The sequence below is a fragment of the Salegentibacter salinarum genome, from assembly GCF_900168115.1.
GTDB classification, from domain to species: domain Bacteria; phylum Bacteroidota; class Bacteroidia; order Flavobacteriales; family Flavobacteriaceae; genus Salegentibacter; species Salegentibacter salinarum.
This window is the reverse complement of record NZ_FUZC01000009.1, coordinates 57,672-115,342: the sequence shown is the minus strand read 5'-3', so window position 1 is coordinate 115,342 and position 57,671 is coordinate 57,672. Positions and strand designations below refer to the sequence as shown.

Genomic DNA, 57,671 nt, shown 5'->3' with positions numbered 1-57,671 from the left:
AAGCTTGTGCTTTTTTTATACTTATAAAACTCCCCATTCCCTGTTGCCTTAGGGGTTTAATAATGCCCAGCTCCCGATTTCGTTGAAAATGGCGTTGATTAATGCGCATAATGTTTTTCACCCTGGGATTCCCCGTAAGTAGGCTGTCCTCAGATCCCGAAAAACTTGGATGCCAGTTATGATAAAAGTATTCTTTCTTACTTTGTTCTTTCTGATAACCCGCATTTTCCAGTCTGGCAAACAGGTCTTCGTCTTCAGCCCCGTAGAAATGAAAAAATTCATCCAGTCCGTTAACCCTGAGTAAACTTTCCCTGGAGGTAAGGATCATCCCGTTTACATTTCCGAAACGACCGGGGTTTAAATTTTCAAATTTATATTTCGTAGAAAGTTGTTGTGATTCTTTTTTATCTAAGAAACCAAGCCTGAACAAATAAAATTTATCGGGGTTTTTAAGTTCCTCCCATACCACAGAAGTTTCAGGATAAAAAACAAGGTCGATATCCGCGATAAAAACATATTCTCCGCTCGCTTTTGTTATCCCATAGTTAAGGGCTTTGCTTTTATTCCATAAAACCTGGGGAACAGGGAGATGGTAGAAGTGAACAAAAGAAAATACCTCCGCAAGTTTTTCCAATTCTTTCACAAGGCTATCCTCGCTTCCATAATCTACAAAGATCACTTCAAAATTCTGAAGCTTTTGTTTCTTAAGCGATTCAAAAGAAATCTTAATTCTTTCGGTATCCCTGTTTCTATGGGCGTAAATTATGGATATCATTGGCTTCATTAGAGATTCTCTTCAATTTTTTGATAAGCTTCCAGCACTCTCTTTCTAATTCGTTCCCTTGCCAGTTCCGGCTTAATTCTATCTGAATTCCAGTTAATAGCATTTATTCTTAATTCAGGATTATCTATAGCCTTTTTCAAAAGTCCTGCAATAGCTTTGAAATTTTCAGGATCTTCAATTAATAGTCCGTTTCTCTTATGATCTATTATTTCAGCTGTTGCTCCTCCTGGATTAGATTGGATGGGAAAGACTTCCATGATTATAGCCTCGAGTAAAGTATTAGGCATCCCATCAGAACTACTATTTCCTATATAGATAAAAGACTGCCCCATCAATTCCATCAGCTTTTGGTACGGAAGTTTTCCAACTACTTCCAGGTTTTTAAATTCTTTTATAGAAGAAGTTTCTACAAATTTAAAAACCTCCGGAGCTGCTCCAAATACTACAATCTTGTAAGCCTCCAATTTTTCCTTTAATTCCAGAATTCCCCTTAGAACCGATATACACTGCCCGTGAAGTCCCTGATATCCTTTAATTAGAATAACATTTCTGTCTTCCTCATCCATCATAAAAGGATCAAAACTTTCGAAATCAAAACCACCTCCCCCCGGATAGACGCCAAGAAATTCACCTTTAAAACCATGGTCTTTAGCTATACTATAATCTCTCCTGCAATCGGCAAACATATAATTCATATGCGGCAAGGTTTTTCTCATGCCTTCAAGATGTTCAGGTCGCTTTTGGTAATAATACATATCGCTGCCCCAGGCGGTATATACCCATTGCAGGTCGGGAAATTTTTTCATTACAGGTAAGGCAGGAGCTCCTCCAAGATACATCACAAAACTATGTACCACATCGGGCTCTATTCTCTTTATTTGTTTTTCCAGTTGTCTCTGTAAATTTCTCTCGTTGAAAATATTTATAAGGCGGGTCAAGCCTATAGCATTTTTTTTTAGGAAATATCTCCCTGGATGATTCCATCTATAACGCCAACCTATGATTTGTTCTGCAAAATCGATCTGCTCTACTTTAGTATTGGAATCAAAAATATCCAGCCAGTATACTTCGTGCCCCGAATCATTTAACTGTTCTGTCCAGTTGAAAAAATGGGGAGCAAATATGGAGAGCATTAGTATTTTCATCTGTATATAATTATAATCCCAATTTAGGAATTAGATAAAAACTTAAAATCATATTTCTGTTTGCTGCCACTATTTGAGCCCAGCAACAGGCTGGTTTGATCTATAATTCTGAAAATTGACTACTTAAATATTCTGCTGAAAGATAATATTTAAGTTCACTGTAATTATAATCCAGTTGATTCTCATCTGATTTCCATTTTTGATACAGCCTCTTAATAATCATAAAAATCTTTTCCACCTCATTAATCTCGCTCCACCAGGGATAATCTTCTCCTAAAAGTCTTCGGCTCTCACTATAGTAAGGTCCTAAAAGTAAGATGGGTTTTTCTGCAGCGATACAATGTGGAAATTTCCCCGGAAGAAAAGGACTTATTGGCCCTTTGGCTTCAAGGATCACATTAACCGCGGCATTTTTCTGAATGGCCTGTACCTGCTTAAAAGGCAAATAATCTACACTACTATAAAACTGAGGGATTTCCTTTTTTATTTCTTCAAACTCCCGGGTATAGCCTGATTTTGCACCTAAAAAGATGAGTTGGCTTTCCGGTATCGCTTCAGGCACCTCTTTCAGAAATTTCTTATATGCACTTATTAAGCCCTTTGGATTTCTCGCCCCCATCAAAGCACCTGCGTGGACAATTGTAAAAGCACCTTTTTGAAAGAATTCTGGCAAAGCAGGCAATTTCATCTCATCTTCATCTATTTGATGAGGGATTATCACAGTTTTCCCTTTAAGTCCACCGTAATAACTTCTCATCCATTCTGCCAGTAATTTACTGGGATAAGCCGCATATTTGGCTTTAGCGGCTACACTCAAGAAAAACTTTCTTTTTTTCTGGTGACCCGGCTCCACATAATCATAAGGCCTGGGATAAGAATGCATGGGATATGGATCGTGAATATAAGCCATCCATTTAGGATGCCACTTAGGAAACTTTAAAAGCGCATGATGTGGCCGAAAACTTCCGCCCTTGCTTAAAGTTAGAACCAGATCGGGCTCAAAACCCCTTATTTTTTTTAAACCCGCTGCAATACTATTGCGGTCATTGAATAAGGTAAATGAAAATCCGAACAGATTTTCAATATATTTATTAGGATTAATTTTTAACCAGTATCTTATATATCTTTCCAGCCTGCTTAAAAAAAATAAAAAGCTGCCTCTGTTTTCTTTGATGTGAAAACAAGGTATTCCGGGAAGATCAATATCGTTTCGGGTGTAGTGAAATACCTGCAGCTCAAAACCGGCTTTATGAAGGTTTTTAATAAGGGCCACCCTGCCCTTGGTCCCGCTGCTATCCTCTACATCAATAGATTCCGCAACGACCAGTATTCTTTTAATTTCTTTTTTATTCAAGTATCCGGCTTTGTTGTAAAACTAAACTTTTAAGTTTCATCTTCCAAGTTTAAGTAAATCATAAATTTTACAGTATAATTTTTATCTTAGTCCTATGCAACTCGACCTCATCGCCGGAACCCGACCAAATTTCGTAAAAATCGCTGCTATCATATACGCTATAGAAAATTATGGACAGAATATTAATTATCGATTCATCCATACCGGGCAGCATTACGACGACAGCCTAAGCGAAAATATTTTTAAAGATTTAGAATTACCTTCTCCACATTTCAACCTGGGGGTTGGTAGTGGGAGCCAGGCCAGGCAAAGTGCAGCGATAATGCTGGCCTATGAAAAGCTCTTACTGGAGGAAAAACCGGATTTATGCATGGTGGTAGGCGATGTTACTTCCAGCATGGTCTGTGCCATCACAGCTAAGAAATTAAATATCAAAATAGCCCATGTGGAAGCCGGTCTACGTTCCTACGACTGGACAATGCCTGAAGAAGTCAACCGGGTGCTAATCGATAGTATAGCTGATTATTTTTTCACTACCACTCCAGAAGCCTCCAAAACCCTGTTGGATGCGGGAAAAGATAAAGACCATGTTTATTTCGTAGGTAATACGATGATAGATACACTACTAAGGTTTCAATCAAAATTTAAAGCTCCTAATATCTGGAAAGAGGTAAATCTCAAACCTCAGCAATACCTGCTCCTAACTCTTCACAGACCGGGTAACGTTGATGAAGAAAAACAATTGGAAATTACAATAAATTCAATCTTGAAAAACTCCCGGAACCTCCCTGTTATTTTTCCCGTTCATCCACGTACCGTCGTAATTATGAAAGATCTAAGCTTTGAGGCCGATAACTTTTATTTAACTAATCCCCTGGGTTACCTTGAATTTAATTACCTGGTGCAAAATGCCAAAGCTGTCCTCACCGATTCCGGTGGGATAACAGAAGAAACAACTGTGCTGAGTGTTCCCTGCCTTACTCTCAGAGAAAATACCGAAAGACCAGAAACAATCAAACTCGGAACTAACGAATTGATTGGTACAAATCCGGAGAATATTGCACAGGCCTTACATAAACTTTTTAAAGATAATTGGAAACAAGGCAATATTCCTGAATACTGGGATGGGAAAACAGGAGAGAGGATTATCAAATCTTTAATTACTATTTAATTACCGAGCCTTTAAGTCTTAAAATTGGCTTTATTAGCGGATAGATTGCAAAACCTAACCTGTATTTAAACTTTTCTAAAAAATTTAGATTGCTATTATTAAGTACTTCTTTTATCAAATTATAAGATTTAAGGTTAAATCCCATTCTGATAAAAAAATTAGTCATTCTGCTTGAGAGAGTACTAACCTGAGAAAGGTGAGCTACTATTAACCTAGCAGCGTAAATCTTTGAATCGACTCTTGATATATCAGCTTTTCTAAATTCCCCAGTATTAGAGACAGCATGTTTTCTTCCGAAATAAAGAGGTTTTTTTATTGTAATTCCTTTTGGTTCTTTTAGTAAAATGCGTGTATACAATTCCCACTCCTCTGCAAACATTAAAGCTTCATTAAAAATTTCGTTATTAAAACATTCGGACTTCCAAAGAACCTGACAAGAGTTAAATGGAACATCTCCTGTAATCATTTCATTCACGTTCAATGGTGTATGTTGGATAATTGCATAATCCCGCAACCTATTAAAATTTTTATTTAAATCTTGAAAAAAAACAGACCTTAAAAACCTACAGTAATCAGCCTTATAGTTTAAAATTTCCTCAATACTCCATTTTAAGCAATCCGGATGTGGGATGTCATCATCATCAAAGAAAATAATATACTCTCCTTTTATTAAAGATATTCCATGATTTCTTGAACCTGGCAGGCCTTTCTTATGATTAGAACCTCTTTTAGAATATTTAAATCTTAAGTCTTTATTCCCAAATTTTTCTACAATTTCCTGAGTCTTATCTTTACTCCCATCATCAATAATAAGACACTCCCAGTTTTGATAAGACTGTTCTGAGATCGCGATCAACGATTCTTTTATAAGGTGAGCCCGGTTATATGTGGCCATTACAATGGAAATAAGAGGTAGTTCTTTTGTCATTCTGAAATATCTTTCTTTAGCAATGTCAAGCTCTCTTCTTCTGCCTGAATATATATAGTAGAAAAGTCGTTCTCCTCAATCTTCTTAACTACTGCCCCAGGCGAAAGATATTTGCTAAAATATTCAAGTACATTTTCACGTAACGAATTTAAAATACTCTTCTCCAGGTTAAATGAGTACAAAATTATTTCATCAAGTTCACTCCAAGAATCATATACAAGCGCTGTCTCCATATTTTTTAAGGGAGGAAACATTAGCTCAGCATAGGTTCTATGAATTACAGGTATACAGCCAACGGACATAGCTTCGATAAGATTATGAGACTGAGGGATAAGAATACCAGGAAGAGCCAGATAAAAATTAAATTTCTGAAGTATATTTTTGAGTTCTTTCAAAGGAATTCTAAACTGTTTTGATGTATCGACCAGTACAACTTTATAATCAGCTTCTTCATTTATGAAACTTTTTAATTCTAATAAGTTATTAAATTCAAGGCTATACGGTTTTTTTTTTAAAAAATCAGCTACTTGACTTCTACTAGGAATTTCAAAGAAACCTGCCTTAGATATGTTATTATAAAATGCAGCATCAATATTCCCCGACATAAAAATAGATCTTTTACGTTTTAGTTGAATGCTCTCTACCTCATTAAAAAAACCATGTCTGTAAATACCCGGATATTCACTCATAGGGACATGGTAGCTATTTCCAACTTTTCCTCTGAAATAGTTATTACTTAATTGGTTTTTTCCTATTACTAGATCAGCATTTTCAGGTTCACCTATTCTTACCCGCTCTTTTAAAATCCATGAACCATAAACGAATTCCCCCTTTTTTTGGTTTAGTACACTAATCACCCTTTTATTCTTAGGGATATAAACTGTATAATTATTAAGAGTGAAAAATTTAATAAAATTATACAGATATCTATTTAGAGTGATATGATCAATCTCTATAAACACTTTTTTTTGGTTCTTTGGAACGGACTCAAATCTTTTAAGGATTATAGTTTTATAAAACCAATAATTATCCATTAGCCATTTCCTTAATCTTCTTCTCGCTTTATAAAAAATCATTTTATGGAAGTCATTTCTTTTTGAACATTCCTAAAGCTCTCAAAGGTTTCAATAATTTATTCCCAATCTTATAGTCCACACTATCCATAACCTGTTGTTTAAATGCTTCATTTTTTTTTGTAGACTTCAACCATTCATGGATAAATAAAGAAAAATGTTCCTTATATAGTTCGGCGTGTTTGTTATAAATATATTCCTTAATGGCATACATGGCAAGGTTAGCTTTTTTATTCCTTGAATTCTGCTTATTTCTATAGTTGAACAGCATTTCAGGAATAACGTATGCATAACCTCCATTTTTTAACAACCTGATATAGAACTCCCAATCTTCAAAACCTTTTAGCATTATTTCATCATAACCTCCCACTGCTTTCCAATCACTTTTCCGAAACATAGACGAGCCCATGGCTATATTTTTCAGCAGAATGTCTTCCAATTGACCGCCAGAAGGTTTAAAAAGTTTATTATTTCCTTTAGAAAACCAGTTAGAATAACATGTAACAAGTTTCACATCGGTATCTTTCAAAAGTACATCTATGGCTTTTTCACAAAATTTCGGTTCAAAATAATCATCACTATCCAACACCAATATGTACTCCCCCTTGGCAACTTTTATTCCTTCATTTCGGGCCGCACTTACTCCCTTATTTTCCTGGGTTATAAGTCTATTAATCCTCGGCTCCAGAGATTTTAATTTAATCTTAGTGTCGGTATGGGAGCCGTCGTCTACTACGATAACCTCCTTCTTTGGCCAGGATTGAACTAAGGCCGAATTTATAGCCTGCTCTATATATTCAGCATCATTAAAACAAGGGATAATTATGGATATTATTTCTTGTTGCATAGCATAAATTTAAACGAATATAAGAAGCCTCCAGATTAAAACACAAGTATGAGAGCAGGAATTCAAACTTAACTTGAGGGACTCTAATAGAAAGATTAAATAAGGTTTCTTAGTTTTTGGTAAGATTATAATTCTTATGTCTGAACAAAACATCTGTCCAACCAGCCCTATTGTTTTTATACTTTATTGGATAAATAGTAATTAGTTCAAACCCATTCTCTACAGCAAAGTCAAACAACTCGCCAAAGGAGGGTAAGTTTTGGTACATATCAATAAAGGTTACTTCAAAATACAGTAAGCCTATCCTGTTTTCTTGCATAGATTGTTTAGACCCTTTAAACACCTCAAGTTCGAACCCTTGAGTATCTATTTTTAAAACATCAATTCTTTCAATTTCTTGTTCTTTACAAAAATCATCAATAGTAGTTACAGGAACAGAAGTTTGACCTTCAATTGCTCCCCAACCATCATTTCCTATTTCAAGAAAGGAACTCATGTTCCTATTTGTGTTTTGGTTCAATAATAAATGGCTTTTTGCTGACCCAATCCCATAATTCCAAATATTAATATTTTTCTTATGAGATTTTTTATTCTTTAAATATTCAAAAACGTCAGGGCCTGGTTCAAAAGAATGAATTTCATGATTTTTAAAAACATCGGTTATCTCATCTATTGTTTGACCATAATTTGCTCCAACATCAAAAAAAACAGGATGATCATTAATAATAAATTTCTTCATATCAAGGTATGGGTCTCTACCAATTTTATCTATGGTAAGAGGAATTAGATCATAACCTAATCTTCTAGATAATTTTCTAACAATTTTATAGCCCGGCCTATCTGTATATTTTTTTATAATATTTTTCATTCTATATAGGTACTATTTGTAATAACATTAACCGTAAATATCTTGCCATTTATTCATAACCGCAATCTCCGAATATTCTTTCTCAATAAACTCTCTGGCCTTCTTTCCTATTTCTTCTCTTAATTTGGGATTATTTATAAGAAGTTCGATCTTATCAGCCATAGCATTAACCTCCTTTTCCCTGCACAAAAATCCAGTTTGGCCATCTTTAAGAGTATATTTCACTCCTCCTGTATCAAAGGCTATCACCGGTAATCCACAGGCCTGTGCCTCGGCAGTCACCAAGCCCTGACTTTCCTGCATTCCAACTTTATTTGTCACGGAGGTCATTAAAAATATATCGGCGCTTTGCAATAATTTGGCAACATCCTTTGGATTAGTTTTTCCTTTGAAGGAAATATTTCCATTTAATCCCAATTCATCAACCATTTTTTTTAGTCTTTCTTCATAAATACCGGTTCCCACTAGTATATATTGTACATCTATACCTTTCTTTATTAATAAATTTACTGCTTTTATTCCGTATTCCTGGCCCTTCAATTGATCCATTCTGCCAACAGTCATTAATTTTAATTTATTCTTATCTCTATGAAAAGCAGCAGGCCGAAAAGTATCAGTATCAACGGTTACAGGTATGGTTTCAATCTTATTTTCAGGTGCTCTCAAAGTTTTTAACTTTTCTTTTAAATAGGTTGTATTACAAACCAGCACGTCGGCTACCTCAAATAGGTTATCATAATATCCATCTTCCAGAATTTGATTATTAATTGGAAAGTGAAGATCATGACCGTGAAAGCTGGTAATTATCCTACTTTTCAGGAAACCATTCTTTTTTAGAATGTCAATAGGATCTTTATTAGTCCCAAACTGAATATGAATAACTTCATAATTTCGTAAGGATGCATAAAAGAAAAATTGAAAGATGGGAAAGAAACCTTTTCTATTGCTGGATTTGTAAAATATAAGCAATGGCTTAAAAAGATCCCATCTTTTAATTATCAAACTCATTCCCTTGAATGCTCGTCCCCTCTTCGTTTCAGGAATATTATAATCTTCCAGGATCAACTTATTTTCAAGCTCATATTGCCGAAAGAGATCTTTATTTGCATTTTCTGAAATATCACAAAATTCTTCGGTTAAGATCCTTACCTCGTAACCTAGTTTGATAGCTGTGACTATCTGATTAACCACAAAGGTTTCCGATAATTTAGGAAATTTCCATATTTTAAAAAGAATGCTCTTCAAGACATTTTCGAATTAATTATTAATCCATAGATCAGCGTTTTGCTCATAAAGTATCGGATATGATGCCTTAATCCTTTTACTAATATTCGCTTTAAGATTTCCTACATACCTCGCTTTTATTTTTGGATAATCGGATAAATTGTATTCAAGATATCGTAGTGACTTAACTGCACTTAGAGCATTTTCATATGTATTGAAACCACTAAGGGTACTTTTGCCTTCCACACGGTAGAAGACTCGAGCAAGTTTAACAAATTTCACCTTTCTGGTATTCCTCAAAATTCTGCTTATATATTCTGCATCATCATTATTTCCAAGATCTTCTCTCCATTTTCCAGCTTTTTTAATAACTTCCATTGGGATAAGGTAGGTATGTAATGGGAAGAACTCATCGTTTTTTCCAAAACAAGAAAGCAACTTCAGGGGTGCTTTGAAGTTACGATAAGATCTTTGCTTGTATTTAAACCTTTCTAAATGGTCCCGGCTGGAAAAATATCCCCATTTCCCCGTAAGTAATATTTCTTTTCGGGCATACTTAAACTGGACCTCTAACTTGTCAGGAGCCAACAGGTCGTCTGAATCCAGAAATTGTACAAAGTCACCCTTTGCATTCTTCAAGCCTATATTTCTGCAAGAAGCAGCCCCTTTAAGACTTCCCTTAGGTCTTTTAACAAAGGTTATTCTCTCGTCCTTGATTGTATATTCTAAGCCGACTTGTGAGGTATTATCAGTAGAATGATCATCTACAACAATACATTCCCAATTCTTATATGTTTGGGCAATAACCGAATCCAGGGTTTCACCTATTAAATGAGCCCTATTGTATGTGGGTATAATGATGGAAACTAATGGTTTCATTTCGGAATTAAATAATTTCACTTCGCCTAATAGGTTTTCCCAAGATGTAACTATTCTTTCCTGTAATAAAAATTAAAGATCCACAAATCAACCATTTTATGCTTAACTCTTTGTTAATTTTCCAAAGTAAAGGAATAAAGTTTTTTAAAATATAAAATGAATTTTTCTTATGTTTATGCTCAATACCCATAAAAAATAATTGTTTTATATCACTATACAATGTTACAATCAAATCCGGGTCTTTTAATTCCAGACTATATTTTAAATTTCTCATTGAAATGAAAGCCTGGGATTCTTTAAAACTCCTTACATAAGCTCTATTTTTATGAGTTTTAGATTCTAAATGTTGTCGATATAAGAATTGAGGTTCCTTTATCACCTTATAAGAGGATTCCGGTAGGTTGAAAAAAATTCTTGAGAAAAATTCTGCTTCCTGCCCCCTGGAAATTTTAATATTAAAGAGTTTCTTAGTTTCTAAGAAAGACCTCCTAAAAACAACAGAATTGGTAATAATATGACTCTCCCATAACACTAAAGATTTAAATAAACTATCCTTTATTTCTATTTTCATTGGAATACGTTTTGCCGAATCATTCATTAAATAATAGCCTTTGGAAACAATAAAAAGATGCACTTCTTTAAAAGCTTTTAAGGATGATTCCATATAACCGGGCAGCATCACATCATCATCATCAAACCAATTTATAAATTCGCCTTCACTTATTTCAAATCCATAGTTCCTACAGGCATTAGCACCTTTCGGCCTAACTGTTGGGCGTTGATGATATTGAAACCTGGAGTCTTTTTCGCAATAAAACTCCAGTAACTTTTTTGTATAATCGGTAGAGCTGTCATCTATTATAAGACATTCCCAATTATGATAGGATTGAGCTGATACAGAATCCAAGGTTTCACCCAGTAAGTGTGCCCTGTTATAGGTAGGTATAATAATTGAAACCAATTTCTGCATTTAGATTGCTAATTTACTTTTCTATACTTTGTAGAAGTTTTTTACGAAAAATATAGCCTATTCCACTCGGTTTATAAATGTACTCGAAGCACAGCAGTAAAGCAACATCATGCAACCTTCCTTTTTTTAATAAGGTTTTAAGTAAATAAGTTTGAGTTTTTAGATTCATACGTTCCCTGGAATCAATTTTAATCAAGGAAAAAAAAAGATATTTTACAGAAGGAGAGTTGGGAGAAATTTCACTTAATTCCCGCCAGGTTTCCAGTTGATTGTATTGCAATTCTTCTTTTTCCTTCCTATTTCTATATAAATTAGAACGTATAGACTGGGAATGCATACGCCTATAAGTAAGGTAGGAATCAATTATAAGGCCATTAACCGAAAAACAGGTTAATTTGGAAAAAAAATTATATTCCTGTCCCGAAGAAAGCGTCTCATTAAATCTCACTTTTTCACATACTTCTCTCTTACCTAAAAAATCGTAGGTTAACCAGTTTATCTTTTGAGTTACATAATTATAATTGGTTATCTCAAAATCATTAAACCTGTAATATTTTTCATTTTTACTAATAATATCTGCCCGATTAGGATCTTTAAAATTAGCCGATTTTGAAATCACATAATCAACCTTGTTTTCCTCAATGGCTTTAACTTTTAGGTCTAAAAAATTGGGTGCCATAAGGTCGTCGCTATCAAACCATTGTATGTATTTACCTTTACATAACTCAAACCCATAATTCCTACAGGCATTGGCTCCTTTCCTTCGTTTTTTTGGGCGGTGATGAAACTGAATTCTGAAATCTTTAGCGCAGTAAAATTCCATTAGTTTTTCTGTGTAATCAGTTGACCCATCATCCACAATTATACATTCCCATTTTTTATAAGTCTGGACCAGGATAGAATCCAGTGTTGAGCCGAGAAAATGAGCTCGATTATAGGTAGGGATTATTATGGCAACTAAATGGTTCAGTTTTGCGAAAATTTAAATTGCAATATAAGAAAACATGGCTTCCAACATTCATTGAATTATTTTTATATAGATTCTAGTTGATAGTAATTTTGACCTCTTTTATCTAAACCAAAAATTCAAGAACTAAAAGCGTGAATAAAACCTAATAATTTGAATAAGCTTAAAATTATTACTATTCTTTAACGAAATAGAAAGGTGGGATTATTTATGCGTTTCACGAAAAACGTATTAATTAGCCTTATATAAATCCAGTAATTTCTTGACTAAAAAAGAAGAATCATAATTTTTTTCTACAAATTCTCTCCCAAGTTTTCCCATTTTTTCCCTCAGTTCTCTGTTTAAAATCAATTTTTCAATGGCATCGGCAAAACCACCTATATCATTTTTTTTTACAACAAATCCCGTTTCTCCATCGATTAGACCATATTTCATTCCCCCTACGTCTGATACAATTACCGGGAGCTCCATAGCTTGTGCCTCCTGGATCACTAAGCCCTGGGTTTCAGCCCGACCAGTTTGTGGATCATATATCCCAGGATGTAAAAGCACAAATGCTTTTTCCATACTGTCTCTAATTTCTAACTGATTTAAAGCACCTCTAAAAAAGACATTTCTTTCAATATCAATTTGTTTTACCTTTTCCTCTAATTTTTCCCTACACTCTCCATCACCAATAATTTCTAATTCAACATCACGAAAACCTCTACTTCTTAATTCTGCAATAATTTCCAGTAATAAAAATGGGCCTTTTAATGGAATGAGTCTCCCACAAAAAAGAATTCTAAAATTATTCTTTAATTTATTTTCCCTTTGAAAAAGGACAGGATTGAGTCCCACAGGTAAAATATTTATATTTTGTAGATGTGGCTTAACTTTTAAAAGAAGGTCTTTGGTATACGCTGTATTAACCGTAAAGGCATAAGCATGCTTAAAAATTTCTTTATATTGATGTTCATAGTGAGATAATAAAGTAGGAGTTAAATCATAGCCGTGGAAGGTAACAACAAACTTCACTCCTCTTAAAAATCCTTTCTCTTTTAAATTTGCAATAGGAATACTATTATCACCAAAATGAGCATGAATAACATCATATTTCTGCCCGGACAAAAACCATTTACTTTTATAAAACAGATTTAAAAAGGTTTCTTTATTATATTTCTCAGACAATAAAGCATGTAAAAATTCTCTCCAATGGATATGAAAAAAATTTTTCTTTGTCCACAGCAAAAGATCTTTAACCCTTCTTTTTTTTGAAGGCGGCATTTCTTCTTTATAAGTAACTCTATCTAATAGATGATATTTAGCAATATCAGGATGTAAAATAGATAAATCGCCTTTTTTAAAAGCAAAAATATCAACATCATGGCCTTCTTTCAACAAGGCCACAATTTGATTTTCTATAAAAGTTTGAGTAAGGGTAGGAAATCCTTTTACGATAAAAGCTATATTCATGAATTTTTAAAAAAGAAATCTTTGGGCAACCTTTTATAGTGATATTGCTGAAAACAGTATAAATTGTCGTGCTTAGGTAATTCCTCTTTGCTATTAATTTTAATTAAGGGAGTGAGGCTCTCTTTTCCTTTCAATTGTTTAAATATATCATAATTTAATTTTCCGTTCAAATAATCATATATGAAATAAGGAGAAAATTCAGTATGAACATTTTTACTAAATTCAATACAGATTATTGGCTTTTCATATGTTGAAAAAAAAATGTTTGCTCCTTTTAGCATTGGTACTTCCGCTCCTTCGATATCAATTTTAATGAAATCAACCTTATCAATATTATTATTGCTGATAAAAGAATCTAGGGTTTTTAGATCAATTTCTACTCCTTCAATCCTGTTGGCTGCATAGATTGAAGCAGCTCCCCGATTAATATGCAAATTGGGGAAAATTTCACCTTTTTTATTCTTGTCGCTAAGTCCAAAATTCAAGGCTAATACGTTTTTAATACGATTAAGTCTTATATTTTCATTTAAAATATTAAAGGTGGTAGGCATTGGTTCAAATGCATATACTCTGCCTTTTTTTCCAGTTAGTTTGCTCGCATGTATGGTTGTAAGACCTATATTAGCTCCAAGATCAAAAATTATATCCCCCTTTTTTATTATTTGTTGAAAACACCATAAAGTTCCTTCTTCGTAAATACCGTTTTCGAAAATTTTTTTTTCAATTCCTTTATCATACAAAGGAGAAATCTTTAATTTAAAGCCATTTTTGGTTTTAACAATAACATTGTCTCTTAATTCAGGAGTTACTGAATCCAAGAATTTTCCCAAACGCCATTTACCCTTGAATTTTTTATCCTCTATGAACCTTCTTATCCATTGAATATAATATAATCTAAATAGATTATCCATGGTTTTCTATAAATATTTAATCAGCTTAAATTTAGTAGTTCAAATTTTTTCTCATTTCATCTGTTAACTTAAAAACCAGAACGGAATTTTTTTCTTCAAAATTAGTAATCCTATCGACTCCACTTGGATTACTTTTATTAATCTTATTATTCATCAGTTCATCAAACTCAAGGACATCTATATTATATTTTTCTAAAAAACTCATAATTCTTTCCAATTCCGATTTTTGAACCAAGGGATCTTCAGAAAATAAATTTTCAAATTTCATGTGAATTGAATTCTTTTTTGGCAATTCAGTGTAAAGTATTTTATTACACTTGTTCCAATACCAGGCAATTTTTTCCATTCTGGATAAGAAATCCCACTGCCTCTTAGACATCTCACCAAAATCTACGGCAGTTAGACGTTCCCTTCTATCTGCCATACCGTAAAAATTAGAAATCCCATCACCCTGTGGGGACATATTATATGCAGATACACTATAAGTTTTAAAGTCTCTGGAAACATAAATAATTTTTACATTTTTAAACAATGAGGAAAATTCATTTAAAATGGGAAATACAAAAGGATTAGATTCCACATAAACTGATTTTCGAAAAAAGACCAAAGGTATAATTTCTAAAAAGGAATAATTATCATAAAAGAGTTGTGTTCGATGAAAAAGAATTTCATTTTTTAATTTCTCTTCCGATACTCCAAAACGGATTTTTTTTATTGAAATATCAAATAAATCTGGCTTGGGTTCGTGAAAAACAGGAGATTTCGGGAAAATTTTTTTTAGAAAAGATTCAAAAAACTTTGTACCTGTTCTACCGGTACTGACCACAAGTATTAATTCTGTTTTTCTTAAAACTCTTCTAATTAAACTTAACTTAATGTTTTTTACTATTTCTGTTACAAACATCTTATTCATTTGCGATTAATCCAATAAAAAAACCTAACAAAAATAAAATTTCTCATTTCCAATTAGGAAAATTTTTCAGCAAAATTAGAATATTCTACACCTATTGCGTCAAGTTTTTAATAGAGTAATTCTGATAGTTGGTTTTTAGTAGTAAAGGCGGCCAAACATCTTCTTTATGGATTATTTGAAACGATAATACATCATTCATCCGTAAAATAGGTCCAGAAGAATTCATTTTTAAGAGAAGAACATGCAACGAGTATAATCCTTTTGTCAACTGTAAATTAGGGTGATTAACGAAAAATTCCAAATTGCCGTCTTTAATTTCTAAACCTGCATTTTTATCATTTTTTTCAAAAACTGCAATTGGACGTTGCTCCTTATCAAAAATAGAAATAACAAAACGAGGAACCTCTTTTACATTCTTTACTTTAAATTTAAAAAATAGATTTAAATTATCATTCCAATGTAGTACTGGAACTTTTCCTTCATATCCTGTAGCGCCCATCAACTCAACTTTTTCAAGCCTAAAGGTACCATCGCTGAAAATTTCCTGGCTACTATTGTTTAAAAAACGATTATAATATAAATCAATGGCTCTAGCAATATCATTCCCTTGAAAGCTAGATTTGCCTTGCTCCATCAAAATTACCTGGTTACATAACCGGGAAACTTGTGGCATGCTATGAGAAACAAAAACAATTGCTGTTCGGGGTAAAATCTCATCAATCGTTTTAAAGCACTTTAATTTAAACCCCATATCCCCTACCGCCAGCACTTCATCAATAATTAAAACGTCGGGTTCCATTTGGGCGGCGACGGCAAAACCGAGACGTACTTTCATCCCGCTGCTATAATTTTGCACTGGCATATCTATAAATTCGCGTATTTCTGCAAAATCTATGATCTCGTCTAACTTTTCATTAATCTCTTTTCGGCTAAAACCCAGGATGGCTCCGTTATTATAAATATTTTCCCTTCCAGTAAGAATAGGGTTAAACCCGGCGCCAAGTTCTATAAGTGCGCCTACCCGACCTTTAATAGTGACTTTACCGGCATCAGGGTTAAGAAGCCCATTAAGTATTTTAAGCAAAGTAGATTTCCCAGCTCCATTATGCCCAATAAGTCCCAGACATTCTCCACGCCTAAGTTCAAACGAAATATCCTTAACCGCCCAGAATTCTTTCTCCCGCAACTCCCTTTCGGCTCTATTACCTTTGAGATTACTCAACAAATCCTGGACGCCATACCAAAGGCTGGTTTTAAGGTCTTTACAGAATTTTTTGGAGAGCCCTTCCACTTTCACTAAAACTTCCTGATCTTTATTAGGCATAAGCCATGATTTTTATTTTTGAGTGGGGTTAAAAGTAAGAATTTCTTAGGTTAAAATTGAAGCTTTAAATACAGACTTCTAATTTCTCTATTTAATATTCTACACTTTTTTATCGCTCGATAAGTATAGGAATTGAAATTCTATATAAGATAAGAGCCACCAGAAAAAGTGGAATGCACAAGGTCATAATAATTAAAAAATACACAAGATAATCTGAGCTTGCTCCGGTTATAATATCCCTGCAAGTCAAAATCACAGGGGTAAAGGGATTAATCTCCATAATTGTTTTCATAAGGCCAGAATCTGGAACTGCATATACCACAGGAGTTATATACATTAAAAAACTAAACCCCATAGTAACAATTTTGCCAATATCTTTATATAACATTCCTAAGGGTGTAAGTAGTAGCCCTATTGTTATTCCAAAAAGAAGAGCCCCAAGGATGGCAAAAGGTAAAAGCAATAACCCCCAATGAAAACCGAGTCCAAAAATAAAAACAAAAGCGATTAACAATATTATCTTAATAGAAGAATTAAAAAGTAATTTATAAATCCCGGAAATTATGAGTCCTTCCTTAGGGAAATTAATTTTACTCATTAGTCCCCGTGCCGCATTAGTACTTTGGGTAGGACTGTTAACAGCCTCTGTGATTATTGACCATAACAAAGTTCCTGTAAATGCAAAAACCGGATAGGGAATTCCAGTATCAGTAACCTGGATTGTCCCCGAAAGATTAAGAAAAATCCAAACCGCAGCGGTTGCTAATGGTGTAAGAAAGGCCCATAAAATCCCGAGATAAGATTGTCTGTACTGAGCTTTAATATCCCGCTCGGCCAATTGCCGTGCAAGAAAACGCGATTTATAAATATCCAGAAAAGTTTCTTTAAGCAGTTTTACAGGGCTTAAATTCCTTTCTTTTTGGTAAATACGGATTTGCATAGATATTATTTAAAAACTTTACAATTGAAAGTATTCTGGATGGAAACCAAAATAGTTTAAAAATTCATACTGTCCTAATTTAAGCCATTACCTAAGGTGCCGATTCCTACCGTACCCAAACGGTTTTATTCAGCGATATTTTCAGCCTTAAGAATAGTGTTAATTAAGATGTGCTCTTTATATTAAATAGATCCTGGTTCGAGGTGCGAAAAATACATATTATAATTCTAAACCTAAAGCGATCTTACCTCTTCTAAAAAGGAATTATAAGTTTACTCTGTGAGTTAATAACTAATTAATTATTTTTAGCCCTTATGAAAAAAATCAAAAATTTTCTCACTTCAAAATTCCTAAGAATTTATGCTAAATTACCTACCCCAGTGCAACGTTCTATTTGCTCGGGAATAAAGCAATACTGCACACCATCTTCTAAAATTAAAAAGTTAAACTTTCAAGGAGAATTCACAGTAAAGCTTACAAAAAATAATCATTTTAAAATGTATAATTACGGGGGAATGATAGAACACGAAACCTTTTGGGAAGGGCCTTTTGAAACTTTTGAAAATGACCTGGGATGGATCTGGATTGAATTATGCCAATTTTCTGAAGTAATTTTGGATATTGGGGCAAATACCGGTATTTATAGTTTAGTTGCTAAGTCTATTAAGCCAGAAATTTGTGTATATGCCTTTGAGCCCTCAATACATACCTTTAAAAGATTAAAATCTAACAATAAGATAAATAATTTTGACATTAAATGTGAACAAATAGCGGTTTCTAATTTTACAGGAAAGCAAACTTTTTTTGATCTCCCATATCCCAATGATAATGCTTCTCTTTCTCCCGATAAAATGAAGAACTGGCAAGGCTACAAAGGTAAAATAATGGAATATGAAGTCGAAACGACAACAATAAAGGACTATATTAATAAAAATAAACTTGAAGGAATAGATTTAATTAAGATAGACATTGAAATGCACGAACCCGAAGCCTTAATGGGTTTAGGGGAATATCTAAATAAATTTAAACCGGTTTTGATTATTGAAGTACTTAGTAAAGAAATTGCACAAAGACTTAATGAATTAATTAATTTTGAAGATTTTCACATTTTTCATTTAAAGAAAAACCGTCAGGCTGAAAAATTAGACCGTTTTATCGTAACAGAGTTAGATTTAAAAAGATGGGAATGGAATTATATAATATTTCATAAAGATCAAACTGAAAAAATTAGAACAAATACATCTTTATTCAACACTATTTCTCCTGTATAAATATAATTCTTTCAGTCCGATTTAAAAAGAGCTTTATAGCAATCCCTAGGGTATTGGAAAACCACCCCAGGTAAACATCACAGTATCGAGAATTATATAAACAATTACAATATCCCGCTTAACCAATAAAATGTACTACCAGATTTCTGTGAAGTTGAGTTCAATCAACTTTTTGTCACTCAAAGTTTAAAATTTTGGGATGTTTAAACCATAATTTTCAGTTAAAATACAGGATTTTCCTTTAGCAAAAAAAGCCATATCTTATTTTTTCCTTTCCGGAACCCATACTATACTTACAGAAAATTATCTAACCCTATAAAGGACATCAGTTATTTAAATGATGGTAAATAAGCTTAGCATAAAGAATCAAGGAAATCTTCACTGTTATTTTCTAACAAAATAAGCAAGTATTTTCGCCATCTGTCTCTTTAGTGCTTGTACCTTCTTTTTTTTATTGATTCCCATAGAGTACATTAATTTTCTGAAATCTCGTTTAAATCCTCTATTCTTTTCCTGTTCCGCTAAAAATATTTCCAGATATTCATCAACCATAGAAGTTATATTCAAATTTTTTAACGCAAAGTTTCTTAAAAAATCTCCCGTTTTTAAATCATATTTAAAAATTTCCGTTACCAGATCTCCTTTAGAAAATTGAAATTTAAATCTTCTGCCCGAACAATTATTCTTAATACTTTCCTTTATATTATTTGCATCTAAATATCCATCTCCAAAAGATTTAGAATATGGTCTATGATCATAGATTACAACGGGCCTCCCACTGGCCATTGCTTCATAGATTGAGCGACCCAAACCAATTACCAAATCAGACTTATTAATGGCCTTCTCTACCTCCCACACCTGTGTTTCAAACTTATTAATAACCAGCAGAGAAAGATTATGCTCTCTACATATTTCTTTAATTATTGCATTTGCAGAATTTGACTGACATAAACTTAAAATTGTTGTTAGTTTAGGTTTAATTTTTTTTTCCGGTTTGAATCTTTCACAGTCAATACCGTTATAAATCTTTCTTGACTTAAAATTTTTCTTCTTCAAATGATCCTGAACCTCCTGGGAAATTGCGATATGAAAATCTGCATATTTTGAAGGCTGCTCGAGATAAGGGAAAATTCCATGACATATTTGTATAATATATCCACGTGTAAAAAGAAGTTCTATGCAAGTTTGATGATTAGCCAGAATAAGATCATATTTCTTTCTTGACATAAATTGTACACCTAACTTTTCTTCAATTTGCTGCGAGACGGCACCTTTTAAAAAAGTAAAATATTCGACAACAAATTCCCTTTTCTTTAATTCTTCAATCAATGAAAATGCGAAAGTTTCGGAACCTCCTATTTTATTCAATTGGTTTGTAGCGACTAAGATATTTTGAACATCAGTCATTACTTAGAATTTAAAGAATACTTATCAAGTCGGGATAAAAGAACTAAAGTACGTTTTAAAGAAGATATATAGCGACGGAGTATTACCCAATCTCCCTTTTCCAAACTTAAGCGAATTAGCAAAAGGAAAGAATCGTAAAAATTATGTTCTTTATTAAGGCTTCCTATCAATCCTAATTTCAATCTGTAGATAGCGGCCTTAAGAATCTCCTTCCTTTTTTTGAAAGTTTCATCATCCAATAACATTTCAAGTATAGAAAGATTTATTTTCCCCATTTTACTCTTTGTCTTTCTTAATTCTGTAGAAGTCCCGAAATCTTTTCTATAAACGGCAGTGGGTTCATTCATGAAAAAAATTTTTCCTCCCCTGTTGAGTACAAGTAAATAAGTTGGCCAATCACCATAAGCAGAAGTCGGTATCCATTTTTTCATCTTGTATGTAAGCGGTGTGTTTTTGAATAATACTGTTACGGAAGCCATATAATTACCTAAAACTAAATCTTGAAAATCAGTTGTTAAGGGGCGGTCATCTTTTTTGGGTCCAGTTTTCTTACCTGATGGAAAAAGACTATAATTATTAGTGTAAATAATTTTATAATCAGGATTTTCCTCTAAAAAATCTACCTGTTTCTGCAGTTTATTTGGATCTATCCAATAATCGTCTCCATCGCAAATTGCAACATACTTTCCGTCGCATTCTGCATAGGTTTTAACGTAGTTTGCCCCTATACCTATATTCTTCTCATTGAGTAATAATTTTATTTTTTTTGGATGTTTGGAGGCATAATTACTGCAAATTTCCATTGTTTTGTCGGTACTGCAATCATCACCAATAACGAGTTGATAGCTAAAATTTGTTTCCTGTATTAAAACACCTTCTATCGCCTGCGCAATGAAATTTTCCTGATTATAGGTGAGCATAAAGATACTAACGCAGATTTCAGACATTAGAAGTTTTTTCTCAAAGTAACAATATTTTTATTTGTATTTATAATTTAAATAGATTGCAACTACCTTTTGAGAAGTATATGAAAATTAAAGATGCTATAATAATTCTTGGACCCGGAAAAAGTGGTACCACTTTATTAAATGATATTCTGGCCTTACATCAAGATCTTTTTTGGGTTTCTACTTATCTAAATAAATACCCAAATCATCCCTGGCTATCTCTATTAAATAATTTCCAGACAATTGGTGTCATTGAAAAATTCACTAGATCCAGACAAAAATTTCCCAGACCTGCCGAATCTTTTCCCTTTTGGGCGCATTACATTAGAAATTTTCGCTTTAATCCAAAAAATTTCAATGAACAGGATATACTAAATGCACAGGATGCAGTTAAGAAAATCAATCGCTACCAAATAGGAGAAAGATTTATTACGAAACTTACAGGGCCCAGTAGATGGAGGTTTCTCGAGGAAATATTTGATAACCCATATATTATCTGGCTGGATAGGGATCCAAAAGCAGTAATCGCTTCGTTCTATTCCTATAAATGGAAATATAAAAATCAACCGGAAATTTTTAAAAAGAAAGAAAAAGCAGAATTAATAAAAGAGTATGTAACTTATTATAACAATCTTCAAATAGATAAGGTAAACCTTAGAAGGTTTAGGTATTGTGAAGTTTATTACGAAGATTTAGTAGACAATCCTGCTGTATTTCTAGCTAAATTATGTAATTTTCTTGAGCTGGAATATTCGAAAAGCTTTAAACAAAAAGTAAATACATGGGGAATCCTCAAAAAAACAAATAGTAAATACCAAAAGATCTTCACCCCACAGGAAATAAGCTTAATAGAAAATCTTTTAAGTAAATAAACCCCCATTATCCAATGCTCATAGTCTCGAACTACCATTATATCCGCGAAAATTTCTCTACGCCATATCCGAGTGTTTTCGGGCTTACTCCCGCCCAATTTAAGTTTCAATTAGAGCAGTTGTCGAATTATGGAGCTTTTATTTCCCAGGACGAATTGCTGAGTTACAAGGAAACACCATTGGATAAAAATTATTTCTTAATCACATTTGATGATGGTCTAAAAGAACAGTATGAGCTGGCAAAACCAATCCTGGAAGAAATGGGGATTCCCTATATATTTTTTATAAACACTTCAAACTTCAGTGAGGAAAAAGTTTCTCTAGTCCATAAAATTCATTTATTGCGATCGTACGTAGCTCCTGAAATCCTGTTACAAAAATTAAACACTGAAATTCTGACAGGGAATGAAAAAAAGGCTGCTTTACAGCATTATAATTATGATACTGAAGAAAATGCCATTTTAAAGTATTTTCTGAATTTCAGGTTAAGTATTATAGAACAGAAAGAGTTTATTGATCCTTTATTTACAAAGTATTTTGAAGAAAAAAAGGTGGCAGAGGAACTGTATTTTTCAGAAGAAATGCTACATAAACTATATACCGAAGGTGTTTTAGCCTCACATTCCCACGGGCATTTACCTCTTGGGCGGCTTAAAGCTTCGGAAATAAGAAAGGAAATGCAAAATACCCAGGATTTCTTTTTAGAGAAATTCGGAAAAAAGGCAAAAGCCTTAAGTTATCCTTACGGGTCCCGGGATTCCTGCGAGGGTATTGGGAATCTCTTAAAAAATTCAGGTTTTAAACTTGGTTTTACCATGGAGAGAGGTGCAAATAATTCCTTACAGGACGACAGTTTGCTTTTGGCCAGATATGACTGTAATGATTTACCCGGCGGAAAAAACGATCTTTTTAAAAACCGAAATCCGTTTGAAAGTGCGAATTTAAGAAAATGGCATACCTATGAAAATAGCTTTACTCACAAGTGATAATCTAAGGCATAAATACATAGCCCACTGCGTGGCAAAACAACTGGACCTTAAACTAATTATTACTGAAAAGAAATCTCCCACGATTACCGCTACGGATTCTCTTAGAGAAGAAGATGCAGAATTTATTAAAAATCATTTTCTGAAAAGGAAAAATTCAGAAAAAGATTATTTTGGTGACTATACTAATTTTCCAATAAAATCGAATTTGTTAGAGATTGATCACGGAAGTATTAACTCAAAAAAGGTTAAAGCGGAAATAGAAAAGGCAGAAGTAGACTATATCCTTCTTTTTGGAACTTCAATTATTAAAAAGGAACTTCTCAATAAATATTCCGGGCTTATAATTAATTTGCATTTAGGGCTTTCACCCTATTATCGGGGTTCTGCCACTAATCTCTTCCCATTCTACTACAAGGAACCTGAATGTATTGGTGGAACTATTCATCTAGCATCTACTGAAGTTGATCGTGGGGATATCCTTCATCAATTTCGCCCGGCAATATCAAAGGGAGATACTCTTCACGACATCGGGAATAAGACCATTATTAAAGGCGGCAAACTTTTACCAAAGGTCTTGGAGGAGTATTCAACCACTAAAATTCAAATTATCGAGCAGCAAGGCGAGGGTCGGTTATGTAAGATTAAAAACTTAACACCTGAAAAACTTCGTATTATCTATCACTATATTGAACAGGGATTAATTGAGGATTATTTACGAGATAAAAAAAGTCGAGATGAGGCTTTCAAGATTTTCCAACAGGATCTTCAAACATAAAAAGTTTATTTATACACGGTTTACTACCATATGTAGAAATATAATAATTTATGTTCTAAAATATTTTTTAGATAAAAAGATATATTTGTCACAAAATAACCTCTTTGAAAAAATTATCAATTCTTGTTCCAGCTTTTAACGAAGAGAAAACTATTATTCTCTTATTAGAAGTGATTCGTGATGTAACGCTGGATTTTTCTTTACTAAAAGAAATAGTAGTTGTAAATGATGCTTCGACAGACAGGACCCGACAGTTAATAGAAAAATTTATAACTTCTAATCCCGAACTTTCAATTATTTTGCATAATCAGGAATTCAACGAGGGAAAAGGGACGGCTCTGCATAAAGCCATCAAACTTGCTACAGGAGATTATATTATAATACAGGACGCTGATTTAGAATATGATCCTACAGAATATAATCATCTACTAAAACCTATTATGGCAGGAAAAGCTGATGTAGTTTATGGTTCAAGGTTCATGGGGGGAAATCCACACAGAATTCTTTTTTTCTGGCATTCTATAGGCAACAAATTGCTAACATTTTTAAGCAATGCCTTCACAAACCTCAATTTAACAGATATGGAAACCTGTTATAAGCTTTTCAGGGCTGATACTCTAAAAGCTTTAGAACTTAAAGAAAAGCGTTTCGGTTTTGAACCGGAGGTTACGGCTAAGACCAGTAGAATTCCAGGTATTAGGATTTACGAAGTTGGAATTTCCTATTACGGACGAACTTATGAAGAAGGAAAAAAGATCAACTGGAAGGACGGATTGCGAGCCTTATGGTGCGTTTTTAAGTATAATATTATTCAGCGATAATTCTTTTAATTACAAAACCATCTTCTAAACAAATAATATCATCTTTCTTAAAGGTCTTCACCAATGTCTCAGCATTAACCAAATAATTCCTCCAATTAACTTTATTAAAGAAAACAATATAAGCTTCGCCTTCACATATTTTTTCCTTTAAATTGTTCAATTTTAACCTATCATTTTTACCCGGAAGTAATTTAAAATCCTTTCTTAGATGAAGTTTTCCCAATTCGATTCCATTAGAATAAACTGGATTATTAAAACTTTGTTCTTTTAAAAAAGAGATAACTTCAGAATCCACCCACATTTTTTTTGCATATCCACCTCCATATAAATAATGATTATTCACAACAGGAAACAGAGACGAGCAAAAGCTTAAAAAGAGAAAAGCAATACCTACAAATACCAATTTAATATTTCTATTTTCCCAGAAGTTCTGAAAAAACAAAAAGAATAAGATAAGGATAAAGCCAAGCAAAGGAGATAACATCCTATTTGTCATAGGAGTCCACGAATCAAAGAATGAAATAGAAACTATTAAAAAAAGAGGATATAAAAATAAAAAAAGTAAAATTAAAGAAACAGCAGACCGGTTTGTTTTAAAAGTCTTCAGAGCATAAAACCTTATGAGTTTTAATCTTAGTATATAAATAATTAAAACTCCTCCAAACAAAACAATTGCCAACTTACTACCAAGAAACCAATATCCAAAGGTGATAAACATATCCTGAATTTTCGCAAAAGGGATAAGGTGTATTGCAATTTTTCTTCCTCCGGGTGGTGTATCAAAGAAAACTTGATAAATAAACCAGGGAGAAATCACCAATGCAAAATTGAGTAGAAACTTCAGTAAATTTTTTAACCTCTGAACTACTTTCCCCCTATCTAAAAATAGAATAAAAATTAAATAACAACCTAAAAAAGCAATTCCCGCATATCTGGTTAAAAAGAATAACCCACAAGCAATAGCACAGAGATAGAAGTTTAAAGATTTTCCTGCTTGATCCCATCTGAGAAAGAAATAAAAAGAAAAACTAAGAAAAACTAAAAAGAGTCCCTCAGATAAAAAATTAAGAAAATTGATGGTGACCTGAGATAATATAAGGCATAATCCAAAGAGCAAAATAAGCCTGTAGTTAACTTTCAGCTGGAGCAGGATTTTCATATTGACCAGTAGGAATAAATAAAACAGAAAAATCTGCAGTATTAATCCCGCATTAAGAACATCTGTATTAAATAATAGGGCTACAAACGAGATAAAAAGAGGAAATAAAGGAGGCCAGTGATTTACGAGATTCCCCTCATTATTGGTAATTCCATTCCCCGAAATTAGATTTTCAGCAACCTCCATATAAACTATGGAATCAGGACTAAAAGCTAATTTATATGGTGAAATCACTAAAAACAGAATGGCTGCACCAAAAATTGCCAGACCATGAAATTTAAAAGTAGAACTAGTCAAGTTTATTTTCTGAATTATTACTGAGTTTTATTATATAAGGCCAAGATGGCTAATTTATTATATTTGACGAATAAAACGTATCATTCTATTTTGCATAATTCAAAAAAAATATTTATTCTACTTCCAGATGGTGTCGGCCTTAGGAATTTCGCTTTCACCTCCTTTGTGAAAACTGCAGAAGAATTGGGCTGGGAAGTAATATTCTGGAATCATACCCCTTTTGATCTTGGAGAGTTGGGATTTCAAGAAATAAAACTAACAGGAAAACCCAGGCCTAAAACCGATTTGCTAAAAAGAGCAAAAATAGAAGCAGAACTGGATCATTTTACCCAGAAGTTTAATGATCCGGTTTACCAAACTTATAAATTTCCTGCATCTAATAAAGGTTTTAAAGACATTATTAAAAATACAATAGTAAGATCCTTTATTAAAACTCATAAAGGACCAAAAGGCTTGCAAAGGCTTCGTCAAAAAATGAAAGTTTCCGAAAGGAAGGGTGAATTTTATAAAAACTGCAAAGCAGCTTTAGAAAAAGAAAAACCCGATATGGTATTTTGCACGAATCAGCGACCGGTAAATGCAATTGCACCTCTTACCGCCTCACAGGATTTAGGAATTCCAACCAGCACCTTTATCTTCTCCTGGGATAATCTACCCAAAGCCACTCTGGTTGTTGAAACCGATAAATACTTTGTGTGGAGTGAACATATGAAAAGGGAATTGCTCAGCTATTATCCACATATCAAAGAGAAACAAATATTTATAACAGGAAGCCCGCAATTTGAACCACATTACGACAGTAGTCTAAGACAAGACCGGGAAACCTTTTTTAAAGAACATGGGCTTAAACTTTCAAAGAAATATATCTGTTTTAGCGGAGATGATTCCACCACTTCTCCCGATGATCCACAACACCTTAATGACTTGTCGGAAGTAGTAGAAGAAATGAATCTTAAAGGATATAAACTGGGTATTATTTTTAGGCGTTGTCCTGTAGATTTATCTAACAGGTATGAAAAGATATTGGAAAAATATAAAAATCTTATAGTCCCCATTGCTCCAGGTTGGAAAAAGGCGGGAGAAGAATGGAATACCATTCTTCCCACCAAACAAGATATAAAACTGCAGATAAACACTATTCTGCATTCTGAGACGGTTGTTAACCTGGCTTCTTCGATGGTATTTGATTTCGCGATTTTCGGAAAGCCCTGCCTGTATATTAATTATGAGGCGACAAATAAAACCCAGACTGACTGGAGTCACGAAAAGGTGTATAATTTTGTACATTTTAGATCAATGCCTAACGGGGATGAAGTTTACTGGTTAAATTCAAAAGAGGAGATTAAGACTAAACTGAATGAAGCTTTAACCAATCCTAACGAAAAAGCCCAAAAAGCTCTTAAATGGTTTAAAAAAATAAACCGGGAACCGGCAGATAAAGCATCGGAAAGAATATGGGAGCAACTAAATAAAATTACGGTAGAAATTAACTGAATATGCACCTCGCTTTCCTAACTCCCGAATACCCTCACCTCCTCTCCACTCCTTCCGGCGGACTTGGCACCAGTATTAAAAACCTGGCCGAACAAATGGTAAAAAGAGATGTAGGTATCAGTGTTTTTATTTACGGGCAGGATAAGAATAGGGTTTTTGAAGAAAACGGCATCAGTTTTTATTTTATCAAGCAACTACATTATAATTTCTTTGGTTGGTATCGCTACCGAAAATATCTGGAGTTCTATATAAACAAAGTCATACAGGACGAGCAGATTGATGCCCTAGAAGCCCCAGACTGGACAGGAATAACAGCTTTTATAAAATTGAAATGTCCGCTGGTGATAAGAATGAACGGTAGCGATTCCTATTTTTGTCGGTTGGAGGATAGGCCGCAAAAGAAGAAGAACTTCTGGTTTGAGAAACTGGCTTTAAAAAATGCAGATTATTTGCTTTCAGTAAGTAAATTTACCGCTGAAAGAACCAGGGAGATTTTCAATCTAAAAAAAGAAATAAAAGTTATCCCTAACTCAGTTGATATAGAAGCTTTCAAACCAACAGGAAAAGAACCGATACCCGATACTATTCTTTATTTCGGTAGTATTATCAGGAAAAAAGGAGTGCTGGAACTGTCGGAGATCTTCAATCTTATCAATAAGCAGAATCCTAAAGCCCACCTGGTAATGGCCGGTAGAGATGTACCCGATATCAAAACCGGAAAATCTACCCGCGCATTGTTTGAGGAACTACTGGGTGATGAGAGTGGGGAAAAAGTCACCTGGTTAGGAAGTCTGCCTTACGAAGAAATAAAGGCACAAATCGCCAAAGCAGCGGTGATCGTCTTGCCCAGCTTTGCCGAAGCCCTACCAATGACATGGCTGGAAGCAATGGCTATAGAAAAAGCACTCGTCACTTCAGATATTGGCTGGGCGAAAGAAGTGATGCAAGACGGGAAAACCGGCTATACCGTAGATTCTAAAGACCACATTACCTACGCCGAAAAAACCCTGGAATTACTCGAAAATCAGGAACTCGCGGAAAAGATGGGGAAAGCGGCCAGGCAGCAGGTGGTTGAGAAATTTTCTACTGAAGTTGTTGTGGAGGAAAATATTAGGTTTTATGAGGGGATTTTAGAGAAGAAGCAATTGGATTAACTTAAGATTGTAAGTTGTACTTGCCAGGATTAGACTCAAGATCAACGATACACTAAATTTCATGTTGTTCATTTTTCCTATAGATGAAAGAACGAACTAAAAAAATCTAGGCTTACGAAACTTTATCTAAATTTATCGTTTGACACCTAAACTTCAGGAACTCGCCTCTTTAATTCAACTAGGGAGCAAAATACATCCGGCTCAAACAGCCTAAAATTTTACGGTTCCTCCACTTCAAATTTTTGCGATAAATTTTCGATAGGCCACTTAAACAAAAAACTTTTGGAATTTTAAAACATTAAAGATTCAAAAATTATAAAATCGTAGGCTTCTTATAAATAATCAATTGACTTCGGGTTAGGGGTTTGTTTATAATTCGGGGGAGTTTGGTTTCGGTTTTTAAGGCCCATTTTTTAAAATTATTTTTTGTTACTCCCCATTTAAAGAATCGACTAAAGCGTTCCAGGGTTCCTACCGGGATGGTTTCAACTTCAGCAAAAAACTTGCGCCCTGCTTTTTCGAAATGGGCTGAACTAAAGCTTCTGTCAGGATGCGGGTCATTCTTTTTCCATTCAGCAAAGTCGGTTTTATTAAACTTTGAAGGCCTGCCTTTAACCGGAACATACCAACGCAGCTCATCAAGTAACTTTGAGTTTACGGCCGGTTCAAAAAATCGAGCCTCTCCATCCTCTTTTAATAATCGGGCGGTTTCCTTTAAAAATTGTTCTTCCACCGGTAATTCTAAATGATGTAGAAAAGCTTTTCCAACCACAAAATCGAATTTATTCGATTCCAGGTTATTTTCTAAAAAATCCCCACTTACAAAATGAATAGGGAATTCAAATTCATATGCTTCATTTAGAGCTTCAACGATCTTACCGCTGGAATCTGCTATGTCGTTAGCATAAACTTCGGCACCAAGGGCAGCCATTACCGCAGCATTTACACAATCGCCACAGCCCATGTCCAAAACTTTGTTGCCTTTTATTTTTTCCCTGAAATTTCTTTGGTAAAGTGCAAACCAGCTGGTTTCGGTAGTGGTTGCCGAAGCGAGAAATTCATCCAAATTATTGATCCAATGAAGGATATTCTGTATGTTGTAGTTGGCATAAAGCTTCTCATAATGCAGTTTATTTTTATCCTGGTTAAGATTTGACGCACCCATATTTTATCTTCTGAAGGCTAAAAATATAAATTTAAGAATTGAATGCGTGTAAATTTTGACACACCATTTTAAATCTCAAGAAAAAGGACAACTTTTCAGCAAACTTTTCTGGATTTTTTCTAATTGATCAACCTCAGGTAAAAGTGGCTTACTCTGCATTAACTGGAACAATTCTTCAGCAGTCTTGCCATTTTCAATAAATTCGGCTTTATAAATAGGAAGTTTTAGGGATTCAAAATAATCAACATATTTTATCCCATTTCCGAAGATCTTATCTGAAAACTCCACCCAAAGTGCTGGAATTTGATATGCGTGGGCAACGATCAATCCGTGGAGGGAGGAGGAAATGATGTTTTCAGAGCTTAAAATTTGCCTGGTCACTTCTTCCACATTCATCGTTAGCAGATCTATAACTTTTATTCCTGGTTTATCCCCAAAAAACGCTACTGCTGTTTTATAATCGTGATAATGCGGTATAACCCCAATCTTATACTTTTTCTTTACCTGTGGATTATAATATTTTGGCAGTAAAAGCGCCGGATCTCCATACACCTCGGGACAGCGATATCCGAGTTTCAATAAATAATCCCTTGTTTGTGGGCCACGCACAGCCCTGAAATTCGCTTCAGCAATTTCCTGCTCGTGATCTATAATTCCGCTCCCCCAAATAATACTGTGCTTAGTTGCGTGGTGTAAAATACTTCCCACTGCAAGAAAATTAGTTTTGTTCATTTTATACCAGGGCTGTTTTTTAGGCTGAACAAATTTCACCGGTTTCCCACTAATTTTTTCCACGAGGTATTTAGAAAGCAAATCCCCGTAATTCTCTTTCTCCCTGAAAATAAATTTGATCTCACTCCAGTAAAACAAAGGAATTTCTTTTTCCCGGTAAGAACTGTATTTTAACTTCTTCAAAAGTAAATATTTTGGGGTTTAATTAGATAAGGCCTGAAAACTCAAATATATTGAAAATTATGCTTGGGCAGAACTTAGTCTTTAGACAGTAGTCAGTAGTCGATAGTTTTTCATAGTTCTAACGTCTAAAAACTACAGACTATCGTCTTTATTTTCTCCATAGATGCTCTTAATACTTACATTTCCCGACAGATTTGCTACTTTAGCGATACCAGTCTTCCTACAAATATGGAAGAACTGATAACCCACAACTAATAACTGAAATGCCCAAAAGAAAGATATGCGTTGTCGTTACCGCCCGGCCTTCTTACAGTCGGATAAAAACTGCACTTACAGCAATACAGGACCACTCCGATTTGAAACTACAACTAGTTATTGCAGGATCGGCTCTTTTGGATCGATACGGAAACGCGGTAGATTTTATTGAAAAAGACGGATTTGAAATAGCGGCGAAGGTTTTTATGGTACTGGAAGGAGAAAATCCTACTACAATGGCCAAAACAACCGGCCTGGGGGTAATGGAGCTTACTAATGTTTTTTACAACCTGAAACCCGATGCTGTCTTAACCATCGCCGACCGGTTTGAGACTATCGCCACCTCTATTGCTGCGGCATATCAAAACATACCCCTCGTTCATATTCAAGGTGGTGAGGTTACCGGTAGTATTGACGAAAAAGTGAGACATGCCAATACAAAACTTGCCGATCTTCATTTGGTTGCTTCAGAGGATGCAAAACAACGCGTTATAAAATTGGGAGAAAATCCTGAAAAAGTAATCAACACCGGCTGTCCATCTATAGACCTCGCCAAAGAGATTGCAGAATATCCATTTCTTGATTTTGATCCTATTGAAAAATACGGAGGTGTGGGTTCTAAACTCAATTGGAAAGAAGGTTATATTGTGGTAATGCAACATCCGGTGACTACCGAGTATAAACAGGCAAAAGCACATGTTACCGAAACCCTGAAAGCGATAAAAAGATTAGATTATCCTACTTTCTGGTTTTGGCCAAATGTAGATGCAGGATCTGATGGAACATCTAATGCAATACGATCTTTCCGGGAACTTGAAAAGCCAGATAACATTCATTTTTTTAAAAATATGGAGCCGACAGATTTTCTAAGACTCTTAAAGAATTCCAAAGCTTTAGTGGGCAATTCCAGTGCCGGGTTAAGAGAATGTGCCTATTTGGGAGTACCGGTGGTTAACATTGGGAACAGACAATTTCGCCGAAATCGGGCCACAAATGTTACCGATGTAAACTATAATTTAAATGAAATTTTAGAGGCTACCGAAAATGCAATTAAAACCGAACATTTTGAATCTTCTGGAATCTACGGCAACGGAGATTCAGGGAAAAAGATTGCTGAAATCTTAGCCACCTCAGAATTAACCTATAGTAAAACAATTACCTATTAAATTTCAAAAATCTGCGCAAGTATGAAAATTTTAGGTTTAATTCCTGCCCGGGGTGGCAGCAAAGGAATTCCCGGTAAAAACATAAAAATGCTGGGTAGCAAACCACTTTTGCAATACACTTTTGAGGCGGCAGAAAGCTCAGAACTTTTAAATAAAGTAATCCTTAGCTCAGATGACGAAGATATCATTCACATTGCAAAGCAGCTTGAGCTTGAGGTTCCTTTTAAACGGCCCGATCACCTGGCCGAAGATTCCACTTCCAGCCTGGAGGTTGTAAAACACGCTGTTAATTACTACCTGGAAAGGGGAATTCAATTTGATGCGGTCTGTTTGCTACAGGTAACCACACCATGTCGAAAACCCGGACTTATAGATGAATGTATACTCAAATTTCAGGACAATAATTTCGACTCGTTGGTTTCAGTGAGGGAAGTGCCTGAAGATTTTAATCCGCATTGGATTTTTGAAGAGAATAACGGAAGCTTAAAAATCGCTACCGGGGAAGAAAAAATCATAAGCCGAAGACAGGATTTACCAAAAGCCTATCATAGGGATGGAGCGATTTATCTCACCAAAACCGAAGTGCTTTTAAATGAAAATTCCCTTTTTGGTAAGAAAATAGGATTTGTGAATACTTCCGCTTCCCCTTATGTAAATATTGATACCCCGGAAGATTGGAAAAAAGCGGAAGAAATGTTAAGTAAGCTAAAAAGTTAAATGAAAGCCTAATGAACTTTAACTCGTCAAGCTTTTCTGAGCGTCCGTCCTCCTGTCCCGAAGTTTCAGGATCTAACTTGATCAGAATTGATATCATATTAAAAGCTGAAACAAGCCCGCCTGAACGGCCGGGCAGGTTCAACTTGACGAAATTAGACCTTTAAACACAGCTACCGAGAAGTGTTTAAACATAAAAAGCAAACTTAAAATAGTAATGTGCGGAATCGCAGGAATTATTTCAGCAAAGGCTAACAAAGAGAAACTTCAGCAAATGCTGAACCTTCAGAAGCATCGTGGACCTGATCATACCGGGAATTACGTTGATTCCTGTTATTGTGCATTGGGACATAATCGGCTTTCAATTATTGACCTTTCAGCAAAAGCAAATCAGCCTTTTAAAGATAATTCTGGACGGTATCACCTTACTTTTAATGGAGAAATCTATAATTACAAGGAGTTAAAACAAGAATTAAAAGCTTACTATAATTTTAAAACAGCATCTGATACTGAGGTTCTATTGGCTGCCTTTATTGTTTGGGGCAAATCCTGTCTCAACAAACTCAATGGGATGTTCGCTTTCGCAATTTGGGATAATAAATTGAAAAAACTTTTTGCTGCACGGGACAGGTTTGGGGTAAAACCATTTTTTTATTCCGAAGAAAACAAAGATTTCTATTTTAGCAGTGAAATTAAAGCAATTAGAAGCGTTTTAAAGTCGAACCAACCAAATGAACAGGTGTGGGCTAATTATTTTACTTTCGGTTCTTACGGGATGCCTTCAGACACTTTTTACGATGAAATATTTCAACTTCCGGGAGGGCATTTTCTGGAATATCAGGCAGGCAACTTAAAAGTTACCAGATGGTATGATTTTGAGAAAAATCTTTCCAAATATTCTAAAATCTTGTCTTTTGAAGAAGCTAAGCAGTCTTATTATAAAATTTTAATCGATAGTATTTCACTAAGGTTTAGAGCTGATGTTCCAATTGGTTTTAATATTAGTGGTGGAGTAGATAGTTCCCTCTTACTGGCTTTGGTAAATCGACTAAATAAAAACAAACATATTAAAGCTTATACTTTTTATGCCGGGGACGAAAATTATGATGAACTGCCCTGGGTTCAGAAAATGATTGAAACCACCCGGAATCCACTAACTAAAGTAAAAATACAACCAAGTGATGTAATTAAAAAAGCCCAGTTTTTAAGCAATATCCAGGATGAACCATACGCCGGGCTACCCACTCTTGCCTATGCTGCATTGTTTGAAAACGCTAAAAAAGACGGAATAAAAGTCCTGCTTGACGGGCAGGGAATGGATGAGCAATGGGCAGGCTATGATTATTATCAAAATCCCGGAACTACCGCAACCATTCAGGGTACAGGAAAAATGAGTCCATTTCGAGTTAAAGTATTAAATGATGATTTTAAAGAATTAGCCAAAAAGCCGGGCTATCCTACCCCATTCGACAACGATTTACAAAACCTGCAATACCGGGATCTTTTTTATACGAAAATACCGCGTGCGTTAAGATTCAACGACCGGATTTCTATGGCTTACAGCACAGAATTACGGGAGCCTTTCCTGGATTACAGAATGGTAGAATTTGCATTTTCCCAGCCTAAAACCTATAAAATTCATAATGGAATTCAGAAATATTTAATCCGGGAAATACTTAAGGAGATCGCTCCTCAGGATTTGAGCTATGCGCCAAAACGTCCGCTTCAAACTCCACAGCGCGAATGGGTGGGTAACGAATTAAAAGACTTTACTGAGGAAAATATTGAAAAACTCAGATATTCGAAAATATCATATTGGTTTAATTTTGAAGAGATGCAACGAGAATGGAATAATTATAAAGCCGGGGACAACCAAAGCAGTTTTCATATCTGGCAGTGGATTAATGCGGGGTTGTTGATGGGAAATTAAAACAAATCAAGAGAAAAGAGGCAAGGAAAAAGACTAATAATATTCTTTTATTCATAACGAACTCGCCTGTCAGTTCGAGCGTGGTCGAGAACAGTTTGAGTAGTAGTTCTATTCAAAAGATTACCGCGCTCCTTCGTTCGCTCGTACTGACGAAATGAAACAAGAAAAAATAGGCAACAAAAAAGACTAAAAATATTCGTGAATTCGTGGCTATTCAGTTCAAAGGAGGCAGTCTCAGTTTGCAGTAAAAAAACTATAAAACACCGATTCAAATTAAAAGCTCCTCCCCTTTTTTCAAGGGGAGGTGAATTTCCGTTTGCAAAATGGAAAGACGGAGGGTTACTCAAAATTCCGCATTGCTTTTTTCCACCAGCGTTTTAAACTTCGGGTGGGATCAGATTTTTCTACGTAGCCTTTGGAGTAACGGTTGTAGCCGTAGCCGTAGCCATAGCCGTAACCATAACCGTAGCCGTAACCATAACCGTATTTCGCACGATGCACAAAGTGGTTTAATACAAAACTAATATTCTTAATTTCCCCTTTGTGGTATTTCTCATTAATAGATTCCAGCATTCCGCGTTTTGTGTAATCCTGTCGTATTAAATAAATGGTAGCATCGGCGTGTTTTACCAGGTTCAGGGCATCGGCCACCATTCCTATTGGAGGCGTATCCAGGATGATATAATCGTATTTCTGTTTCAATTCCTCCATCAGCTTATCCATCTGTTCGTTGATCAATAATTCTGAAGGGTTTGGCGGCACCGGTCCCGCGGTGATTACATCTAAATAAGGAATCTTACTTTTCTGAATAATCTCTTCGCTGCTGGACTGGTCTATCAGGTAATTCACTACCCCTACATCATTATTCAGCTGAAAATCATCAAAAATCTTCGGTTTTCTTAAATCGACTCCCACCAGTACTGTTTTTCGTTCACTTAATGCGAAAACAGTGGCAAGGTTCATCGCACAGAAGGTTTTTCCTTCCCCTGAAACCGAAGAAGTAATCAGCAAAGTCTTAGAACCGGTAACGCCCTGTTTTTTATACATAAACTGAAGACTGGATCTGAGGCCCCTAAATCCTTCTGAAATTGAAGATTTCGGATTATTAAAAACCACCAGGTTCGAGTCGGTTTTGCTTTTTCCTATCATTCCCAAAATAGGGATTGGAGACAATCTTGTTACTTCCTGGGCGTTGTGAATATTTGTATTCAGGAAAACCAATAAGAAAACAAACGTTAGCGGAATAACCCCACCAACCAGAACGGCCATTACGTAATTTAGCTGGGTATTCGGACCAATTTGGCCTCCACCCGTATCTTTAGCCGAATCGATCACCATCACATCACTTACATTCGCAGCTTTAATAAGCCCCGCCTCACTCCTTTTCTCAAGGAACATATTGTAAGATTTCTCATTCAAACTGTAACGACGCTGAATTTTCAGTAAATCCTGCTCTTCCTGCGGAAGTTTACTTATTTCAGACTCCAAACGAGCGATTTGTTGATTTATGTCTCTCTGTTCATCTTGTAACAAACCTCTTGAAGAACTGATATTTTCCAGTAAAATCGATTTAACCGAATTGATTTGCCGATCTATATCGTCAAAAACCGGGGAATCTTCTTTTAATGAATACTGATAATTGCTTCTTTCCTCCGCCAGGGATATAATTCGGGAAACCCCGCTAGCTATACTTCCTTCTGAAATTCCTGCCACAGAGGGTGCGGGTACATTGGAATAATCATTCCTGGTTTCCAGGTAATTTCTTAAGGTTTCATAGTAAGAAAGTTGCCGCCTTATATCTTCTTTTCTAAGGTCTAAGGTGGAAAGTCGGTTAGAAAGCTGGGAACTTTCCGCAGAAATATCCATTATCGCGTTTTCATTCCTAAACTGGTTCAGCTCTGCTTCTACCAGTTTTAAAGCTTCAGATTGTACGGCTAAACTGGAATCTATAAACCGAATGGTTTTAGTGGCAAAAAGGTTTTTCCGCGCCAGCATATTATCACTTAGCACTGTAACGGTTCCGTTTAAATAATCTACAATCCTGCCTTTATTTCCACCGGTTTGACTCATTTTTAAAACCGAAGAACCCTGGGATTCAGGGCTAACATTTACATTGCGGTACTTTCCAACAGCCGAATCAAAATTCATAAAACTCACATAAAAAGGAGTCCCAACCTGCAGGGGCTGTTCTACCCTAAGAATGGTTCCACTAAAAAATGGAAGCCTAACCTGTTCTCCCGATTTATAATTTTTACTGAATTCTTTAGGGTCAACCTCCCGATAAGTTTTTTCTTTGGTTTTATAATTCTGAAGACTCAAACTCGACGGTACATTCGCTTTTAGATTGTAGGTTGACGAGTCTAAAAATGTAATCGTCATCGTTACGTTTAAAGCTTGCGACATCGTGGTATCGGCAACTACTTTAAAAGGTGCACTTCCATAAGCATCAATTCGCTGATATTCCCCGTCTTTTAAATACTGCGTATAAAACTGAAGTTTTTCTACCACTTCCTCGTTATGAGAACGCGATCTCAAGATCGTCATCGCGGTATTCACCTTATCTGAAGTCCCACCCCAGTTAAAAGTTAAACTGGTATTACTGGTGAAAAACGGATTTTGATCGTCTTTTATTGAAATGGAATTCCCTAGGTTATAGACAGGTAATTTCCTTACGTTGTTATAATAGGCCACCGCCAAACTAATTCCTACCGAAAGTAGAATTAACTTCCAGTAACTTATCACTTTAAGCACAAACCCCTTAAAGTCAAAGGTTGAGCCTACATCTGATATGTGATCATCTTCGTGCGCCATTAAATCCTGCTAAATAATAAGATTGTAGTTGTAATAAATGAGAGTATGGTTACTCCGGTTCTAAATATCTCCAGACCTGTGGTTCCCAGTCCCAATGCTTTTTGCGGTAATGCATTCACCAAAATAAGGTCGTTGGGCTGAATGTAATAATACTCACTTTTGGTGGCATCAATATCGGTTAGGTCTATAAGATGAACTTTTTCGCCCTCGGGATATTGCCTTATAATTTTCACATTTTCCATATCGCCATATTCGGTAATTCCACCGGCATTGGCCACGGCTTCCATTATAGTTACCTTTTCTTTATAAATCACCTGGCTTCCGGTTCCTATTTCGCCCAGGGTGGTATACCTGATTCCTGCAAGCTTTACAGTCACAAAAATATTGGCTTCCTCCTTAAAATAATTCTCCAGTAAAAGGCCTTCAATTTTTTCCCTTATCTCCTTTTCTGTATATCCTAACACATTAACCTCGCCAAGAGTGGGCACGCGAATATTCCCGTGATCGTCTACCGTAAAACCGTCAAAAAACACTCGTTCTTCAGTAGTTGCACTAAGGTTCGCTTCATCTATCGGGTTAAACATCCCAACTAATTCCTGGTCCAGGGCTTTTACCCGAATACTTAAAAGGTCTCCGGTTTGTATACGATATGGTTTTTTAAGCTGTTGAATTTGAATAACACTATCCAGCTTTTCGTCGTTATCCTGAAGATAAGTAGTTTTTTTAGTAGAAATACAGGACGAGAAACTTAAAACTCCCGCCAGTAAGATTAGAATTAAATAGTATCTCTTTAGCATATTTCACTATAGATTCGGGACATCAGGATAAAATAACCCGACCAATGCACATTTTTGCTTCCGGGCACCATCCTAATTTAGATAGTTTTAACAAATATAGTTTTTGTAGGCTAATAATAAAATTAAGTCGCAATTTTCCTTTTATTTTGCACAAAACTCAAGTCTGTGAATTATTTAAGTGTAGAAAATATTGCCAAAGCCTACGGTGAACATGTATTATTCGAAGATATTTCCTTCGGAATAAATGAAGGCCAAAAAGTAGGATTTATCGCCAAAAACGGAACCGGAAAAACTTCCCTCCTCAATATCCTGGCAGGCTCCGATTCGCCAGATGCGGGGAAAGTGGTGTATAGAAAGGATATCACCACCGCTTTTCTTCCGCAGGAACCTAATTTAGATCCTAATTTAACGGTAGAGGAAACCATATTTTCTTCAGATAATGAAATTCTGAATATTATAAACCGATACGAAAAAGCGCTTAAAAATCCCGATGATGCTGATGCATATCAAAAGGCTTTTGAAGAAATGGATGCCGCCCAGGCCTGGGATTTTGAAACCCAGTACAAACAAATTCTGTTCAAACTGAAGCTGGACGATCTTTCTAAAGAAGTGAAATATCTTTCCGGCGGACAAAAAAAGCGTTTGGCCCTTACGGTTATGCTGCTGCAAAAGCCAAATTTCATCATCATGGATGAGCCTACCAACCACCTGGATCTGGATATGATCGAGTGGCTGGAAGAATATTTTAAAAAAGAGAATTTCACCATTTTCATGGTCACACACGACAGATATTTCCTGGAACGTGTTTGTAATGAAATAGTAGAATTAGATCACGGGCAGTTATACACCTACAAAGGAAATTACGGCTATTATCTTGATAAAAAAGATGCGCGAATGGCGCAGGAAGCCACAAATACCGAAAAAGCCAAACAACTCTATAAAAAAGAACTGGATTGGATGCGCCGTCAGCCCAAAGCGCGTACCACTAAATCCAAATCTAGGATAGACGATTTCCAGGATATTAAAGATCGAGCCCACAAACGTCGCCAGGATCACGAAATTCAGCTGGAACTCAATATGGAGCGAATGGGCAGTAAAATCGTAGAGCTGCACAATATCGGGAAGTCTTTTGAAGAAAATGAGTTACTGAAAAATTTCAGCTATAATTTTAAACGCGGCGAACGTATTGGAATTATTGGTAAAAATGGAACTGGAAAATCGACTTTTCTAAACATTCTCACCGGAGCGATAAAACCTGATAACGGAAAAGTAGTTATAGGCGAGACCATAAAATTCGGGTATTATACCCAGGCAGGAATCACCATTAAACCAGGGCAGAAAGTTATCGAAGTAATTCGGGAGTTTGGAGAATATATTCCCCTGAAAAAAGGTCGGCAAATTTCTGCACAACAGCTTCTGGAACGCTTTTTATTCGATCGTAAAAAACAATACGATTTTGTTGAAAAACTAAGTGGGGGTGAACGAAAACGACTTTACCTGTGTACAGTGCTTATTCAAAATCCCAATTTTCTAATCCTCGATGAACCTACCAACGATCTTGATATTGTTACTTTAAACGTGCTGGAAAGCTTCCTACTGGACTTTCCGGGTTGTTTGGTAGTGGTTTCCCACGACAGGTATTTTATGGATAAGATCGTAGATCACCTGTTCGTATTCCAGGGAAATGCCGAAGTTCAGGATTTCCCCGGTAATTATAGCGATTACCGTGAATATGAAGAAAGCGCTACTGCGGAAGTTAAAGAGGAAACCCAATCTACCGACCAAAAAGACAATAAAAAAGACTGGAAAAAGACCAGTTCTGGCAGTAAATTAAGTTACAACGAACAGAAGGAATTCGGTAAGCTGGAAAAAGAAATCGCCAGACTCGAGAAGAAAAAAGAGGAAATTCAGCAAAAATTCCTCCAGGACCTCAGCGGAGAAAAAGTAGCCGAAAATTCAGTTGAACTTAAAAAAATAGAAGACCAGATAGAAGAAAAAACCGAACGCTGGTTTGAACTTGGTGCGAAGGCGGAGTAGGTTGCAGTTGGCAGTGGGTAGTAGCTTGGGCTCTGCACTTGCCTCACTTTTCGGGTGTTTGTCATAATTGGCAATGATTGAAACAAAAGGCATCAGAATTCAATACGATCTAGGAAGAAAAGAAATTTATTATTAGTCAGAAAGTTGCTTTAATTCGTCATCCCGAATTTATTTCAGGATCTAAGATGAGTTACTCAAATCACGTTAGAAGCTGAAACCAGTTCAGCTTGACGAAAATAATACGCGTCAGACTAACTAAACTATGAACTGAAAGTTGCAATTAAAATCCTACATAAAATTTCTATTAAAATCCCAGAATCAACACGGGTTACACTCACCGTTTGTATATGATTTGGTGACGAATTGTTTTTATGATAAAAAGAAATACAAAGAATATAAGCTGTTAAAGCAATACCGAAAAGATCTTCGGAAAAATAATACCACTATTCAGGTGACCGATTTCGGTGCGGGAAGCAAGGTATTTACCTCCAACCGCCGTACCGTTTCGGCGATTGCTATAAATGTGGGAATTCCGAAGAAAAGAGCCAGGTTTTTATTTCGTTTGGTTAATTATTTAGGCTGTAAAAATAATCTTGAATTAGGTACTTCCCTGGGAATTGGTGCCGCTGCTCTGGCTGCAAATAAGAAAAGTAACTTAATCAGTATTGAAGGTTGCCCACAAACCGCTAATGTGGCGCGGGAACAATTGAAAAAATTCGGTATTAAAAATATAAACCTTATTGTCGGGGAGTTTGAAGAAATTCTTTCAAAAATTATAACCGAACCTGAGGAAAAAAGTAAAACCGAAGGCTCAAAAGATTTACAGAGAATCGAACAACAAACCACTTTCGACCTTATATATTTCGACGGGCATCACACAAAGGAAGCGACCTTAAAATATTTCCATCAATTATTACCCACCGCTCATAATAATTCGATTTTTGTGTTAGATGATATTCACTGGTCGCCGGGAATGGAAGCTGCCTGGGAGGAAATTAAAGCGCATCCCCAGGTAAGAGTAACGATTGATACCTTTTTCCTGGGACTCGTATTTTTTAGAAAAGAACAGGCAAGGCAGCATTTTAAAATCAGGTTGTAACAAAACGTACAAATAGGCGTCCTATAAGCACAAAATTATTTCTGCATGAGTAAAGTCATTGAAATCAGGCAAATTACCAGGGATTTTCCGTTAGGAAATGAAACCGTAAAAGTTTTAAAAGGAATCGATCTCGATATAGATCGTGGTGAATATGTTGCAATTATGGGACCCTCCGGTTCCGGAAAATCTACTTTAATGAACTTACTGGGTTGTCTTGACACTCCCACTTCAGGGCACTATATTCTGAATGGAAAAGATGTGAGCCAGATGAGTGATGATGAACTTGCTGAAATTAGGAATAAAGAAATCGGTTTTGTTTTTCAAACTTTTAACCTGCTTCCCCGAACCACTGCACTTGAAAATGTGGCTTTGCCAATGATTTATGCCGGTTACAGTAAAGCCGACCGGATTAAGCGTGCAGAAGCGGTTTTAACAGAAGTAGGACTTGGAGACAGAATGGATCATAAACCTAACCAGCTTTCGGGTGGGCAACGCCAGAGAGTTGCCGTGGGAAGAGCTTTAGTAAATAAGCCATCCATAATTCTGGCCGATGAACCTACCGGAAACCTGGATTCAAAAACTTCCTTAGAAATTATGCATCTTTTTGATGAAATCCACGCTGCAGGAAACACCGTAATTTTGGTTACCCACGAAGAGGAAGTTGCAGACCACGCCCACCGGGTAATCCGTCTACGTGACGGGATAGTAGAAAGCGATGAGCGAAAAGAGGTTGTAAGCCAATAGGCTAAACTTTCTTTACAAATTTGGTTAGAATCACAATTTGTTGCCCTTCAACTTTTCCTTCAATTTGCTCGGGATTATCGTGCACTAAAGAAACCCGGCGAACGGCTGTTCCGCGTTTAGCAGTTAAGCTACTCCCTTTTACGTTTAGATCTTTAGTGAGCACCACTGTATCCCCGGCTTCAATAACCGCTCCATTACTATCTTTATGAACAATTTCTGAAGTGGTATTTTCTTCGGAAACCATCTGGGATTTAGCAAAGGTTTTTAGTTCCTCCTCCATATACATCATATCCAGCAAATCCTGTGGCCAGCTTTCATTTTTTAGTCGGGTGAGCATCTGAAATGCAGTAACCTGAACAGCTGGAACCGTACTCCACATTGAATCATTAAGGCAGCGCCAGTGATTTGGAACTACTTTTTCAGGATCTTCAAATTGCACTTTACAAACCGAACAAATCACAAAACTTGCTTCAGACTCCGCGCCCGGGAAGTTTTCATAAGTATATAAATCTAAGTTTTCTGTATTTCCACATAACTCACAAGTTGAGTCACTCCTTTTTAATAATTCCCTTTCCAGATTCATGACATATAATAATTAGCTCGCGAATATACAGGTTCTCCTTATAAGCTTCTCTTGAGATTTTTAATAATTAAAACAGGTTTGAAAGAAATCTTTATTCTATACTTGTAGAATTAAAATTTTATTCTACATTTGTAGACAACAATCTAAACTTGTAGAAATATGAATCTTTCAAAATCTGAAGAACAGTTAATGCAAATTCTCTGGAAACAGGAAAGAGCTTTTATGAAAGATCTTATAGAAGCCTATCCGGATCCTAAACCCGCACCTACAACTATCGCTACCCTATTAAAGAGAATGCAGGACAAAAATTTTGTGGATTATAAGCAATATGGCCGTTCCCGTGAATATTTTCCGCTGGTAAAGAAAAAGGATTATTTCTCCAAACAGTTTAATGGAATTATTAAGAATTTTTTCAATGACAGCGCCTCCCAGTTTGCTTCATTTTTCACAAAAGAAGCAAATCTCAGCAAGGAAGAATTAGAAGACTTAAAGAAATTAATAGATAAAGAAATAAAAAACAAGTAGTTATGGAGTGGTACATCTTAAAATCTGTAGCTATCCTAGCTACTCTGCTTCTTTTTTACAAGTTGCTTCTTGAAAAGGAGAATATGCATACGTTTAAACGTTTTTATTTACTATTTGCAATAATAGCTTCCATCGGCATCCCTTTGATTACAATTACCACGTACGTTGAACCCGTTTCCGAAAGTTTTGATCCTGTCTTGTTTCAACTTTCCGAAGAAACTTCAGCATCAGAAAGCAACTCTTTTGAAGACAATCTTCTTTTTATCCTGTGGACCATCTATGCATTGGGAGTGATTTTCTTCAGCATAAAATTTATCAGAAACCTCAGAGAATTACTATTAAAGATTAAAACAAATCCGAAGATAAAGAAGGAAAACTCTACGAGAATACTTCTGCAGGAGAAAGTTGACCCTCATACCTTCTTCAATTATATTTTTTTAAATAGAAGGGAATACAAGGAGAAGAAAATTCCAAAGGAGGTGATTATACATGAGGAAGCACACGCGAAACAAAAACATAGTCTCGATATTCTTATTGTGGAATTCCTGCAAATTGTATTCTGGATAAATCCGCTAATCATCTTCTTAAAAGATTACATTAAACTCAATCACGAATTCCTGGCAGACAGGGAAGTCCTTAAAAAAGGAATACAAACCGCAGGATATCAAACCACATTATTATCATTTTCATCGGGACATTTACATAGTGACCTTGTAAATCCTATTAATTATTCATCAATCAAAAAACGTTTTACAGTTATGAAAACACAAACATCAAAAAAAACAATTTGGGCAAAGAGTTTACTTCTTTTGCCATTACTTGGAATACTGATCTACAGTTGCAGCACAAAAGAAGAACTGGAAAAACCCAATAGTGATCCTACTGCTCAGAATCAACCCTTGGAGAAAGCCACACCAGAAATGATAAGAGAGTACAACAGACTGGCTAGTTCATATAATTCAACAGGAGATAAGTCTCAAGAAATTAATGATTATGACAGGATGAGCGATATTTATAAAGTAATGTCTCCAGAGCAGAAAAAAACTGCAGAAAGTTTTCCAGAAATAGAAATTATAGAAGTGGTTGAAGATCCAAAAGCCACACCTGAAATGATCGCCGAGTATAACAAAATCATCGGGGATTTAAATGAAACCGGGATAATTAAGCAAAAAGATCTGAATCAGATTAATAAAATCTTAAGATTAATGACCGTGGAGCAAAAGAAAAGTGCTGTGCCATCAAAATTTGAAATTCTTCCTCCGCCACCTCCTGCTCCACCAACTTATAAAAAACTATTAGCCGATGGTGCAACTTTTTATTATCAAGGAAAAATTATTGAGCCACAGAAAGCGCAGGAATTAGTAGAAGATCAGAAAAAGGTTAATATGCAAATTACCTACGATAATAAGAAAAGACCATTCGTAGAATTAACCGATAAAGAGAATTAAACTCTCATTAAAAAACATAAAACCTCTCCGATCTACATATCGAAGAGGTTTTTTCATTTAATTATAGAATCCTATTTATCGTTTTTACTTGCAATAAAAGCATTCACCCTTTCTTCTAAGATCGGAAGTGTAACCACGCCCTGCTCTAAAATTACTTCGTGGAAGTCACGAATATCAAAATTCGCACCAAGGGCTTCTTCTGCTTTTTCTCGCAATTCCCTAATTTTTATCTCACCAATTTTATAGGAAACCGCCTGTCCCGGCCAGGAAATATAACGATCTACTTCTGTATTGATATTATGCATGGAAAGCGCGGTATTTTTTTCAAAATATTCCACTGCTTCTTCCCTACTCCAGCCCATTGCGTGAATTCCGGTATCGATTACCAAGCGGCAGGCGCGCCATTGTTCGTAGGTGAGTTTTCCAAAGAGCTCATAAGGCGTGGTATAAATTCCCATATCTTCGGCTAAAAATTCGGAATATAAGCCCCAACCTTCTCCATAAGCCGATAAATACATATTTCTGCGGAATTTAGGAATGCTATCTCCCAGTTCTGCATTAAGCGCATTTTGTAAATGATGCCCCGGAACGGCTTCGTGAGCGGTTAAGGACGGTAAAACATACAACGGGCGGTTAGATAAATTATAAGTATTTACCCAGTAATAGCCCGGTTGAGTTTCATCTGAAGCGCCGATATAACGACCTGTAGTATATTTTGGTGCTATGGCATCGGGTACTTTTGCTACTCCATAAGGCTTTCTTGGTAGTGTCTTAAAGTATGCCGGGAGTTTTGCATCTATCCGCTTGGCAATATCACGGGCCTCTTTTAGTAATTCTTCTCCCGTTTTAGCGTAAAATTGCTCATCGGTTCTTAGAAAATGAATAAATTCCTCGAAACTACCATCAAATTCAACCTCAGTAATAATCTTTTTCATTTCTGAATTAATCCGCGCTACTTCTTCTAAACCAATCTGATGGATTTCCTCGGCACTAAGATCTAAAGTGGTATAATAATCCAGTCGGTTTTGATAATATTCTTTTCCATTTGGAATTTCAGAAACACCTAAACTTGTCCGTGTTTCTGGTAAATATTCGGTTTCAAAAAACTCTTTAATTCTTTTAAACTGCGGAATAACATTACTGGAAATTGCCTTTTCTGCCGCTGTTAAAACCGAATCCTTTTGTGCTTCGGAAAGTATACCTGGCAGATTTTCAAATGGTTCATAAAAATAGCTTTCTTTTGGATTTTCGACGATCTGATCGTTATAAGTAGATTCGTAACCATCGAATATAACGCGGGGTTGTGTATTTCCTTTTTTCAATCCCTCCCTCAACAAAACAAAATGCTGGTTTACATAAGCGGGAATTGCATTCAGTTTATTCAAATAAGCTTTTACCTGGGCATAATTATTCAAATCACGTACCTGGTAAGCCAGGCTTAAATGGAAACCGGAATCTGAAAGCAAAGGGTTCAAAAAAGCTTCATATTTATAGTGATCTACGGTTTCCTGAAGCTTAAACTTTAGCATTTCCAACGAAATCTGCTCGGTTTCACTTAAAGAGGCTGCATTGATTTCCTTAAGTTCTTCTATACGTTTTTCAGCAAATTCAGCTTCTTCTTTATAGTATTCTTCGGTATAAAGTCCTAACGGAAATTCCTCCCTGTCGTAGGCTGTATGGTCTACAATTTTGCTAATAATCGAATCTAACTTTCTTGAATCCTGCTGAGCGGATAAACCGGAAACAAATAAAAAAGTAAAAGCAAGTGTAAATAGGTGCTTCATAGAAAAAGGGAATTTTTTATAAAGATAGGGTTTCTAAAGAAATGGTTTTGGGAAATGTTTTGCCACGAATCTATCCATTTTCCTTATTCTTTATTCTGTTCTCCTGGTTCTTATTTTTTTAAACCACTTTCAGAAATCTAATTCCCCAAGATCCGGTTTCCCAGCTGCGATAATAATTCTTTAGCGTCACCCCGGGTTTTTTCGGTTTCTATGGCTTTAATTTCCCCGTTTTCTTCCACCAATTTATAGCTAAAGGCGAAGTCAGAATCGGCTTTGGCAATCGGGCTCAAAGTTCCGAAGCGTAGATCGTTAAAATATATTTCCCCTTCTTTTTTTGAAACCGTATACCAGCCTTCAGTAATATCAATTAATCGCTGTACATTTTTTTTATTACGCCAATCACCCAGCAATTGATGATTTTTAGGATGCGAAACAAACTCAATTTCCTGAGAATCGAAAATCGAATAATTCCCAATCAAATAAGCATCTTCCACTTCCACATTGGCTGACCATAAAATAGCATTTAAGGGGGAGGGCTTAGTTTCAATTTTTTTATAAGTAATTTCCTGTTTTTCGAGTGCGTCGGTAAATTTATCGAACGTATAAAGCTTTAAGGCAGGGGTAATGATCAATAAGTAAATACTACTGATTATAAGGCCCAGGTTATTATATTTCCTTCTCTTTTCAGTCCCTCGTTTTTGCCGCATCGCCAGGATAAGAAATACCAAAAAAGGCAGGGTGTATAGCGGATCTATCACAAAAATGTTCTTATACGCAAGGCGGGCTTCTAAAGGCCAAAACAATTGCGTGCCCCAGGTAGTATGTGAATCCAGCAACGGATGCGTAAAAAAGCCCCAAAACATTAACCAGGACCAGTTTTGCCATGTAACGATGGACTTCTTTTCAATTTTTGAAATGAACCAGCCGAAAACCGGTGCAAAAAGTATGGAAAACGCAATAGAGTGTGTAAATCCACGGTGGATTTCTATGGCGGTAATAGTATCTGTAAAAGCGCTGGCAAAAGTATCCAGGTCTGGAATGGTTCCCGCAATTGCTCCGTAAAGCATTGCTTTGTTTCCTACTTTTTTACCGAGAACTGCTTCGCCTACCGCTGCTCCGAGTACTATTTGAGTTAGTGAATCCATTTATAGTTTTAATTCCTGTAACCTCATATTTAAAATACTTTAGACCCTGAAATAAATTCAGGGTGACGAAAAATACAGCCATCTCTGATTTTAAAAACCTGTGAGGTCCTTTAATTAATCGTCTACAATTTCCATTTTTCGGAGGAGAAAAGATGCATTCATATTCTGGCAAATTCCGTCTTTGAATTTATAATCAAAATGCAATTCGTCATTGATGATTTCTGCATCGAAATAATGGTTTTTCACCTGACTCAATTCTGAGGTGATCTCGCACAAACTTAAATCATGCGTGGCGATAATTCCGGTTGAATTAGAGTTCACCAGTTTCCTGATGAACTTTTTAGAACCAATCGCTTTATCGCTACTATTAGTGCCCTTTAAAATTTCATCAAGAATTATAAAATACCGGTCGGTTTTTATTTCTTCTACAATAAACTTAAGCCGCTTTAGTTCTGAAAAGAAATAAGATTCATCATCGCTTAACGAATCGCTGGTACGCATACTTGTAATAAGTTTAATGGGGGAATATTTGCATGTTTCAGCACAGACAGGCAGCCCGATATTGCACATTACAATTTGTAAGGAAACCGTCCTTAAGAATGTACTTTTTCCCGCCATATTTGCCCCGGTAATAATAAAAAACTCCTCATCTCCAATGGCAAAATCGTTCGCAATCCTCTTTTTCGGGTCTAAAAGTGGATGCGCTAATTTCGTTGCTGAAATTCCTCTTCTTTCATTAATGATTTCAGGAAAAACATAATCCGGATGATTAAAAACAAAATTTCCAAGCGAGTTATAGGCATCGGTAAACTCAATCACTTCAAACCAGTTTTCTACGTGTTCCCTATAGTTCGAAATCCATTTTTCCAGTTTATAGCTTTGACGAAGGTCCCAAAGCAAAAAGCCGTTGGCAAAAATTCCAAAAAGCATATTGTTTCGCTGGTCTAAGGAATCAATTGCTTTGGAGAATTCTTTAAAAATAGCCGAGGCTTTCTTCTTTTCCTCATTAATAAGTTGCTGATTCTTTTTTAAGGTGTCTGAAGAAAAATTTTCTCGTTCTATAAGTCCGAGTAAAAAATGATATTGATGAAAAGTATCCTGAATCTTACTAACACTCCCCGAAAGTAAATTGATCTTTTTCAGGTAGATCCCCGTAAAAAGCAGTCCCGCTAAAAACCATAAAAAAAGATGGATGCCTTTTAAATAATCAAAAGAATAACCAGCAATAACCAAGAGCGAAAACACCGAAAATACTGTCGGCAGCCATTTTATATAATTCGGGACAAAGTTCTTATAGTTCTTAAACCAGTTGATTACGGTTTTCGAAGGAGTTTCGGTCTTTACCAACCTGGCAAGCGCGGTAAATTCCTGGCGAAATTCCGGCTTCTGCGCTAATTCTTTTACGGTTTCCTGTTTCTGCTGAATATTTTCAATACTATTTTCAGTAAAAATACCCACCAGTTTTTTAGTCCCTTCATAAAGTGCCGTCCTGTTGGAATACTGAAAAAACGAACCGCGACCAAATAAGTCTATATCCTGGCTGTAGGCGTGCATAGGGTCTTCAAATTCGCTCCCGCTAGGCAAATCCTGGAAATTTCTGGTTTTGAGAATATCAATTTCGAGTTCGTTTAGTTTGATTATTTCTTTTTGCTTATCACTCTTATCTTTAAGATCGCTATGTCGCGAAACCAAAAACAGGAAAAGTGCAATCCCGCCAATAATTACCGGAACAATTACGTTCATATTTCCGAAGAAATAATAAATAGCAAAGCAGATTGCCAGAAAAATTAGTAAACGAATTAAGCTGGAAACCATCAGTTTTTTGGAAAGCTTGCTTAATTCCAACTGGTGAATTTCTTTTTGTTTTGTATAAAATTCGAGTGGTTTATTCATTTAAATCCTTAAGTTCTTGTTGTTGTTTTTTCGTTAAGCCCGCTTTTACCAAATTGTAGGAATGGTCTATCAACTCATATACAAAACCTGGTTTTAAATACCCATCCAGGATCACGGTATTCCAGTGTTTTTTGTTCATATGGTAACCAGGTAAAATGTTGGCTTCATATTCTTCCCTAAGTTCGACTGCCTTTCCTGGATCACATTTTAAGTTTACACTAACCGGCACTGAATCCAGTCCTGTTAATGCAAAAACCTTTCCCATTACTTTAAAAACCAGGGTATCCGGACCAAAAGGTAATTCTTCGGTCACGCCTTTTTTGCTGATGCAGTAATTTCTAAGGGTTTCAATGTCCATAATTAAGTCCTTTCATTTCCGTGAAGACGGAAATCTACTTCTCAATTTTCGCTTGTTTGTTATCTTCTAAAGTAAGTGCGGTATAATCGAGCTTCCAGCCTATGGTTTCCACAATTTTTTCCATCAATAGAATTGTATCCAGCGCTTCCTTTCTTGCCTGGTCCAATAGTCCGCTTTGCGGTATTTTCTCTACAATATAATTCTTCGCATCGCGGTTAATGTCGGTAAGATCGGAGGTGGTAAACGGATTTGCCCAGCCTTCTCGCTTGTCGTAATATTTAAAATCGGTTTCTACGGTAAGCAGTTCCGGTTGCGGAAAATTGGTAAGCACGATGGTTTTTTTCTCGTTTTCGCTGTTCATTCTAATCTTGCTCAGATCAAAACCTACGTGGGCTTTCGCATTGACTAGCACAATAGCCTTTTTCTTTCCGAGCAATAAACTCAAGTATTTTTCCTTTAAATTCTCGTAATGATAGATTTCAGAAAAATCGCCTTCCACCGTGATAAATTTGCAAACGCTTTTTATTTTGTCCATAATCACCAGCGATTGCTCGTTGGTTTTAAGCTTTGATTTCTCCCTGTTAAACCGGGCAAAAATAAAATACGCCACGACCGCTCCCACAGCCAAACCGATAAATAAAAATTCCATATTAATTTCCTATTTCTCCCAAATGAGTGAATTTGAAGCCCTTTTTGTACTTGAGCCCGTAGCCCAGAATACGATCAAAAGCCGCGTGCGAAAACAAAATTACGCCTATTAATTGAAAAACCTCGTTTTGGAGGTAAAATCCCAAGAACCATAACAAAATGGCAAGGCCTTTATGGTGGAAAATGTTGTAGAAAAGCGCGCCGGTTTTGTTCCCGAAAAGATAACCCAGCATTCCAAAATCTGGCGTAAAAAATAAGACCAAAAACCACCACCAGGCAAAATTTAATTGGCTAAAAGCAAAAACTCCAAGCAAAAACATTGAGAGTTCTTCGAGTTTGAGTGTTATTTTCATTACTACTGAATTTTATATAAAACCGGTTTTGAAGGACTGGCATCGTTTTCAAAAGAAGCGAACTGCAGGTTTAGCAAATATTCGCCATCCAAAATAGAATTTGGAACATAAATAAGTTCGGTAATCGTAGCTTCAAATCGGGTATTTTTCGGATAGTTCCAAAAAGCTTTGTGTGCCAGTAATTTTCCCTCATCCTTTTCTTTATCTACCGATGGCAAATCGATTAGCAAATGTTTTACTCCACAATTTCGTAGATAAATGGCCGCATCTTCGCTAAGATATGACCAATTGGTATGCGAATATTTTCTTGTTTGTTTTTCTCTTAAATTGGGCAGTGTTCTTATAATTAAAGCTTCTGTATTTTTAGACTGAAATTTCTCCTTTAAAATTGCTTTGGAAATCACCTGGTCTTCACCTATTTTTTCCGATTCTACAGAAATCAATTTAGAGAAAAAGAAGAAAGTTTTAAGCGTTTGATTGATGCTGTAAAATTCCCTGGAAATATGCCCCACACATTCGGTATGGGTGCCGTGGGCGTGAGGATTAAATTGAATATTATTAAAATTCACCGAAGCACCTCCGGAAACCTTCCCTATAAAATCACCATCTTTCACCGGTTTTATTTTGGGCGCATCCAGATACCAAGCCACCGGATTTTTCGAATCTCCCCGCAACCCAATAGAAATATCCAGCGGTTTGGAAAAATCCACCTTGTAAGTTTTGTTGTTGAGTTCTATACTTGCTTTCACAAGCTAAATGTATTAAAAACTTTTTGTTCCCAAGCAAGAACGAAATAGAGATGAGTTTTTGTGAAATGTTATCTGATCGTCATTCTGAATCTGGTTCAGTATCTAAGTTTCCGGTAATTAAAACATCTTAGAATCCCGAAGAGAATTCGGGATAAAGTCTGAAATAAATTCAGCTTCACGAGGTTTGGGCTGTCGAAATAATTTCCGGAGTTAAATTAAAAACAAGGCTATTATTCTTCCAGAAAAAACAAATCAGCAGCAATGCCATCGCTTAAAAATTTTCCTTTCGAAGTAATATGGAAAATGCCATTATTTTCTTCCAGTAAATTTTCATTCTGCAGTGGCACTGCCAGTTTAAGAAAATGAATTTTATAATTTTCACCGAATTTATCGGAAACCTCAGCAACATCAACACCAAACTTAGTACGTAGCCGCGTCATCACATATTCATTGTACTTATCTGATAGTGATAAATCTTCCGTTTCCTGTGGAATTTCGCCATTTTCGAGTGCCTTTATGTATAATGGATTATTAGAAATGTTCCACTTTCTGGAATTTCCATCGTAGGAATGCGCAGCAGGACCTATTCCCAAATAAGATTTTCCCAGCCAGTAAGCAGTATTGTTTTGTGAAAAATAGCCCGGTTTCCCGAAATTTGAAAACTCATAATGCTCAAAGCAACTTTTGATAAGGGTTTCAACTAAAATCTCAAAATGTTTTTTGGCAGCTTCATCGTCTACGGGCTTGATTTTTCCCTTTTCAATAAACTTCTGAAGTGCTGTATTTGGCTCTACCGTAAGTGCATAACTGGATATATGTGGCACACCCAGCTCCAAAGAAATTTCCAGGTTTCGCTTCCATCGCTCTACACTCATTCCGGGAATTCCGTAAATAAGATCTATGGAGATATTATCGAAGTATTGCTTGGCGAGTTTTATACTTTTTAGAGCTTCTTCCGCATTATGGGCCCGGTTCATCAGCTTTAAATCCTCTTCAAAAAATGACTGGATACCAATACTTAAGCGATTGATTTTAGATGCTGCCAGCACTTTAATTTTTTCTTCGGTTAAATCGTCAGGATTTGCCTCGAGGGTAATTTCGGGATTCTCAGAAATTTTATAATTCGAGTAAATCGTTTCAAAAATCAGTTGAAGTTCCTCGGCTTCGAGCAGACTAGGTGTTCCACCACCAAAATAAATCGTCTGAATTTCGGGTGAGCTAAACTCATCCTTACGGAGTATTAATTCTTTGCAAAGCATTTCCACCAGCTGCCCTTTCTTTTTTAAGGAAGTCGAAAAATGAAAATCACAGTAATGACAGGCCTGCTTACAAAAAGGAATATGGATGTAGATACCGGACATTGTGGTGATTTGAAGATTATGTGGAATAATCTGAATTATTTGATTTTTTTCGGATTTTGCTTTACAAAAGCAGCCCAGCCGGTATAATTTTTACCGACTTCAGTTCGACCCGAATTGTAAAAATGACAAACCGCTGCCGCAAGTCCATCTGTTGAGTCGAGATTTTTGGGTAGGGATTTCAAGCCGAGTAAACTTTGTAGCATTTTCGCTACCTGTTCCTTGCTGGCATTTCCGTTACCGGTAATGGCCATTTTTATTTTCTTGGGTAAATATTCGGTAATTGGTATTTGTCTTGAAAGTCCGGCAGCCATTGCCACGCCCTGTGCCCTACCAAGCTTCAGCATAGACTGCACATTTTTACCAAAAAACGGGGCTTCAATCGCAATTTCATCAGGATGATAAGTATCTATTAATTCTATGGTTCGCTCAAAAATCAATTTTAGTTTCACGTAGGGATCGCTGTATTTACTCAGCTGCAATTCGTTCAGCTGTATAAATTTCATCTCTTTATTTTCCACTTTTATGAGTCCGAAGCCCATAATCGTTGTCCCGGGGTCAATTCCTAAAATAATTCTTTCACTTTTCAAAATAGCTGTTTCGGTTTAAAGCTTGCTTAATTCAGCTGCTCTGCAAAGCTAAGCAATTTCATTTCCTTACTCACCACGCTGGATTTTAATTACGCAGTTACCGGAACTACTTTTCTGCTTTAGCGTCTGTGGTTTTGCATTAAATTAGTTTACTTTACGGGGAATAAGAAACTAAAAACCGAATATGATTTTCTTTATAATTATTTGTTTTTGTTATTCGGTTTTAATGTTAATACTGCTTTACGGCTGGAAAAAGATACCGGAATTTTCTTCGGAAAATTCACCGGCGGAAATCAGGTTTTCAATCATTATCCCTTTTAGAAATGAAGCCGAAAACTTAGCGGTTTTACTAAGTTCTCTCAACGAAATAAACTACCCAAAAACGAAATTTGAAATTTTACTGGTTAATGATGAATCCGAAGATAATTCGGTAGAAATCATCAAAGAATTTCAGGAAAAACATTCAGAATTCAGTGTAAAACTTTTAGAAAACAAACGAGTTTCAGATTCGCCGAAAAAAGATGCTATTACTAAAGCGATAAATTCGGCGAATTTTGAATATATCCTTACCACCGATGCCGACTGCCGGGTACCAGAAAAATGGCTAAAGACTTATAACGACTATATCCTGAAAACAGGAAATAAACTTATTGCCGGACCGGTAGCTTTAATTCCATTTGTTTCGAAAAACAAACAAAAATCTAAATTTCAAAATTTTGAAACATTGGACGTTTTAAGTCTGCAGGCATCAACTGCGGGAGCTTTTGGGATAGAAAAAGCTTTTATGTGCAATGGCGCAAATTTATGTTATAAAAAGGAAGCTTTTGTGAATGTTTCAGGATTTTCAGGAAATGATAAAATTGCCAGTGGAGATGATGTTTTTCTGCTCCAAAAATTTTATCAAAAACATTATAAAATCGGTTTTTTGAAAAGTCAGGAAGCAATTGTTAATACACGTGCTCAGAAAAATTTAGTTAACCTGGTTTCACAGAGAATAAGATGGGCGTCTAAAACACCGGCATATAAAAGCCTGTTTGCAAAATTTACAGGACTCACTGTCCTATTAATGAATTTAAGCCTTGTCATCGCTACTTTCCTAGTATTTTTTAAGGTTTTGCCCTATCAGCCTATTTTGATCATTTTTCTAGTAAAGTTTAACTTGGATTTTATTTTGATTTATAGTTCAGCTAAGTTTTTCCAGCGGGAAACCGTTTTACGAAGTTATTTTTGGAGCAGTGTGTTTTATCCTTTTTTTAGCACTTATGTAGCAGTGAAATCTTTATTTTCGGACTTTTACTGGAAAGGAAGACAATTCAAAAGATAAAGATGAATTATTATATTTTAAGTTATACTACCGGGGAAAACTACCTGGAAGAGCGGGTAAAATACCGACAAGAACATTTAAACCACGCCACCGAATATTTCAATGAAGGCTACCTCACTCTTGGTGGAGCCATAGATTCGGCCAATGAAGCTGTACTGGTTTTTAAAGCAGAGTCTGATAAAATTGTCAAAGCTTTCGCAGAAAACGATCCCTACGTTAAAAACGGACTTATAAAATCCTGGATGGTTAAAAAATGGAATGTGGTGATTGGGAATTAGACATTTGATTACTTACCTCCAACCTCGTACTTTTAACCTCTAGCTTATTCAGCTTTAATTACAATGGGCATTTTAAAAACGGTAGAAACAGGTACCCCACGCTTGCTGGCCGGATATATTTTTGGAAGGGAATCTATAGATTGGTCTAACCAAAGCCTTAGTTCAGGGAGTTGATTGTTTAAAGTAGAATCTATTTTAACCGAATCTATCTCGGGACGGCCGGCACTATTAATCTCAAGATAAAGATAAAGCGTATCGTCTATAGACTCAGTCACTATTGGTTGTTGTTTAGAAAGGTAGGCGTAAACATTCTCAGCGACTTCCCGCTCAAAACAATCGCGTGCTGCGATGAGTTCGGTTTCATTTTGGCAATCTTCAAAAGCAGGATATTCGTCTACTTCTTTCCAGTTAAGCGTTTGGGATTCCAGCTCAAGCACCTCTTCTGAAGAAATTTTCTTGGTCTCAAAATTACAGGAAAAAACTACGAAACCAGCAAGTGCAAGTAAACTTCGCCGAAACAAAATCAGGAAGTAATTATAGAAATAACAACATTTAAATCTCCAGACAGGTTTCAGAGCATTTAAATCTCGAATATCGAGTAAAGCTTTTTTCATTGGCAAACGCACTTGGACTTTGAGCAAAAGTAATGAAATTTAAAAGAAAGCTTCATGAAAATCAACTGCTAATCTTTTACAGCATCCAGCTGCAGCGACTTTATTTCTTCCTGCCAAGCGGAGTCGTCCAGGTTGATGTTCTTATATTCTAAAAGATATTTATTGGTTTTTGACTTCAGACCTTTTCCTAGGGATAAAAGCTTATGATTTATATCCATAATAAAACCGTGTTTCAGATTTTTATCTCCGTAAATATTAAAAACAAGTCGGTTATACTTGGTCGCAGGTTGTTTGTAGATTAAATCTTTAGTTTCTTTAGAAAGTTCGCCAATCGTCACATTTCGATCTTCCAAATAGATGTTTTTATCAGCATCAACAAATATATTTACTCGAAAAGCCTCCTGCGCAAAACCTGAAAGAGTAATAAGAAAAAGGCTGATAAAAATTATAATAATCTTAAAATTCATAGGTGTTAATTTAAAAGAGATATCGACTACGCTCGAGGGAGAAAACTTAAACTAATTTTCAGCTAAATGCATCTTTTTCTTCAAGTCACTCGCCCTCGTTTTCGCGCGATATAACATCCCGTCGTTTCCAATACTTTCATATTTATTAAAATAGGCCAGGTAATATTTTATGACGGTTGAATCATCTTCTAAATAATTATCCGCCGCCACTGCACGTTCGTATAAAGCTCTCTCATTATCGGGATTTTCTTCCAGGGCTTTATTAAAATAATCCAGCGCATCCTTATACTTTTCCTGCATTTTATAGGTAAGTCCCAAACTTAAATACTCAGCATCTACCGGTTGTTTTTTAATGAGGATAGACATTAATAAATGGGTTTCAGACTTATCTAAATCTCCGGTTAGTGCATATAATTTTCCCAAGGTATAATGCGTGGCTGAGTTTCGGTCTTCAAATTCCAGTGCTTTGTTATAATTTATAATCGCTTTTTCGTAATCTTTAAGCCTGTAATAAGCAAAACCGAGTTTATTATAAATAAATTCTGAATCCTGCCCGAGTTCAATCAGCTTCTCATAAGGTTGGAGCGCTTCTTTATAAAGTTTCAAAGAAGAATAAGTTTGTGCCAGAATAGAAAGCAAAGAGGGATTATTGGAATTTGCACGAAGTCCGCGTTTACTATAATGTTCTGCCATAGTGTACTGCCGGTTCCTTAATTTATCCTTAGCTACTTTGTAAAGCGCTGCCTGGTGCGTGGTGTCCAGCATTATGGTGTACGTAAAAAAATGAATCGCTGTACTATCTTTTAGTTTTTCCCTGATTAATCCTTGCTGATATTTAAAACCGGCATTTTTCGGATATTTTTGATTTAAAACCTTAAAAAGACTGTCGGCAGCTTCCAGTTTCCCGGTTTTCACAAGTAATTCGCCATAGTCTATGGTGGTTAGAATGCGGTCTGGATTTTGGCCTAAAACCTTTTTGTAA

The 57,671-nt window shown here is 35.7% G+C and carries 54 protein-coding genes (2 of these 54 cut by a window edge); 18 read left to right on the top strand and 36 right to left on the bottom strand.

Going from position 1 to position 57,671, the window contains the following annotated elements:
- The 3 genes from B5X53_RS12170 to B5X53_RS12160 form a co-directional block, all read right to left on the bottom strand.
- A protein-coding gene (locus tag B5X53_RS12170) for a glycosyltransferase family 2 protein (RefSeq protein WP_232764040.1) crosses the window boundary here: on the bottom strand, positions 1 to 784 show its 5' portion. Its footprint begins 305 nt before the window's first position; 784 of the gene's 1,089 nt are visible here — the first part of the coding sequence; it begins with the start codon at positions 782 to 784; its stop codon lies beyond the left edge, outside the window.
- On the bottom strand, positions 784 to 1,929 hold the full coding sequence (locus tag B5X53_RS12165) for a glycosyltransferase family 4 protein (RefSeq protein WP_232764038.1): 1,146 nt from the start codon (positions 1,927 to 1,929) through the stop codon (positions 784 to 786). Before B5X53_RS12165 ends, B5X53_RS12170 begins: the two co-directional genes overlap by 1 nt.
- A gap of 100 nt (positions 1,930 to 2,029) precedes the next feature.
- Positions 2,030 to 3,283 carry a glycosyltransferase family protein gene (locus tag B5X53_RS12160; protein WP_079713504.1) on the bottom strand — a complete coding sequence of 418 codons (1,254 nt, stop codon included), beginning with the start codon at positions 3,281 to 3,283 and terminating at the stop codon, positions 2,030 to 2,032.
- A 94-nt stretch (positions 3,284 to 3,377) separates the two neighbouring features.
- Here B5X53_RS12160 and wecB point away from each other — a divergent pair, with 94 nt between their 5' ends.
- Positions 3,378 to 4,454, top strand: coding sequence for a non-hydrolyzing UDP-N-acetylglucosamine 2-epimerase (gene wecB / locus B5X53_RS12155; protein WP_079713503.1), 1,077 nt, complete (start codon positions 3,378 to 3,380; stop codon positions 4,452 to 4,454).
- On the opposite strand, the gene B5X53_RS12150 is transcribed toward wecB, so the two are convergent.
- From B5X53_RS12150 to B5X53_RS12090, 13 genes are all read right to left on the bottom strand, one after another.
- Entirely contained in the window at positions 4,447 to 5,382 is a 936-nt protein-coding gene (locus tag B5X53_RS12150; RefSeq protein WP_079713502.1) for a glycosyltransferase family 2 protein, read from the bottom strand. The two genes, wecB and B5X53_RS12150, sit on opposite strands and share 8 nt — an antisense overlap.
- Positions 5,379 to 6,416, bottom strand: a complete 1,038-nt coding sequence (locus B5X53_RS12145; RefSeq protein ID WP_143533264.1) for a hypothetical protein — start codon at positions 6,414 to 6,416, stop codon at positions 5,379 to 5,381. Before B5X53_RS12145 ends, B5X53_RS12150 begins: the two co-directional genes overlap by 4 nt.
- Before the next feature lie 52 nt (positions 6,417 to 6,468).
- Positions 6,469 to 7,302, bottom strand: coding sequence for a glycosyltransferase family A protein (locus B5X53_RS12140; RefSeq protein WP_079713500.1), 834 nt, complete (start codon positions 7,300 to 7,302; stop codon positions 6,469 to 6,471).
- 109 nt (positions 7,303 to 7,411) lie between these two features.
- Positions 7,412 to 8,170, bottom strand: coding sequence for an FkbM family methyltransferase (locus tag B5X53_RS12135; protein WP_079713499.1), 759 nt, complete (start codon positions 8,168 to 8,170; stop codon positions 7,412 to 7,414).
- Positions 8,171 to 8,197: 27 nt separating this feature from the next.
- On the bottom strand, positions 8,198 to 9,361 hold the full coding sequence (locus B5X53_RS12130; RefSeq protein WP_159447904.1) for a glycosyltransferase family 4 protein: 1,164 nt from the start codon (positions 9,359 to 9,361) through the stop codon (positions 8,198 to 8,200).
- 66 nt (positions 9,362 to 9,427) lie between these two features.
- Positions 9,428 to 10,273, bottom strand: coding sequence for a glycosyltransferase family 2 protein (locus B5X53_RS12125; RefSeq protein ID WP_079713497.1), 846 nt, complete (start codon positions 10,271 to 10,273; stop codon positions 9,428 to 9,430).
- A gap of 7 nt (positions 10,274 to 10,280) precedes the next feature.
- Positions 10,281 to 11,243 carry a glycosyltransferase family 2 protein gene (locus B5X53_RS12120; protein WP_079713496.1) on the bottom strand — a complete coding sequence of 321 codons (963 nt, stop codon included), beginning with the start codon at positions 11,241 to 11,243 and terminating at the stop codon, positions 10,281 to 10,283.
- A gap of 13 nt (positions 11,244 to 11,256) precedes the next feature.
- Complete coding sequence (locus tag B5X53_RS12115; protein ID WP_262507289.1) at positions 11,257 to 12,189, bottom strand: glycosyltransferase family 2 protein; 933 nt, start codon at positions 12,187 to 12,189, stop codon at positions 11,257 to 11,259.
- Between the two features lie 252 nt (positions 12,190 to 12,441).
- Positions 12,442 to 13,665, bottom strand: coding sequence for a glycosyltransferase (locus tag B5X53_RS12110; protein WP_079713494.1), 1,224 nt, complete (start codon positions 13,663 to 13,665; stop codon positions 12,442 to 12,444).
- Positions 13,662 to 14,576 carry an FkbM family methyltransferase gene (locus tag B5X53_RS12105; protein ID WP_079713493.1) on the bottom strand — a complete coding sequence of 305 codons (915 nt, stop codon included), beginning with the start codon at positions 14,574 to 14,576 and terminating at the stop codon, positions 13,662 to 13,664. The genes B5X53_RS12110 and B5X53_RS12105 overlap by 4 nt, the downstream gene beginning before the upstream one ends.
- A gap of 31 nt (positions 14,577 to 14,607) precedes the next feature.
- Complete coding sequence (locus tag B5X53_RS12100) at positions 14,608 to 15,480, bottom strand: sulfotransferase domain-containing protein (protein WP_157822069.1); 873 nt, start codon at positions 15,478 to 15,480, stop codon at positions 14,608 to 14,610.
- A 100-nt stretch (positions 15,481 to 15,580) separates the two neighbouring features.
- Positions 15,581 to 16,813, bottom strand: coding sequence for an ABC transporter ATP-binding protein (locus B5X53_RS12095; protein ID WP_079713491.1), 1,233 nt, complete (start codon positions 16,811 to 16,813; stop codon positions 15,581 to 15,583).
- Between the two features lie 109 nt (positions 16,814 to 16,922).
- On the bottom strand, positions 16,923 to 17,753 hold the full coding sequence (locus B5X53_RS12090; RefSeq protein ID WP_079713490.1) for an ABC transporter permease: 831 nt from the start codon (positions 17,751 to 17,753) through the stop codon (positions 16,923 to 16,925).
- Between the two features lie 314 nt (positions 17,754 to 18,067).
- Between B5X53_RS12090 and B5X53_RS12085 the strand changes: the two genes are divergently transcribed.
- Complete coding sequence (locus B5X53_RS12085; RefSeq protein WP_079713489.1) at positions 18,068 to 19,024, top strand: FkbM family methyltransferase; 957 nt, start codon at positions 18,068 to 18,070, stop codon at positions 19,022 to 19,024.
- Between the two features lie 384 nt (positions 19,025 to 19,408).
- On the opposite strand, the gene B5X53_RS12080 is transcribed toward B5X53_RS12085, so the two are convergent.
- On the bottom strand, positions 19,409 to 20,431 hold the full coding sequence (locus tag B5X53_RS12080) for a glycosyltransferase (protein WP_079713488.1): 1,023 nt from the start codon (positions 20,429 to 20,431) through the stop codon (positions 19,409 to 19,411).
- Positions 20,431 to 21,378, bottom strand: coding sequence for a glycosyltransferase (locus tag B5X53_RS12075; RefSeq protein WP_079713487.1), 948 nt, complete (start codon positions 21,376 to 21,378; stop codon positions 20,431 to 20,433). Before B5X53_RS12075 ends, B5X53_RS12080 begins: the two co-directional genes overlap by 1 nt.
- Positions 21,379 to 21,434: 56 nt before the next feature.
- Between B5X53_RS12075 and B5X53_RS12070 the strand changes: the two genes are divergently transcribed.
- The 4 genes from B5X53_RS12070 (at position 21,435) to B5X53_RS12055 (ending at position 24,835) form a co-directional block, all read left to right on the top strand.
- Positions 21,435 to 22,250 (top strand): sulfotransferase family protein, encoded by an 816-nt coding sequence (locus B5X53_RS12070; protein ID WP_143533263.1) that lies wholly within the window; start codon positions 21,435 to 21,437, stop codon positions 22,248 to 22,250.
- Positions 22,251 to 22,264: 14 nt separating this feature from the next.
- Complete coding sequence (locus tag B5X53_RS12065) at positions 22,265 to 23,236, top strand: polysaccharide deacetylase family protein (protein ID WP_079713485.1); 972 nt, start codon at positions 22,265 to 22,267, stop codon at positions 23,234 to 23,236.
- A complete protein-coding gene (locus B5X53_RS12060) occupies positions 23,211 to 24,014 on the top strand; it encodes a formyltransferase family protein (protein ID WP_079713484.1) in 804 nt (267 codons plus the stop codon). The genes B5X53_RS12065 and B5X53_RS12060 overlap by 26 nt, the downstream gene beginning before the upstream one ends.
- Before the next feature lie 104 nt (positions 24,015 to 24,118).
- Positions 24,119 to 24,835, top strand: coding sequence for a glycosyltransferase family 2 protein (locus tag B5X53_RS12055; protein WP_079713483.1), 717 nt, complete (start codon positions 24,119 to 24,121; stop codon positions 24,833 to 24,835).
- Here B5X53_RS12055 and B5X53_RS19370 read toward each other — a convergent pair.
- On the bottom strand, positions 24,822 to 25,178 hold the full coding sequence (locus tag B5X53_RS19370) for a hypothetical protein (protein WP_232764036.1): 357 nt from the start codon (positions 25,176 to 25,178) through the stop codon (positions 24,822 to 24,824). The genes B5X53_RS12055 and B5X53_RS19370 overlap by 14 nt on opposite strands.
- 1,203 nt (positions 25,179 to 26,381) lie before the next feature.
- On the opposite strand from B5X53_RS19370, the gene B5X53_RS12045 reads away from it, so the two are divergent.
- The gene (locus B5X53_RS12045; RefSeq protein ID WP_232764034.1) at positions 26,382 to 27,785 is read left to right on the top strand and encodes a UDP-glycosyltransferase; all 1,404 of its coding nucleotides are present in this window, start codon (positions 26,382 to 26,384) and stop codon (positions 27,783 to 27,785) included.
- A 2-nt stretch (positions 27,786 to 27,787) separates the two neighbouring features.
- The gene (locus tag B5X53_RS12040) at positions 27,788 to 28,939 is read left to right on the top strand and encodes a glycosyltransferase family 4 protein (protein WP_079713480.1); all 1,152 of its coding nucleotides are present in this window, start codon (positions 27,788 to 27,790) and stop codon (positions 28,937 to 28,939) included.
- Between the two features lie 313 nt (positions 28,940 to 29,252).
- Here B5X53_RS12040 and B5X53_RS12035 read toward each other — a convergent pair whose 3' ends face one another.
- Together B5X53_RS12035 and B5X53_RS12030 are read right to left on the bottom strand one after the other, a co-directional pair.
- The gene (locus B5X53_RS12035) at positions 29,253 to 30,104 is read right to left on the bottom strand and encodes a class I SAM-dependent methyltransferase (protein WP_079713479.1); all 852 of its coding nucleotides are present in this window, start codon (positions 30,102 to 30,104) and stop codon (positions 29,253 to 29,255) included.
- A 75-nt stretch (positions 30,105 to 30,179) separates the two neighbouring features.
- Complete coding sequence (locus B5X53_RS12030) at positions 30,180 to 31,019, bottom strand: polysaccharide pyruvyl transferase family protein (protein WP_232764032.1); 840 nt, start codon at positions 31,017 to 31,019, stop codon at positions 30,180 to 30,182.
- A gap of 263 nt (positions 31,020 to 31,282) precedes the next feature.
- Between B5X53_RS12030 and neuC the strand changes: the two genes are divergently transcribed.
- From neuC to asnB, 3 genes are all read left to right on the top strand, one after another.
- Positions 31,283 to 32,440: a UDP-N-acetylglucosamine 2-epimerase gene (gene neuC, locus B5X53_RS12025; RefSeq protein WP_079713478.1), complete on the top strand. Its 1,158-nt coding sequence runs from the start codon at positions 31,283 to 31,285 to the stop codon at positions 32,438 to 32,440.
- 21 nt (positions 32,441 to 32,461) lie between these two features.
- On the top strand, positions 32,462 to 33,157 hold the full coding sequence (locus B5X53_RS12020) for an acylneuraminate cytidylyltransferase family protein (RefSeq protein ID WP_079713477.1): 696 nt from the start codon (positions 32,462 to 32,464) through the stop codon (positions 33,155 to 33,157).
- 214 nt (positions 33,158 to 33,371) lie between these two features.
- Positions 33,372 to 35,084 (top strand): asparagine synthase (glutamine-hydrolyzing), encoded by a 1,713-nt coding sequence (gene asnB, locus B5X53_RS12015; protein WP_079713476.1) that lies wholly within the window; start codon positions 33,372 to 33,374, stop codon positions 35,082 to 35,084.
- Between the two features lie 339 nt (positions 35,085 to 35,423).
- On the opposite strand, the gene B5X53_RS12010 is transcribed toward asnB, so the two are convergent.
- A complete protein-coding gene (locus B5X53_RS12010) occupies positions 35,424 to 37,895 on the bottom strand; it encodes a polysaccharide biosynthesis tyrosine autokinase (RefSeq protein WP_079713475.1) in 2,472 nt (823 codons plus the stop codon).
- A complete protein-coding gene (locus B5X53_RS12005) occupies positions 37,895 to 38,692 on the bottom strand; it encodes a polysaccharide biosynthesis/export family protein (RefSeq protein WP_079713474.1) in 798 nt (265 codons plus the stop codon). The genes B5X53_RS12010 and B5X53_RS12005 overlap by 1 nt, the downstream gene beginning before the upstream one ends.
- 165 nt (positions 38,693 to 38,857) lie before the next feature.
- On the opposite strand from B5X53_RS12005, the gene abc-f reads away from it, so the two are divergent.
- The 3 genes from abc-f (at position 38,858) to B5X53_RS11990 (ending at position 42,572) form a co-directional block, all read left to right on the top strand.
- On the top strand, positions 38,858 to 40,729 hold the full coding sequence (abc-f, locus tag B5X53_RS12000; RefSeq protein ID WP_079713473.1) for a ribosomal protection-like ABC-F family protein: 1,872 nt from the start codon (positions 38,858 to 38,860) through the stop codon (positions 40,727 to 40,729).
- A gap of 274 nt (positions 40,730 to 41,003) precedes the next feature.
- On the top strand, positions 41,004 to 41,828 hold the full coding sequence (locus B5X53_RS11995) for an O-methyltransferase (RefSeq protein ID WP_079713472.1): 825 nt from the start codon (positions 41,004 to 41,006) through the stop codon (positions 41,826 to 41,828).
- A gap of 45 nt (positions 41,829 to 41,873) precedes the next feature.
- Positions 41,874 to 42,572: an ABC transporter ATP-binding protein gene (locus tag B5X53_RS11990; protein WP_079713471.1), complete on the top strand. Its 699-nt coding sequence runs from the start codon at positions 41,874 to 41,876 to the stop codon at positions 42,570 to 42,572.
- A gap of 1 nt (position 42,573) precedes the next feature.
- Here B5X53_RS11990 and B5X53_RS11985 read toward each other — a convergent pair whose 3' ends face one another.
- Positions 42,574 to 43,155, bottom strand: coding sequence for a PhnA domain-containing protein (locus B5X53_RS11985; protein ID WP_079713470.1), 582 nt, complete (start codon positions 43,153 to 43,155; stop codon positions 42,574 to 42,576).
- Positions 43,156 to 43,314: 159 nt separating this feature from the next.
- Here B5X53_RS11985 and B5X53_RS11980 point away from each other — a divergent pair, with 159 nt between their 5' ends.
- The gene (locus B5X53_RS11980) at positions 43,315 to 43,680 is read left to right on the top strand and encodes a BlaI/MecI/CopY family transcriptional regulator (RefSeq protein WP_079713469.1); all 366 of its coding nucleotides are present in this window, start codon (positions 43,315 to 43,317) and stop codon (positions 43,678 to 43,680) included.
- Between the two features lie 2 nt (positions 43,681 to 43,682).
- A complete protein-coding gene (locus B5X53_RS11975; protein WP_079713468.1) occupies positions 43,683 to 45,128 on the top strand; it encodes a M56 family metallopeptidase in 1,446 nt (481 codons plus the stop codon).
- 71 nt (positions 45,129 to 45,199) lie between these two features.
- On the opposite strand, the gene B5X53_RS11970 is transcribed toward B5X53_RS11975, so the two are convergent.
- From B5X53_RS11970 to ruvC, 9 genes are all read right to left on the bottom strand, one after another.
- Entirely contained in the window at positions 45,200 to 46,912 is a 1,713-nt protein-coding gene (locus B5X53_RS11970) for a DUF885 domain-containing protein (RefSeq protein ID WP_079713467.1), read from the bottom strand.
- A gap of 137 nt (positions 46,913 to 47,049) precedes the next feature.
- Positions 47,050 to 48,057, bottom strand: coding sequence for a metal-dependent hydrolase (locus tag B5X53_RS11965; protein ID WP_079713466.1), 1,008 nt, complete (start codon positions 48,055 to 48,057; stop codon positions 47,050 to 47,052).
- Between the two features lie 114 nt (positions 48,058 to 48,171).
- The gene (locus B5X53_RS11960; protein ID WP_079713465.1) at positions 48,172 to 49,950 is read right to left on the bottom strand and encodes a MutS-related protein; all 1,779 of its coding nucleotides are present in this window, start codon (positions 49,948 to 49,950) and stop codon (positions 48,172 to 48,174) included.
- Positions 49,943 to 50,308: an MmcQ/YjbR family DNA-binding protein gene (locus B5X53_RS11955; protein ID WP_079713464.1), complete on the bottom strand. Its 366-nt coding sequence runs from the start codon at positions 50,306 to 50,308 to the stop codon at positions 49,943 to 49,945. The genes B5X53_RS11960 and B5X53_RS11955 overlap by 8 nt, the downstream gene beginning before the upstream one ends.
- 34 nt (positions 50,309 to 50,342) lie before the next feature.
- Positions 50,343 to 50,957, bottom strand: a complete 615-nt coding sequence (locus B5X53_RS11950; protein ID WP_079713463.1) for a DUF4230 domain-containing protein — start codon at positions 50,955 to 50,957, stop codon at positions 50,343 to 50,345.
- 1 nt (position 50,958) lies between these two features.
- Positions 50,959 to 51,309, bottom strand: a complete 351-nt coding sequence (locus B5X53_RS11945) for a DUF4260 domain-containing protein (RefSeq protein ID WP_079713462.1) — start codon at positions 51,307 to 51,309, stop codon at positions 50,959 to 50,961.
- A 2-nt stretch (positions 51,310 to 51,311) separates the two neighbouring features.
- Entirely contained in the window at positions 51,312 to 52,058 is a 747-nt protein-coding gene (locus tag B5X53_RS11940) for a cyclase family protein (RefSeq protein WP_079713461.1), read from the bottom strand.
- 230 nt (positions 52,059 to 52,288) lie between these two features.
- Entirely contained in the window at positions 52,289 to 53,419 is a 1,131-nt protein-coding gene (gene hemW / locus B5X53_RS11935; protein ID WP_079713460.1) for a radical SAM family heme chaperone HemW, read from the bottom strand.
- Between the two features lie 35 nt (positions 53,420 to 53,454).
- Positions 53,455 to 54,006 carry a crossover junction endodeoxyribonuclease RuvC gene (gene ruvC, locus B5X53_RS11930; RefSeq protein ID WP_079713459.1) on the bottom strand — a complete coding sequence of 184 codons (552 nt, stop codon included), beginning with the start codon at positions 54,004 to 54,006 and terminating at the stop codon, positions 53,455 to 53,457.
- 184 nt (positions 54,007 to 54,190) lie between these two features.
- Between ruvC and B5X53_RS11925 the strand changes: the two genes are divergently transcribed.
- Positions 54,191 to 55,330: a glycosyltransferase family 2 protein gene (locus B5X53_RS11925; RefSeq protein ID WP_079713458.1), complete on the top strand. Its 1,140-nt coding sequence runs from the start codon at positions 54,191 to 54,193 to the stop codon at positions 55,328 to 55,330.
- 2 nt (positions 55,331 to 55,332) lie between these two features.
- Positions 55,333 to 55,608, top strand: coding sequence for a YciI-like protein (locus B5X53_RS11920; protein WP_079713457.1), 276 nt, complete (start codon positions 55,333 to 55,335; stop codon positions 55,606 to 55,608).
- Positions 55,609 to 55,652: 44 nt separating this feature from the next.
- On the opposite strand, the gene B5X53_RS11915 is transcribed toward B5X53_RS11920, so the two are convergent.
- The 3 genes from B5X53_RS11915 to B5X53_RS11905 all read right to left on the bottom strand — a co-directional run.
- Entirely contained in the window at positions 55,653 to 56,222 is a 570-nt protein-coding gene (locus B5X53_RS11915) for a hypothetical protein (protein ID WP_232764029.1), read from the bottom strand.
- Positions 56,223 to 56,290: 68 nt separating this feature from the next.
- Positions 56,291 to 56,689: an ExbD/TolR family protein gene (locus B5X53_RS11910; protein WP_079713456.1), complete on the bottom strand. Its 399-nt coding sequence runs from the start codon at positions 56,687 to 56,689 to the stop codon at positions 56,291 to 56,293.
- A gap of 51 nt (positions 56,690 to 56,740) precedes the next feature.
- Positions 56,741 to 57,671 carry the 3' portion of a tetratricopeptide repeat protein gene (locus B5X53_RS11905; protein WP_079713455.1) on the bottom strand. The gene runs 185 nt beyond the window's last position, so only the last 931 of its 1,116 coding nucleotides appear in the window; its start codon lies off the right edge, out of view; it ends in the stop codon at positions 56,741 to 56,743.

What these genes read in the sequence shown, in the direction of transcription:
- B5X53_RS12080 (WP_079713488.1), bottom strand. Translation starts at nt 20,431, where the DNA reads ATGACTGATGTTCAAAATATCTTAGTCGCTACAAACCAATTGAATAAA.
- neuC (WP_079713478.1), top strand. Translation starts at nt 31,283, where the DNA reads ATGCCCAAAAGAAAGATATGCGTTGTCGTTACCGCCCGGCCTTCTTAC.
- B5X53_RS12060 (WP_079713484.1), top strand. Translation starts at nt 23,211, where the DNA reads ATGAAAATAGCTTTACTCACAAGTGATAATCTAAGGCATAAATACATA.
- B5X53_RS12135 (WP_079713499.1), bottom strand. Translation starts at nt 8,170, where the DNA reads ATGAAAAATATTATAAAAAAATATACAGATAGGCCGGGCTATAAAATT.
- B5X53_RS12075 (WP_079713487.1), bottom strand. Translation starts at nt 21,378, where the DNA reads ATGTCTGAAATCTGCGTTAGTATCTTTATGCTCACCTATAATCAGGAA.
- B5X53_RS11955 (WP_079713464.1), bottom strand. Translation starts at nt 50,308, where the DNA reads ATGGACATTGAAACCCTTAGAAATTACTGCATCAGCAAAAAAGGCGTG.
- B5X53_RS12085 (WP_079713489.1), top strand. Translation starts at nt 18,068, where the DNA reads ATGAAAAAAATCAAAAATTTTCTCACTTCAAAATTCCTAAGAATTTAT.
- B5X53_RS12020 (WP_079713477.1), top strand. Translation starts at nt 32,462, where the DNA reads ATGAAAATTTTAGGTTTAATTCCTGCCCGGGGTGGCAGCAAAGGAATT.
- B5X53_RS11965 (WP_079713466.1), bottom strand. Translation starts at nt 48,057, where the DNA reads ATGGATTCACTAACTCAAATAGTACTCGGAGCAGCGGTAGGCGAAGCA.
- wecB (WP_079713503.1), top strand. Translation starts at nt 3,378, where the DNA reads ATGCAACTCGACCTCATCGCCGGAACCCGACCAAATTTCGTAAAAATC.
- B5X53_RS12005 (WP_079713474.1), bottom strand. Translation starts at nt 38,692, where the DNA reads ATGCTAAAGAGATACTATTTAATTCTAATCTTACTGGCGGGAGTTTTA.
- B5X53_RS11925 (WP_079713458.1), top strand. Translation starts at nt 54,191, where the DNA reads ATGATTTTCTTTATAATTATTTGTTTTTGTTATTCGGTTTTAATGTTA.
- B5X53_RS12010 (WP_079713475.1), bottom strand. Translation starts at nt 37,895, where the DNA reads ATGGCGCACGAAGATGATCACATATCAGATGTAGGCTCAACCTTTGAC.
- B5X53_RS12150 (WP_079713502.1), bottom strand. Translation starts at nt 5,382, where the DNA reads ATGACAAAAGAACTACCTCTTATTTCCATTGTAATGGCCACATATAAC.
- B5X53_RS12040 (WP_079713480.1), top strand. Translation starts at nt 27,788, where the DNA reads ATGCACCTCGCTTTCCTAACTCCCGAATACCCTCACCTCCTCTCCACT.
- B5X53_RS12110 (WP_079713494.1), bottom strand. Translation starts at nt 13,665, where the DNA reads ATGAATATAGCTTTTATCGTAAAAGGATTTCCTACCCTTACTCAAACT.
- B5X53_RS11980 (WP_079713469.1), top strand. Translation starts at nt 43,315, where the DNA reads ATGAATCTTTCAAAATCTGAAGAACAGTTAATGCAAATTCTCTGGAAA.
- B5X53_RS12125 (WP_079713497.1), bottom strand. Translation starts at nt 10,273, where the DNA reads ATGAAACCATTAGTTTCCATCATTATACCCACATACAATAGGGCTCAT.
- B5X53_RS11945 (WP_079713462.1), bottom strand. Translation starts at nt 51,309, where the DNA reads ATGAAAATAACACTCAAACTCGAAGAACTCTCAATGTTTTTGCTTGGA.
- B5X53_RS11950 (WP_079713463.1), bottom strand. Translation starts at nt 50,957, where the DNA reads ATGGAATTTTTATTTATCGGTTTGGCTGTGGGAGCGGTCGTGGCGTAT.
- B5X53_RS12105 (WP_079713493.1), bottom strand. Translation starts at nt 14,576, where the DNA reads ATGGATAATCTATTTAGATTATATTATATTCAATGGATAAGAAGGTTC.
- B5X53_RS12140 (WP_079713500.1), bottom strand. Translation starts at nt 7,302, where the DNA reads ATGCAACAAGAAATAATATCCATAATTATCCCTTGTTTTAATGATGCT.
- B5X53_RS11970 (WP_079713467.1), bottom strand. Translation starts at nt 46,912, where the DNA reads ATGAAGCACCTATTTACACTTGCTTTTACTTTTTTATTTGTTTCCGGT.
- B5X53_RS12100 (WP_157822069.1), bottom strand. Translation starts at nt 15,480, where the DNA reads ATGTTTGTAACAGAAATAGTAAAAAACATTAAGTTAAGTTTAATTAGA.
- hemW (WP_079713460.1), bottom strand. Translation starts at nt 53,419, where the DNA reads ATGTCCGGTATCTACATCCATATTCCTTTTTGTAAGCAGGCCTGTCAT.
- B5X53_RS11910 (WP_079713456.1), bottom strand. Translation starts at nt 56,689, where the DNA reads ATGAATTTTAAGATTATTATAATTTTTATCAGCCTTTTTCTTATTACT.
- B5X53_RS11915 (WP_232764029.1), bottom strand. Translation starts at nt 56,222, where the DNA reads ATGAAAAAAGCTTTACTCGATATTCGAGATTTAAATGCTCTGAAACCT.
- B5X53_RS12090 (WP_079713490.1), bottom strand. Translation starts at nt 17,753, where the DNA reads ATGCAAATCCGTATTTACCAAAAAGAAAGGAATTTAAGCCCTGTAAAA.
- B5X53_RS12165 (WP_232764038.1), bottom strand. Translation starts at nt 1,929, where the DNA reads ATGAAAATACTAATGCTCTCCATATTTGCTCCCCATTTTTTCAACTGG.
- B5X53_RS11985 (WP_079713470.1), bottom strand. Translation starts at nt 43,155, where the DNA reads ATGAATCTGGAAAGGGAATTATTAAAAAGGAGTGACTCAACTTGTGAG.
- B5X53_RS12095 (WP_079713491.1), bottom strand. Translation starts at nt 16,813, where the DNA reads ATGCCTAATAAAGATCAGGAAGTTTTAGTGAAAGTGGAAGGGCTCTCC.
- B5X53_RS12145 (WP_143533264.1), bottom strand. Translation starts at nt 6,416, where the DNA reads ATGGATAATTATTGGTTTTATAAAACTATAATCCTTAAAAGATTTGAG.
- B5X53_RS11920 (WP_079713457.1), top strand. Translation starts at nt 55,333, where the DNA reads ATGAATTATTATATTTTAAGTTATACTACCGGGGAAAACTACCTGGAA.
- B5X53_RS11990 (WP_079713471.1), top strand. Translation starts at nt 41,874, where the DNA reads ATGAGTAAAGTCATTGAAATCAGGCAAATTACCAGGGATTTTCCGTTA.
- B5X53_RS11975 (WP_079713468.1), top strand. Translation starts at nt 43,683, where the DNA reads ATGGAGTGGTACATCTTAAAATCTGTAGCTATCCTAGCTACTCTGCTT.
- B5X53_RS11960 (WP_079713465.1), bottom strand. Translation starts at nt 49,950, where the DNA reads ATGAATAAACCACTCGAATTTTATACAAAACAAAAAGAAATTCACCAG.
- B5X53_RS12065 (WP_079713485.1), top strand. Translation starts at nt 22,265, where the DNA reads ATGCTCATAGTCTCGAACTACCATTATATCCGCGAAAATTTCTCTACG.
- B5X53_RS12120 (WP_079713496.1), bottom strand. Translation starts at nt 11,243, where the DNA reads ATGCAGAAATTGGTTTCAATTATTATACCTACCTATAACAGGGCACAC.
- B5X53_RS12035 (WP_079713479.1), bottom strand. Translation starts at nt 30,104, where the DNA reads ATGGGTGCGTCAAATCTTAACCAGGATAAAAATAAACTGCATTATGAG.
- asnB (WP_079713476.1), top strand. Translation starts at nt 33,372, where the DNA reads ATGTGCGGAATCGCAGGAATTATTTCAGCAAAGGCTAACAAAGAGAAA.